A 57,164-nucleotide genomic window follows, 5' to 3' on the forward strand; every position below is an offset into this window, starting at 1 on the left:
AAGTGAAACGCGTTAGCGCCGATGGTAGTGTGGGAGGTCCCATGTGAGAGTAGGACATTGCTAGACTCCTATTTAGAGAAGCCCGATTCGAAAGAGTCGGGCTTTTTGTTTTCTGCTCATAAATTTTTATAAAGGCAATGCGGCATTCTCTTTTCTGTATTGCTTAACTCTTCTATATCTATCTGGGCTTATTCCTACACCATTAATGTATGCCAAAGTTGATAGCGGTTCTGCTACTGCGACCGCGCTAAATGAATGAGGATGTGTTAACGACAAGGCGATATATTCAGGTGTAAAGAGTGCTGTCCATATCCCCAAAAACCTCAGAAAAAAAGGCCAATTCACTGTTGCTTTAACCAGTAAATTAGCCTTTGATTAATAGTGCCTACAGCAAGCAGAGTAACATCAGTTGTAGCACAAGTCGCAACCCCTAAGTGTACGAGCACTAAGGGGTCGCTAACCAAAACGAACTTATAGGAGTCCGTCATGGCTGAATATTATCATACGCCAGAGCTTAGCTCGGCAAAAGGAAAATATCCCACCTCACGTCAACTCACCGTACTGGAAACCACCTGTGAAACGCCGGTAAGGCCAAGGGGCATTGGTATTAACTATGTGCCGGTTAACCTTGAACCTTGTCTTGTCCTGCGGGGAAAGTGGTTTAAGGAAGCTGGATTCGTTATTGGGGAGAAGGTTACCGTGACCATTAACAAGGAGCAATTGGTGATAATACCGAGTAAGACTTTGCCGGGTTGTTAACTCATCATAGGCAAGTCTGGCTGCTGCACCTTATAATCGGTGCAGCAGTTGCTGTACAGTCATTAGCGTAATTGCTTACTACTTGTTTGCTCTGCATCAGAAATAACATTTAATCCTGCATCTTTGCGGTTAAATTGTTAAAATCCCCCTTATTCTTTTCAATAAAGTAACTTCATGGCAATTAACTGGTTTCCCGGGCATATGCACAAGGCCCAAAAAGAAATAAAAGAAATCCTACCGACGATTGATGTGGTGATTGAAGTTTGTGATGCCCGGCTGCCTTTTAGCAGTGAAAATCCGATGATCACTGAGATCCGTGGCGATAAGCCGCTGATTAAAATCCTCAATAAAAGCGACCTGGCAGATCCGAAATTAACGGCGTTGTGGCTGACTTATCTGGAATCGCAGCATAATGTAAAAGCGATCGCCTTAACCACGGATAACCCGGCGATAGCGAAAACTATCCCGGGGATAATACGCAAGCTGGTACCTAATAAGGACGAAGCCGGTAAACAGATCAATGCTGTGATCATGGGCATACCCAATGTCGGGAAATCCACCCTGATCAATACCCTTGTCGGCAAAGCCAAAGCGAAAGTTGGTAATGAACCGGCAGTTACTAAAGGACAGCAGCGTATCCGCCTTGAAGACGGGCTTTACCTGTTAGATACTCCGGGCATGTTGTGGCCAAAAATAGTTAATGAAAACAGTGGTTATCGCCTGGCGGTCTCAGGCGCTGTTAAAGACACTGCTTTTGAACATGATGATATCGCCTGCTTTGCTGCCGAATATCTGCTACAGGCTTATCCTGAGCGTCTTACTGAGCGTTATAAGCTGGATGAGTTGCCTGAGCAGGAAGTTGAACTGATCGAAGCGCTGGGTAAACGCCGTGGTTGTGTCAGAAGTGGCGGTCATGTCGATTTTCATAAAGCCTCAACTATATTGATTAATGAAATTCGGGATAAAACCCTGGGGGGGCTGACTTTTGAAACCCCGGAAATGATCGAGAAAGAGCAGGTGCATTTCGCCCAATTGCAAGAAGAAAAAATTGCTGCGCGGGAAGCTAAAAAGGCAGCGCGTGGTCGCGGTCGTAAGAATAAGCGCTAGGTTATTATTAGTAAAGAACGAAGACTAAAATACCAATAGCGAAATGTTAGCAGCCATAAACAGAGAAGGTGTGCGAGATGTCAGATAATTTTAACCTGGATCCTCAGCTGGCCAACGACAGTGTTGAGTTGATGGACTTTCCTTTATGTAAGCTACTGTTAGCCAATGACAGTAATTATCCCTGGTTTATTCTGGTGCCGAGAGTTGAGGGGATTACCGAGATATTCCAGCTTGAGTGGGAAGATCAGCAGCAGCTGCTTAATGAGTCCAGCCTGTTAAGTGAATTCTTAGTGCAGGAGTTTGGTGGGGATAAAATGAATGTCGCCGCCCTGGGCAATGTGGTCGCCCAGCTGCATCTCCATCATGTGGTGCGCTTTAAAACGGATATCAGCTGGCCTAAACCTGTTTGGGGCCAGCATGCTGCGGCCCCGTATAGCAGTGAAGAGCTGGAAGCCCTAAAAGCGAATTTGCTGCCTAAGTTAGCCAGCATCTTGCTTGGCTAACTTAATGTAGCAGTCTTAAGGTCTAAGCAACGTCCTGGTGTTTATCCTGGTTGTTGATTTGCTCTAATGACTGTTTCAGATCGGCGATTAAGTCGTCGCTGTGCTCCAAACCGACCGAGATGCGGATCAGGGTGTCGCTGATACCCGCTTCCAACCTTTCTTCCTGGGTGTAAGGAGAATGGGTCATAGAGGCAGGATGCTGTATCAGTGATTCGGCATCGCCTAAGCTTACCGCGATAGAAAACAGCTTCATACGGTTAATAAAAGCTTCTCCGCCTTTAAGGTCACTCTTGATCTCAAAGGCAATTACGCCACCGGCAGCTTTCATTTGCGAGCCGATAAACTTATTGCCGGGATGGTTTTTCAGGCCGGGGTAGTATACCTGGGCAATATTCTCATGAGCTTCTAAAAATTCAGCGACTTTCTGGGCATTCTCACAGTGACGCTCGACACGGATCGGCAAGGTTTTTAAACCACGTAAGATTAACCAGGCGTCATGCGGGCTGATGGTAGCCCCTATGTCTTTTAAGGCCGTCATCTTGATGTTCATGATCATCTCACTGCTGCCGCAGATGATACCGGCAACAACATCGCCGTGACCATTCAGGTATTTAGTGGCACTGTGAACCACAATATCGATGCCGAACTGACCCGGTTGCTGCAGTACCGGGGTTAAGAAGGTATTGTCGGCAATGGAAATAATGTCGTGCTTTTTGGCGATAGCGGCAATGGCGGCTAAGTCCAATACCACCATATTCGGGTTGATCGGTGTTTCCAGGAAGATAACCTTGGTATTTTCCTGAATGGCGTTTTCGATGTTCTCTGGCTCTGTCATATCGACAAAGGTGACCTCGATACCAAACTTGGTCAGCATATGGCTCATCAAGGCATAGGAGCAACCATAAACGGCCTTGGAAGAAATGATATGATCGCCGCATTGTAAATTGGCCAACAGGGCGCCGGATACCGCACCCATTCCGGTTGCCGTAGCGGCAGCATCTTCCATGCCTTCCATTGCCGCTACCCGCATTTCTAATTGTCTGGTGGTAGGGTTGCCTAAACGGCTGTAAATATAACCTTCGGCTTCGCCGGCAAAGCGGTCAGCGCCTTGTTTGGCATCATCAAAGATAAAAGTAGAGGTCTGGTATAAAGGTGTTGCCAGTGAGCCGAATTGCTCGTCATTAATGCGTCCTGAATGAATGGCCTGGGTTTCAACATGTTTACTTGTGGTCATGAAAACTTCCTGAAGTTGTGCACTGATCTTGATTTTTGTTTTTGTGCATAGAAATAATTACCCTGCTAATGCAAGTTAATGGCCATCTGGTTAAATTTAAATAAAATCAATGGTTTATGGTTGCCTTTCTCTGTGGTCAGTTAATTTTGTACTAAAAATATTACAAAACGGCTTGCTGCATTGGTAGCAAGCGATAAAAGTCGCCTTTAAGCCATATAAAATAGCTAAGTTTGCTTTGTAATATATTTATTACGTTGTACTATTAATATTACATGCATTACTGATTATTGAAGAATAAGGAAAGCTCCTGATGAGATTGGAAATAAAGTCAGCGGATCGTATCGGTATCAGTCAGGAAATTCTGTCGGTTTTTTCACAGCAGTTATGGAACCTCAGAGCAATAGAAGTTGCGACCTGTTTTACCTATGTACATATTGAACCGGATGATGTCTCCCTCGACAAAATCCGCTCCTCACTGGCCAAGGTTGAAGGTATTTTGCAGTGCCGGGAAATTGACTTATTACCCTCTGAGCGCAGGGAGAACCATCTGCAAACCCTGCTTAACCGCATCCCGGATCCCATTATCGATATTGACGAGCAGGGGATTATTTTAGCGATAAATCAGGCGGCAAAGAAGCTGATCGGCAATAAGGCGGATAAACTTGAAGGGCAGGACATCACCTCTTACATCGAGCTGGATCACAAGATTTTGGCCAGCGATAAAGCCATTACCACAGAGATCAATTTTGCCGGAACATCTTATATTGCCGACATTAGCCCGGTAATTGCCGATGCTGAAGCAGAAGCCAAGGTAACCGGCGCCGTGATTGTATTGCGCAGCATGAATACCCTGGGGCGGCAAATCTCCCTGATGCAAACGCGTAATGACCAGGGAATAGAAAATGTTATTGGCCAGTCGGCGAAAATGAAACTCTTGATCGAGCAAACCTTACGTTTTGCCGATTTAGAGTTACCGGTATTGATCAGCGGTGAAACCGGCACCGGCAAGGAACTGATAGCCCGTGCCATTCATAATGCCAGTAACCGGGCAAAAGCGCCGTTTCTTGCCATTAACTGTGCCGCTTTACCTGAGCACTTGCTGGAAAGTGAGTTATTCGGTTATGCCGGTGGTGCTTTTACCGGTGCACAAAAAGGGGGTAAACCGGGCTTATTCGAACTGGCGAATGGCGGTACCGTTTTTCTCGATGAAATCGCGGAAATGTCCATTTATCTGCAGGCGAAATTATTACGTTTTTTACAGGATTTTCGCTATCGTCGTCTCGGCGGCACTACCGAGCTTAGCGCCAATGTCCGTATTATCAGCGCCAGCCATCAAAACCTGGTGGCTTTATCGGCCAAGCAATTGTTCCGGGAAGATCTTTATTATCGCCTTAATGTCCTTAGTCTTGAGCTACCGGCGTTAAGAGACAGGAAAGAGGATATTGTCCTGTTAACACGCCATTTTATTGGCAATGCCGCCGCGCAGGTAAATCAGCAGGTGCCGGATATCAGTGAACAGGCCATGGCGATTTTGCAGCATTATCACTGGCCGGGTAATATCCGCCAGTTGCAAAACGTTCTGTTTCGCCTGGTGGCTCTTAATACCAAAGCCATAATCGAGCAGGAAGATTTGGCGGATCTGTTGGCGCAATCCTCTGATCAGCAAGCTCAAGCGGTTAAAGATTATTCTGATACCCGGGATTGGAAAAGCGCCCAGGCGGCGTTTGAGCATGGGCTGTTAACTCAGCTGTATCCTTTATATCCGACTACGCGTAAGCTGGCGAAACGATTGAATGTTTCCCACAATAAAATTGCCATGAAATTGCGTGAACATGGTCTGGATTAGCGAGTTTGCATGGGGAAGGGTGGTTAAGTTGCAGAAAAGAAGGGCGCAGCACTTAGCTCCGCCCTTTTATTTTCCTGGTAATATTTACCTCTTAGCTGGGGATAGCGGCAGAAGGTTGGGGCTTTTTAAAAGCCTGGTAGCAGTATAACAGGCTAAAGGCCACAATCAGGGTTAAGGGAAACAGCGTCAGGTTGGATAATACCGTTTGTCCTGCCACTAGCTCAGCTTGTGTTGCTGAAGCTTGAGTGGCCAGTGCCTGGTTCCTGGCATCGTCTATCCAGCTGCCGATCACCGGATTCCACATGCTGACGGCAAACATCCCCATGCCGCCGATCACAGATAAGCCTATAGCCCCGGTTTTCGGGTTATTCTCGGCGACAAAACCTAACATAGTGGGCCAGAAGTAAGTGACACCCAGGGCAAATAATATCGCGGCGGGATAAACCGTCCAGCCACTGGCCAGGCTCATGGCATAAATGCCTGTGGTGGCAAGTATTGCCGAAGCCAGCAGTACCCCGGCGGGATTAAGCCTGTGGATCAAGGGGCCGGCAAAGTAGCGGCCAAAAGCCATTAATCCGGTGATCAAGGCCATGATCAACATAGGGGAGGCACCGGAAGCGCCGAGCATTCTTTCTATCCATTGTTGGGTGCCTAATTCCGTGGTGGCGGTTAAGGTCATACAAATGAGCATAAACAAAAACAAGGGCGAAGCCAGTGCTTTGATATTAGCCAAGGTTGAAGTTGTGGCCCGGTCCAGCGGCGGAAACTCCTGTTTGATCACCAACAAGCCATAAATCAGGGCGGGCAGCAGCATGACGGCTATTTGCAGCTGCCAGTTCAGTCCCATATCTGTCATCAGCTTGGAAATCAAGGCGCCGATGACAATGCCGCCGGGAAACCAGACATGAAAACGGTTCAGCATGGTCGTTTTGTTGTCCGGGTAAAGGGCTGTGATCAGCGGATTACAACCTGCTTCCACCGCGCCATTGGCAAAGCCGATGAAAAAGGTTGAAATTAGCAGGCTCCAGAACCCGGTGGCATTGATGGTGAGGACTAAGCCAAGCAAGTGGCAGATAAAGGCGGCGATAAGTAATTTTTTCGCACCTATGGTATTGTAAATAACACCGCCTATCAGGGTGGCCAGCGGGAATCCTAAAAAGGCCATGGAATTGACCCAGCCAAGTTCTGCGTCGGACAAACTGAAATCCTGGCCAAGCTGGGTTAAAATGCCGGCGCGGATGGCAAAGGTCATGGCGGTGACCATAAGGGCAATACAGCTGGCGGTAAATAGCCTTGAAGTTTGTTTGCTCGTTTCTGACATCTGGCTCTCCTTTATTGTTATTTGTTGTTTTAAAGGGGGGGTTATAAACCAAGCAGGCTTTTATTTAACTGCTCGTCGTTATCAACCGCGGCAAAATCATCGAAGGCGGTTTGTGTCGGATTGATCAAATGCTCGCGGATAAATTTTGCCCCTTCACGGGCGCCATCTTCCGGATGTTTAATGCAGCACTCCCATTCCAGTACCGCCCAGCCGTCAAAGCCGTATTGGGTTAGTTTGCTGAAAATCCCTTTGAAATCTATCTGACCGTCACCGAGGGAGCGGAAACGTCCGGGGCGCTCCTGCCAGGGCAAATAGCCGCCATAAACACCGGCGCGTCCGGTGGCATTGAATTCAGCGTCTTTAACATGAAATGCCTTGATGCGGCTGTGGTATATGTCGATAAAGGCTAAGTAATCGAGCTGTTGCAACAGGAAATGGCTGGGATCATAGAGAATATTGACCCTGGGGTGATGCCCGGTGGCCTCCAGGAAGCGTTCAAAGGTAACACCGTCATGCAAATCTTCCCCCGGATGTAGCTCATAACAAACATCAACACCGGCCTGGTCAAAAGCATCTAAAATCGGCAACCAGCGTTTTGCCAGCTCGGCAAAGCCCATTTCAACTAGTCCCGGCGGGCGTTGCGGCCAGGGGTAGAGGGTCGGCCACAGCAGGGCGCCGGAGAAGGTGGCGTGGGTTTTCAGGCCCAAGCGGGCACTGGCCTTGGCGGCATCTTTTAATTGTTGTGTGGCCCATTCGGCTCTGGCGCTTGGGTTGTTTCGATAAGCTTGTGGGGCGAAGCCGTCAAACATTTTGTCATAAGTTGGATGAACCGCCACCAGTTGTCCCTGCAAATGAGTGGAGAGTTCGGTGATCTTAAGGCCAAACTCGTCAACGGTTTGTAAAACCTGATCGCAATAGTCCTGGCTGCTTACCGCACGCTCAAGATCAAATATTTTGCTGTCTGAGGTCGGCAGCTGGATCCCCTGATAACCTAATTCGGCTGCCCAGCGGCAGATACCAGCCAAGCTGTTAAAAGGAGGTTGCTCGCTGAGGAATTGGGCCAGGAATATTGCCGGTCCTTTGATTTTATGCATGTTTGTCTCCTTGAGGGGGAGTAGATAGTTCTTCATTCGGTAATAAGGAAAATGGGTGCCATTTCAGATCCGATTGGCTGGCGGCGACAACATTTTCAATAAAAGCCATGCCACGCACCGCTTGATAGATCCCGGGTACATCCAGGTGACTTTCTGTTGCCTGGGGATTTTCGCTATCGCCATTCAGGCGCGCTCTTACTTGGCTAGCAAATCCGCGGTAGAGGTTGGCGAAGGCTTCTAAATATCCTTCCGGATGTCCCGCCGGGGTACGCAGGATTGCGGTCGTAGCTGGGGCCAGATCACCTACCCCGCTACGGATGAGTTGGCTTGCCTGGTTGGGAAATTTCATCAATAAGCTGTTAGGTTCGAGTTGCGACCAGTCCAGGCTGGCGTGTTCGCCATAGACGCGGATCCTGAGGTTGTTTTCTTCACCGACACATACCTGGCTGGCGAGCAAGACACCATGGGCGTCATTATTAAAACGCAGCAGCACAGTGCCGTCATCGTCTAACATTCTGTCTGGTACATTGGTGGTTAAGCTGGCACATAACGCCGTGATTTCCAGCCCGGTAATATATTCTGCCAGGTTGGCGGCATGTACGCCGATATCCCCCATGCAGCAGCTGATCCCCGACCGGGCAGGATCTAAACGCCAGGCTGCCTGCTTACTTTGTTCATCGTCTTTGGATGCCAGCCAGCCTTGGGGATATTCCACTACCACTTTTTTAATTTTGCCAAGAGCCCCCGCAGCTACCCGGCTTTTGGCCTCTTTCACCATGGGATAGCCGGTATAGGTATGGCTCAGGCCGTAGAGTCGTGATGATTGCTTGACGATAGCTTCGAGTTCAAGCGCTTCTTTTAAGGTTAAGGTTGCGGGTTTATCCGACATTACGTGAAAGCCAGATTCCAGTGCCAGTTTGGCCACGGGGAAATGCAAATGATTCGGCGTCACTATAACTACCATATCCATGCGTTTGTCTGCGGGCAGTTGCTGTTCCCGGGTAAACATTTGCTGGTAACTGCTGTAGCAGCGCTCCGGGTCCAGATACAGGGCTTTGCCGGATTCAAGCGAGCGATTGGCATCTGAGCTGAAAGCGCCGCACACCAATTCTATTTCATTGTCCATTTGCGCGGCTATCCTGTGTATCGCCCCGATAAAGGCACCTTGGCCGCCGCCGACCATACCCATTCTGATTTTTCGCATCTCGTCGTCACCTGTTATGGTTTTACCTTTTACCGGGAAAGGTTATTCGGTAAAAAGCGTTTTATTTATGATAAAAGCGCTGACGAATTAGTGTTAAGATGAAATCGGTTTTCTATACGACAAAATCGGCGTTGTCTGTTTTATCATCAGGGGACTCAGGCAATAGTTAAGCTAATAACTGAGACAATAATTTCTAATCGGGTATCACGTATGACAACGAAAGGTGTTAAAGCACAGGGCGGGGATGACTTTCTCCAACAGTTATCGGTTAGCCAAGTCATAGAGATGTTTGACCTGATGCCGGATATGCTGTTTTGGCTGAAAGACGCAGAGGGTTGTATCCGCTACGCCAATCAGTATTTCCTCGAATACCAAGGGCTGGACGGTTTATCCCAGGCGCTTGGCTGTAGTGATTATGATTTTTCACCTCCTCATATTGCCCGGCAGTTTGTGGTGGATGATCAAAAAGTGATGCAGGGGGAAGTAGTGACCAACCGCCTGGAAATGAACAGTGAAAGCACGGGTGACATTTCCTGGTTTATAACCTCTAAGCGTCCACTTTATAATGACAAGGGTCAGGTGATAGGCTCTTATGGCATTTCTCGCCATCTGGAAAAAACCTCGATTGCTATCTCTTCCATGGAAGCGTTAAAGGTGCCGGTAGACTACATCCGCAAACATTATATGCGGCCTGTTACCCTTAAGGAGCTGGCACGGGCAAGCCATTTATCGGTCAGTGCGCTGGAAAGGCGCTTTAAGAAATACCTGAAAAAGACGCCGAAACAATTTATTAATGAGGTGCGTCTGGAAAATGCCCGGCGTTTACTGGTGGAAACGGCTTTACCTATCGCGACAGTTGCCAGCGAAAGTGGTTTTAGTGATCCCAGTTATTTCAGCCGGCAGTTTTACCGGCTGTTTACGCAGCTGCCTTCCGAGTTTAGAAAAAGCCATTGCCGGAAAGCTCAATAACCCGTCATGGATTGACCGCTAGTGCTCCAATAAGCCGTATAACAGCTTTTTGACGTATTGGGGTTCAAACGGTTTGTCGCACAAGGCATTGACGCCGTCCTGCTCAATATTGGCCAAATGCGCCATTTGACTTTCACTGGTGACCATCACCACAGGCAGATGGGATTGCTGGCTTTGTTCGCGGATATAGCGGGTCAGCTCTCGCCCGTCCACTTCGGGCATATTAAAGTCGGTGACCACGAGATCAAACATATGATCTTCAAGCAATTTAATTGCATGACTGCCGTCGACGGCTTCGGTGACTTTTTTCAGGCCTAAATTATTCAATACCCGTTTGATATGATTGCGTGCCAGGCGGCTGTCATCCACCAGCAACACCCGGATCTCGTGGACATCAAAGTAGTCCAGCTCGAGTTCATCCACCGACAATAAATCCAGGGTATTGTTAATGGCGGAGGTCAGATGGTCGCGGGTAAAAGGTTTTGGCAGCAGGGCAACCACGCCGGACTGTTTAAACTCTTCCAGGTGTTCGCGTTTGTGCTCACTCGTGACCAGCATAAAGGCAGTATCGGTAAACTTATCATCAGCCCTGATTTGGCGCAGTAAGTCTAATGCCGTACCCTGCTCGAAATACATGGCGCTGGCGATTAAGTCATGGGGGTGGCGTTGCATGATCGCCATGGCCTCTTCGACGGATTTCGCCGAAGATATTTCATTGACCCCTTGCTGCTGCAATTCATTGATAATAATTTTTCGCTGGGTATCCGACGGTTCCACCAACAGGATAGACAGCTCTTTTGAAGTAATTGATTGCATTGGTTATTCCTTTGTTATACCAAGAGAGTAGCAAAAATGCCGTTAACCACCAATAAATTTAACTTTATAGCCATTTTTTTCCAATACCTGCTTGATGGCATCGCGTTTGTCCCCCTGGACTTCAATCACATCACCAACGACACTGCCACCGCAGCCGCAGGTTTTTTTGATTTTGCTGGCAAGATCTTTTAGACCTTTTTCATCCAGGCCAAGACCTGTGATGGTGACTACGCCTTTGCCTTTACGGCCTTTGGTTTCACGGCGTACTTTTGCGGTGCCGTCTGATGGTGTGACTGCTTTGCTTTGCTTTTGTTCCTTGATGCGACCTGAATCGGTGGAATAAACCAGGGTTGAGTTGTCGTTGTTCATGATGTCTAACCTGTGTTAGCGGGGGATTGAATGCGGCAAAAATGCGTTATTTTATGCTTTTTGTCAATGGAATTTTATTAGCTGAAACCAGAGCACCAGTGAAAATAGCGGCAGTAGTAGCTAATTGCACTTTTCTGGAGTTAGCTCCTCTAAAGTTGGGAGCTTGCATAATGAAGCTTAAGCTTGCTTTAGTGCCTGTTTAGCGGCTTTTTGTAACCGCCCGATAGTGACGTCAAATACCCAGCGGATAAATTTATAGGTAAATTCAATTGGTACATAAGCCCCTTTACCGGCAAAAACCAGCATGTAGCCTAATACGGCTTTTAGTTGTTCTTCAAGGCCTACGATTTTTCCTATATTCACTAGAGTTTTAGCCATAATGTCGTAGACAGTGCCTATGGATGTTCCCATAACTTGCAAAGAAGCTATTGTGGTTGCAGCGCCGCCATCTATCATGAGTGTCATTAGAGCGGCAGCAATTTTATCTGCCCAAAAGGTTGAATAGGTGGTCTCAGTGCGATTTCGGTAGTTTAACACTACACGTTGACTTACCGAGCTTGCCGTCTGACAGTGTAAACTTTCCCAGTCACTATGATTTGCTGTTTTAATATATGCAGGCCCTTTTTTCATAGAATGTGCGCTGGTATCTATGCCCTGAGCGCGGGAAAGTATATATTCCTGGCCGTTAATTGGGGCGTGATAAAAGGGCCATACAGGCATTTTAGGTACAGGATCTGCCCCATGTACACAGCGAAACATTTTATCTATTCGTGCACTGTGGTGAATGGCGAAATTTTTCTTGCCTACACGAGGAGCGCCAAAGGTATACAAGTAGATGGTATTTTTAAATTCAGCCTTAAGCCAATCTGCGGTTAAGGCAGCCAGCGCACCTCCCAGGCTGTGGCCCACGCAATGGATAATACTATTGCCATTAATAATTCCTGGCTGGCTAAAATAGGTATATAAGCTTGCTCTAAAAGATGCAAATGAACTTTGAAAACCGGTATGTACAGAAGCTCCGGTATCACTATTAGTGCTATGGCAGGTGATATCTGTGAGAGTGTCGGCTAAGGAATCAGTGCCGCGAATGGCAATAATATGATCATTGCTATGCTGCACACTATGGCCTTGGCCTATTAAGACAAAGCCGGTTGCTTGGCGACAGAAAAAACCACCCGAAGTGCCGGTATAAACGTGTTTTGATAAGTTGAATTTGAAATGTTTTTCGGTTTCAGGGTCAAGCTCCAATGCTATTCCTTCAGGAACTGGCCCTTTAATATCATAAGCGGCAGCGGCAATATTTGATGCTACGCGTGGGGAGATGGTGGCCATATTTCATCCTTAAAATAGTGTTATCTTTTGCTTAAGCGCACATCAGGTTATTTCATCATAAGAAGTAATCAGTTCATTATTATAATAGGTTGAGATCAGCTCTCCCTGCCAATGGCATATGGAACCTACGACCTGCCGTGGCAGGCCGCCATAATCTGTGGCATCAATAAGATGTTTTACTTTTTTATTTTGTAAGTCGGCATTGAGCTGTAGTAACAAATCAGAGAGTGGTTGGATTGGGTCCCAGCTCTTACTGGTTGACCAGAGAAAATAATAGTCGTCACCCTGAATATCCTTTATATTTTTTTCAATATAAATGGATTGTAAAACCGGCATATTCTGGCCGAAGATATCACCAGGCATCCGTGATTTAATAACTTTCCTCTCAAATGAAAATCTGCCATCAGTATCGGTTATTGCGTATTCTGTCTGTTCTTTGCCTTTTTCGTAGCCTTCATAAATAAGTTTACGAGTTACCCGTACTCCTGCCACTGCCTGGCCTTTATCAGTAACTCGGCCGCGTACCTGAGGAGACATTTCCACCTCGTATCGCTTAAATAGACCGAACATGGCTTTGGGCTCTATAAAAAAGTAGTATTAAATAATACAGCATAATGCAGATAAGCTCTTGAAATCTTATCTGTAAGAAGTTTTTTAATGTTGGGAAGTTGTTCATCCTGAACAAAGTAATTTCCTAATTGATGTTAGTGTGCCTTAAATAAAAAGAGTATGGGCAGGCAGATCTATTTTATCAATGAATTATAGATAAAAGTTGCCGAATGATTATGTGTTTGATTGCCGTTGAGCCTCAGTGCTTGTAATACTACAACCTTTGTCAAACAGCCACAAAGTTAGTTAGAATCTCTCTGCTATCAGTGACATACACTTGAGGAAATTACCCTATTTTTGCTTTTTGAAATCAGCAAGCTTTTAAAAGCATAAAGTTACATAGGTAAAAGAAAAGCCACCGCGAGGGTGGCTTTTTTACTTGAGAGAAAAGCTAAACTTACAGTTTGCCTTCCAGCTCAGGTAAAGTTTCGAATAAATCAGCTACTAAACCGTAATCGGCTACCTGGAAGATAGGTGCTTCTGGGTCTTTGTTAATCGCTACGATAACTTTAGAGTCTTTCATACCGGCTAGATGCTGGATGGCACCACTGATACCTACGGCGATGTAAAGGTCAGGGGCAACGATTTTACCTGTTTGACCAACTTGCATGTCGTTTGGTACGAAACCGGCATCAACTGCGGCACGTGATGCACCGATAGCGGCGCCCAGCTTGTCGGCAATACCTTCAAGTAATTTGAAGTTGTCGCCGTTTTGCATACCACGGCCACCTGAAATAACCACACTGGCAGCACCTAAGTCAGGGCGCTCGGAAACGGTTAATTCATCGCTGACATGGCTTGAAGTACCGGCGTCGGTTGCCTTATCTAAAGCAACGATTTCGGCATTGCCGTCGGTCGCTACTGCGTCAAAACCTGTGGCACGTACTGTGATCACTTTTTTGCTGTCCAGGCTTTGTACCGTGGCAATTGCGTTACCGGCATAAATAGGACGAACAAAAGTATCGGCGCTTTCTACGGCGATAATGTCAGAGATTTGCGTAACGTCTAACAGCGCAGCAACACGTGGCATAAAGTTTTTGCCTGTGGTTAGCGCAGTGGCAACGATATGGTCATAATCGGCAGCCAATTCTGTTACCAGTAAGCTGACGTTTTCTGCCAGTTGGTGCTCGTAAGCGGCGTTATCGGCCACTAATACTTTAGCAACACCGTTTACCTTGGCGGCTTCTTCAGCAACGCCCTGACAGTTGCTACCGGCAACTAACAGGTGGATATCGCCACCCATGGCTTGAGCGGCGGCAACCGTTTTCAGAGTCTCGGCTTTTAATGTTTGATTGTCGTGTTCGGCAAATACTAAAATACTCATGAGATCACCTTGGCTTCATTTTTTAACTTTTCAACTAACTCATCTACGCTTTCAACCACGATACCCGCTTGGCGCTCGGCCGGAGGCGTTACTTTCAGTAAGTTGGTGCGCGGGCTTAAATCGATACCAAAGTCGGCGGCAGATTTAACATCCAGTGGCTTACGTTTGGCTTTCATGATGTTAGGCAGTGAAGCGTAACGAGGTTCGTTTAAGCGCAGGTCGGTAGTGACAATCGCCGGCAGGTTTAGGGCTACGGTTTGCAGACCGCCGTCAATTTCACGGGTTACGTTGACTTTATCGCCGTCAACTTTCACTTCAGAGGCAAAAGTACCTTGAGGCATGCCGGTTAATGCTGCCAGCATTTGACCGGTTTGGTTGTTATCGCTGTCGATAGCCTGCTTACCTAAGATCACCAGCTGTGGTGCTTCTTCTTCAACCACTTTTTGCAGCAGTTTGGCAACATTTAACGAGTCAAGTTGCTGGTCGGTTTCGATTTGAATGGCGCGGTCGGCACCCAGGGCTAATGCGGTACGCAGCTGCTCCTGGCTGGACTTGTCACCGATAGTGACGGCCACGATCTCTGTGGCAACACCGGCTTCTTTTAAGCGAACGGCTTCTTCTACGGCAATTTCACAAAACGGGTTGATCGCCATTTTTACATTAGCGAGATCAACATTTGAATTGTCTGATTTAACGCGAACCTTGACGTTATAGTCAATGACACGTTTGATCGGTACTAATACTTTCATCATAGCCTCTGATTGTGCTTGTTGGTTTTTAACTGTTAAAATTGAGGCGAATTGCCAAATTTCAACTTATATAATTTGAGTAATAGCTCGAAAGACTACTCACTGATTACGTGTACGTCAACGTAATCTTGGTGAAAACTTTCACTCGTGTTGAGCGAAAACAACAATTGCAGATAATTTCTCTGCATCGGGATAGTATTTCAGCGTAAAATATCTATATAATGAGGCATATTATCAAACAAGCGTTTGAATTTGTATACCGGATAAACAAAAATCAGAAAAAAGGGGGGATATAATGGAACGCGAATCGATGGAATTTGACGTTGTCATCGTAGGTGCAGGCCCGTCAGGGTTAGCGACGGCATGCCGTTTAGCACAAATGGCACAAGAAAAAGAACAAGAGTTAATGATCTGCGTGGTTGAGAAAGGCTCAGAAGTTGGCGCACATATTCTCTCAGGTGCCGTATTCGAACCCCGTGCTATGGATGAGCTTTTCCCTGACTGGAAAGAAAAAGGTGCGCCGCTCAATACCCCGGTCACCGGAGATGACATTTATCTTCTCAACAGCGAAAGCAATGGCATCAAGCTGCCGGGCTTTGCGCCGCCTAAAACCATGCATAATGACGGCAACTATATTGTCAGCATGGGTAATATCTGCCGCTGGTTGGCAGAGCAGGCAGAACAATTGGGCGTTGAAATTTTCCCCGGCTTCCCGGCCCAGGAAGTTTTGTATAACGACGACGGCAGTGTCGGCGGTGTGATCACCGGCGATATGGGCTTAGATGTTGACGGTAACCCGAAAGATTCGTTTATGCCGGGTATGGAGCTTAAGGCAAAATACACGGTCTTTGCCGAAGGTTGTCGCGGCCATTTAGGTAAAGAGCTTACCGCTAAGTTTAACCTCGGCGACGGCAAGTCTCCCCAGCATTACGGGATCGGCTTTAAGGAAATCTGGGATATCGACCCGGAAAAACATCAGCCGGGCTTAGTGGTACATACGGCAGGCTGGCCGCTGGATAAAGAAACCGGCGGTGGCGGTTACCTTTACCATGCAGAAAACAACCAGGTATTTGTCGGCATTATTATCGACTTAAATTACAGCAACCCGCATTTAAGTCCGTTTGATGAATTCCAGCGTTATAAGCATCACCCGAAAATCAGCCAGTACCTGGAAGGGGGCAAGCGTGTCTCTTACGGCGCCCGCGCCATTGCCAAAGGCGGTTTAAATTCTCTGGTGAAAATGACCATGCCGGGTGCGGTTTTGGTCGGCTGTGATGCCGGTACCCTGAACTTTGCCAAGATCAAAGGTAACCATACCGCGATGAAATCCGGCATGATTGCAGCGGAAACCATCTTTGCCGCCCTGGCCGGCGGTGATGAAGGCGGTAAAGATCTGGTTGCCTATGAAGAGAGCTTTAAAAATTCCTGGGTATATGAAGAGTTATACAGCACGCGTAACTTCGGCCCGGCGATGCATAAGTTCGGTACGTTCTGGGGCGGGGTATTCAATACCGTAGATCAGAACTTCTTCAATGGTAAGTTGCCGGTTAACTTCAAGGATGAGTCGCAGGATCATGACCAGTTAAAACTGGCCTCTGAAACGCCGGTGATTAATTATCCGAAACCGGATAACAAGCTCAGCTTTGATAAACTTTCTTCGGTATTTTTATCCAATACCAACCATGAAGAAGAGCAGCCTTGTCACTTGAAACTGGCGGATAAAGATATTCCTATCAAGGTGAACCTTGAGAAATATGGCGAGCCGGCGCAGCTTTATTGTCCTGCCGGTGTGTATGAAGTGGAGAAAACAGAAGAGGGCGATAAGTTTATTATCAATGCTCAAAACTGTATCCACTGTAAGACCTGCGATATTAAAGATCCCAGCCAGAATATTACCTGGGTAACACCTGAAGGTACCGGCGGACCGAATTACCCGAATATGTAATTCTGTAGCTAAACAGCCCATTAAACAAAAAGCTCCTGAGATACCATCAGGAGCTTTTTTTATACAGGGATGTATTTCAGCCTGCCTTTGAGGTAGGAAGGGCTCCCTGCGTAAGCTAAATGCTTACATCCTGTAAGCACTCCTGCGATGATATGGAAGAGGAAAGCAGGGTTATACAGGAATAATTCAACATGTTTTCTCTGAGTTGTCCGGTGATGATGCCACAGTCATTTGCATGACGAAATGATACTTTTCTTTTCTGAAAAATGTTATCAACTTGTATTTATAAAGCTACTCCCTCTGGTTAACCAGTCAACACGTTTGCTGATATTTTCATCATATAGCGTCAAATTTCAGCCTTTTTTGCGAACTTAATCGAAAAAAAACGACATTTTAGGAGAAAAAAGCGACAACTTTAGTTACGGCTTGTTTACAAATCGGACCTGCTGTGATGATATGCAGATTCAAGGATATCTTGAAGTAATACTCTAAAAGGATAAGAGAAAAATGAAAAAACTACCCACATCTTTAATGTTATTGCTATCAATGACGGCATTTGCCGGACAGGCCAGCACTATCACTCCAGCAGAAGCTAAGCCGGTTTCATCACAGGTAAAAGCCAAGGCGAATTTAACCACAAGCAAACGTTTGATGGCACAGGATATTAGCCGCCAGTACAGCAAGATTTCATCCTTGCTGCACAGTGAAATCACTCAATACAACCTGAAAGTCAATGTTGATAACCTGCTTAATGCCAATGTTATGGATACCAAGCAGTTACAACAGGCTGATTTATCCATTAAGTCGGCGAAAGGCCTGGAATCGGTCACTGAGTCTCTGGTTGAATTGCGCCTGGCACATGAATCTATGCTGGCTGCTTGGCAGGCGGGTGAATCTCCGTTATTTGCTTTTGCCCCCGAAGGCAATGACAGCCAATGGGATTATATTGAAGCTTATGATGTTGACGGCAATATCGAGCTGTTAGATGCCTATGAGATGCCTGAGCGTCCGGTATTTGTTGTTGGTGTCGACGGACAGCGTTCATTAAAAGAAGGTCTGCAGGTGATGCGTTCGGTATTTGCCGGTGAGGGCCAGGTGAGTAAATCAGCATTACGCTCGGTATCGGCCAACGCCAGCATCATGGCCGACGAAGACAGTTTGTCGACTACAGTGATCAAGCATATCCGCTTAAATGATGACCAGGAGCCCTGGATTTCAGGTGATGCTGAAATTTATGGCATAGTCAATGGCGTAGATCCGTCAAGAGACGAGCCTTACCTGGACATCGTCGATATGCCTTATCTGGATAATGACGGCACCACTTACTCCCCGAACCAGATTGCTATTTATTGGGACAGATATCGCTGGAGTGCCGCGGATATGATCCTGATGGAGCATGATGACGGTACTAACTATAAAGAGCTGGCTACAGCCTTATTAGAAGCGGCAACGGCGATTATGCGCTTAATCCCGGATCCTGCGGTTCAGGGATATGCCATTATTCCTCAGATCACCAACGGTATCATCAGCGCTATGCCGGATGCCTGGTTCACCAATGATGATGACTATGTTGATGTCTACTACACCTTGTTTGAAGGCCGTACTTATAATGATCATATGGGCGCCGGCGGTAATGCCAAGACGACTTTTGAGCCACTGACAATACCGTCACGTTAATCCTACGGCTTAACGAATAGCTTTATTTGTTGAACCCGCTGTTGTCGTTTGATAACAGCGGGTTTTTAATGAGAGTTTTTGAAGGAGTTTGCTGACAGGTCCGTAGCGGTCTTGGCTATCAGCTTTTTGTATCGATAAGGGCAAACTGGCTAAGCTGGGGGATTTGCTGTTTCAGCTCCTGCTCTATTTTATTCAGCTTGATCAACCCCTGGCAAAATTGTGCGGTCTTTTCATCCAAGATGCTGGCATGATGGCCCATTTCCTGTTTAAGCTCTTGAGAAAAGGGGGCCAGATGCTTGTCCAGGCTTGTTATTTTAAGTTCTGAACTTGAGGTCGGCCTTTGCTCGCTTTTGCCGTTATTGCTTGCGCCGGGAAGCCCTTCATCCTTACTGTTGATCACCCGTTCGACCTGGTTTAACAGGTTACCTACCGATGCGGAAATGACTTGTTCGAGTTCAACTTCAAAATCGCCGGTAAATAAATCGTCAAAATTGTCGAAGTCTTGCGGGGCAATAAAATAATTTTGCTCGCTGTGGTTAAATCTTTTATGCAGGCGTATCTCGACTTCCCTGAACTTTTTCTGAATTTTTTGGTGGGCGGCGCTGTTTTCCCCGGTTAAGCCGGCGATGACTTTATTGACCGCTTTAAGCCCCAGCTCCAGGCCGTTGATGGCAATGGAGACAATTTCCGGGACTTGCTTGCGGATCCCTGAGCTATATTGCCCGAGCAGGGCTTGCTGCTCTTCGGTCAGCTGGATTTCCCGGCCGCCGATAAAAAGTTGCCGGGGAGTATTGATTTGTAAAATGGTGCGGTCATGATCAAGCACGCGGATATGTTTGGGGTTGATCACGATACCATGGTTAATATTGATATTACATGGCGCGGCATTCGCCGCGGCACATGAGAAAGCGCTAAGGATAAAGCCAAAGGTAAGGCACTTCATTTTATCTTGCCTGTTGATTGTTTATGTCAGCGAGTCGGTTGTTAACTATGTACAATCGGCTCTATATGAATTTTTCTATCTTTAAACAACATCTTACTTGGACCGTATTCCCGTTTGCTGCGGTCGCTGAAATCACCTATGGTCAGTTCCACACCATGAAAAAGTTTTTCGGTGGCTTCGACATAAACCTTGCCCATATAGTCCTGAATTGTTTGCTCTAAGGTTTGCTTTTCCTGCAGCAGTTCTCCCATACGCTTGGCATGGAACTGATAAGTAGCGACAACCTTGCTCAACATCTCAGGGTTGGCCTTATCTTTGGGCAAGGCTTTTAATTTCGTGGTGGCAGACTTTAATTCATTGGTTTTATCTGAATCATTTTTTAAACGGGTTTCAACATCATCAAGCTGCTCTCTTAATGTGTCAAGTTTTCTTTCGAAATGGACCAGGGTATTACTGCCGGCGGTAGCACCGACTATGCCTGCGTGTACTGAGCTCACGGCCTTAATGAAGCCGCCGATTAACTTACCGTCGGCTTTTTCTTCATTGCCGACCCAGAGTTTACCGCCGATATCGACAATGGAATGCATCAGTTGATTTTCAATGCGGACATCGCCATCGCAGTAGATTTCCGCATATTGGCAGTGCTTGGCGTAAATATTCCCCTTGGCATTGATATTGACACTCATTTGTACTTCGGTCACCTGCCGGGTTTCCAGGTCCTGTTTGCGGCCTATGATACCGCCGGAAATGGTGATGTCGCCGCCGGCTTTTAAAATAGCCGACTCGACAAAGCCGCCGATGGTGATATCGCCGGTCGCCGAGACCTTCATGCCTTCACTGACATCGCCGTCGATAATGACACTGCCTTCAAAAATGATATGGCCGGTGCTGACATCGACATTTTTAATTTTATAGACTTCATCAACCTCCATGCCGTTTTCAATCACCTTGGGCAGGCCGACTTTCTTGGAGATCAGGATATTGCCGTTTTTAGGGCTCAACTCAGTGCCTTCGCCGCACTTCATTTCAATATCATTACCCGGAGTCGGCTCTAGCGGCTCGGCGGTGACTTTATAACCGCGTTTTCCTTGCGATAAGGGGACTTTTTGCACCAGGGGATCCCCGACTTTAACACAAATAATATCCCCTAAATCCCGCATGTCGACGCTGCCGTCTTCGCGTTTTTTTGGTTTTAAAATACGGGCCTGGGCACTTTGTACCAGGTGTTTGATTCTGGCGTCCTGCCCGTCGATCGGCAATTTCCCGAGGGCTATCTCGTTGGAGACCACAGTGCCAGCCGGCTCTTTGGCGGCTCTTTGAGCCAGAGCAACCAGTTCTTCCTTGATAAAACCTTTTTTCACGCCGGACTCTTGTGCGGCATTAAGGATGGCTTTGGCTGACAGGTGTTTACCGCCGAGGGCGGTAGTGATTTCGGCGGTGGCCGTCATGGCGTCACTGTCTAATGAGATGGTGACGCTGGCGTCGCGCCGCTCCAGGATTTGATAACGGATTTCTCTGCCGGTTTTTCCCGCCTGTAAAGGCTTTAAAACATCGTTGAGCTCGGCAACGGCATTTTTAATGTTGGCTTTTTGTACATGAAGATCTGTGTACTGCGAGGCGGCGATTAATTCTAATATGCCGGCTTCGGTAATTGCATCCCCACCTTTGACCGGTTCTAATACCAGGTCGATATTCTCTTTGGCGTTGCTGACTAAACTGGCCTTGCTCATGGGGTTAAACTCCGAAACTACTTTTTATTGTTATTATTGGCATTAGTATTAGTGGTTAAATATAGTTGTCCTGATGAATACGGATGAAGTTCTTAGTACCGGCTTTAGAATAATCGATTTTATATTCTTTATTGTCCAACGCCTGAACGAACACCAAGGTTTTTTCTTCCCCAAAGACTTCGATAGAAGCCAGGTCAATCACTTCCTGGTAGGCTTTTTTCGCTTCAGAGCGTTTACCCGGTACCGGGCCTTTGTAGATGCCTATGCCTCTGTGGCTGACAATCACAACCTCATGGTCACCATTGACTATTAATAAGTCAAACTTTCTAATTTTATGAATTAAGGTGTTGCGACCACTGGTGATGAAATTTTTATCAATCAAAATATTCCCCTAGTTATACTGTTTGCCTGGCTGACGCTTAACTGCATAATAATACGTGCCAGCGAACTACTTCTTATGCTTTAACCTTTCGAACTCTTATCCCTCGAATTATTACCCTAATACCGGGCCCAAGTAAAGCAAGCTCGCCAGTTTGCTATCAGATAAAGCTTTTACTCTGTAATTAATGTGTAAATATTAATCTTAATTCTGGATCTGTTCAATCATCTTATACAGATATAATAATTTGATTTGTGAAGCATTATACCCGGGATGATATAACAGCTTCACATCAGATTCTTTGATTTATAATATTAGCTGAACTTTTTTAGTTTTTTTATTTAAAACTCCTTTCAATCAAGTAATTAGCTGGATCATCGCAATCATTGAGCGATCGTCTGATCAAATCCAGGCCAATGGCTGCAACATAACGCTGAAAAGCAAGCCGGGTGCCGGGGATTAAAAAGCAATGGCAGTTAAGCTCGGTTTTGCTTCCCCAGGCGATCCAGACTGTGCCGACCGGCTTTTCTTTGCTGCCGCCTCCCGGACCTGCAACCCCGGAAACCGCGATCACATAGTCTGCCGCCGACTGCTCCAGCGCACCTTCGGCCATGGCCAGTATAGTTTCCCGGCTAACGGCGCCGTGGTTTGCCAAAATTTGGGGATCTACTCCCAGCATTTGGCTTTTCATGTCGTTGGAGTAAGTCACAAAGCCGGCTTCAAAGGCTTGGGAAGAGCCGGGGATTTGTGTGAGTAAGCTGGCGATCAGGCCACCGGTACAAGACTCTGCCGTGGTAAGGGTTTGTCCTTTTTCGATTAAGCTATCAAGGACGTGCTGTGCCAAACTTTTTGGCGGACCATCAATTTCTGCGACAATATGATGCCCTAATAAGGCCTTAAGCTTTGCTATGCATTGTGCTTTTTCAGCATCGGCGGTGGATGAACGGGTGGTTAACTTCAGCTCCAGTAAGGGATCGCCGGCCCTAAAGCCCAGTTCAACATTGTCGGGCCAGGCGGCAAGTTCGTCGTGGATAAGTTGCTGCAGTTTAGACTCGCCGAGGCCAAAGATCTGAAATTTAGTGATCTGTGTTTTATTTTGGCCGGTTGTCTTTTCAGCAAAATCCGGGAGAACTTGTTCCTCTAACATAACTTTCAGCTCAGCAGGTACTCCCGGGGTGCAATAGATTTCACAGCCGTTGTGGCTGATTTTAAAACCGACGGCGCTGCCGATGCGGTTGGCAATAATGTCACAGCCTTCGGGTAATAATGCCTGCTTTAAATTGGCCGGGTTCAGTAGGGTATCTCTTTGCTGGCACCAGGATACCAGATGCTGATAGGCCTGCTGATGTTGCGCTAACGGCACATTCATCGCCTGTGCCAGTGCCTGTGCGGTAAAATCGTCTGTGGTTGGTCCTAAACCGCCATTAATGATCAACACATCCGCTGTTGTGCTCATTTGATTGATTTCTGCTGTGAGCAGGGATAAGTCATCACTGACGGTGACTTTACGTTTGATCTCTATGCCTGTTTCCGCCAATTCCCGGGCGATCATGGCGGAGTTGGTATCGACAACATCCCCGTTTAATAATTCGTTACCGGTGAGCAACAGTTGAACTTTAATTTGTTTCATTGTCTGTCCATTGTTTTAATCAAGAGAAAAGGCGATGGTGCTTTGTCTGGCATTTTATCGGTCGAAAAATTATTTTAAACTGATTTAAACCTTTTTTAATCCCCCTTACATCTAACTGGATAAATATTTTATAAAAGCCAGGGAAATACTATGAATAACCTTATCAGCAAACCACTTTTTGTTGCCAGCTTTGCCGCTCTGATGACATGGCAGGTGAACGCCGATGTTGTCGATGAGATCAATAAGTCTTTTACTGTCAGCGATAACAGCAGTTTTCGTCTGGAAAATGTCAACGGCAGCGTAGATATTCAAAGCTGGCAGGAAAAGGTGATCCAGGTGACTGCCATCATAGAAGCTGATGATCAGGACGACAGAGATCGTATCTCCATCGATATGAGTCAAAATGACCGCGGGGTAAGTGTTGAAACCCGCTACGAAAAAACATCAAGCTGGGGCAACAATCACAATTCCGGCTCGGTGGATTACCGCATCATGGTGCCTGAGGACGTAGATTTGGCGAAAATTGAGTTGGTCAACGGTTCTTTGACGATAGAAAATGTTCTGGGAGAAGTGAATGCCGAACTGGTCAATGGTTCGATAAAAGCTTCGGGTTTAAGCGCTGATGTTGATATCAGCTCGGTTAATGGCAGTATCAAGGTGAATTACCAGCAAGTGGCGAAAGATCTGGAGCAGATAAAAATAGAAACGGTTAACGGCAGTATCAAGCTGCGCTTGCCGGAAAATATCAGTGCCGCGGTCGAGGCCGAAACCATGCATGGCAGCATTAAAAATGATTTTGGTTTGAAGGTGGATAAAAACTTGTTTGCCGGGCGTAATATGCGCGGCGATATCGGCACAGGCGATGCGCGTATTTCCCTTGATAGTGTCAACGGCAGCATCAAGGTGATGAAAAAATAATTCTCTGTGCATATCAATAACAGGGGAGTGTCGGTTGGCACTCCCTTTTTTATGGTTTTATCGCGTCCCTGGAGACGGTTGCACCGCGTTATCTTAAAGCAAGATGTATGGCGCTTGTTTGGGATATGGATATAATAGCGGCATTTATTATTATAACGAGCAAACAGGCAAGCTTGTAATCTTGTCTGATTAGGGATGTTTTATGTCATTATTACCTTATATAGAAGTGGCTACCGGGGAAAAGCCGGGGGCAAGTGTGATCTGGCTGCACGGTTTAGGCGCCGACGGCCATGATTTTGAACCTATCGTGCCTGAGTTGAAACTTGCCAAAGAACATGCGGTACGCTTTATTTTCCCCCATGCGCCGAAAATTCCCGTCACCATCAATGGCGGCATGGTGATGCCTGCCTGGTACGATATTTTGGATATGAATATCAACCGCAAAGTGGACAGTGAGCAATTGCAGGCTTCTGCCGATGCAGTGATTGCCCTGGTGGAGCAGGAGCTGGCACGGGGTATCCCCAGCGAGCAAATTTTCCTGGCCGGCTTTTCCCAGGGGGGCGCAGTTGCCTATCAGGCAGCGCTGTCCTATGACAAGCCGCTTGGCGGCCTGTTGACTATGTCAACCTATCTGGCAACCGCCGATACCCTGGAGTTACACCCGCAAAACAAAAATACCCCGGTAATGGTTATGCACGGTACCGAAGATCCGGTTGTACCCGAGCAACTCGGGCAGGCGGCGATCTCCTTTTTGCAAAAGCATGACTATAGCCATCAATACAAAACCTATCGTATGCCCCACAGTGTTTGCGCTGAGCAAATTACCGATATTTCAAAGTGGTTACAGCCTAAATTAAAATAAAACCTGTCCTGTTTATTTCCCCGGGCTGGCCCCTGTAGCTGGCTTAGGGAGATCTGGTATTTGTGATATTAAAAGCGATAGTCAGTGTGGCCAGGCCGTATTTCTGGGGAACAGGTGATAGGCCGGGACAAAACCATCCGGATTGATATGGATTTTTGGTTTATGAGCCGGCTGTTACCGTTCCCGGGCTCCCAGCCTGTGACATTAGTTTTTTCCTGTTTTTTAACAACTAAGCTAGTTGACGGGGGAAGTTGATCGGGCTTTTACCTGGGTATATATTACAGGAGGCATGGCGTATCTTGCCCCAGCCATTGGCAACTAAGGATAATCAATGAAAATTAACCGGAGGCAACTGGCTTGCTTGCTCGCTTCCATTATTATTTGTCTTTCCCGGGCTGAGGCAAAGACCTTTATTATCGGCGTTGAGGATGTCAGTTATTATCCCATCTATGATTTCTCTTCTAGCAAAGGCCATGGACCCAGCTTTACTAAAGAGTTGCTCAGTACTTTTTTTGAAAAACACCAGTACGCCTACCGTTTTGTTGCCTTGCCGATCAAGCGTTTTAACCAGTGGTATATCGATGAAGGCATAGATTTTAAATTTCCGGATAATGTGCGTTGGCAAAGGGCGGCGGAAAAACACCTGGATATTACTTTTAGTGACCCAGTGCTTAGGTTAATGTCCGGGGTTTACATGCTAAAGTCCAGGTTGCCGGTGCAGCGGGATGAGGTGAAGTCTCTGGGCACGATTTTAGGTTTTCATCCTACTTTGTGGTTGGATAAAATTAAAGCCAAGCAGGTGATTTTACAGGAAGAGTCTTCGCCGTTGAGTCTTGTTAAACATGTCTTGCATGGTAACCTTGATGCCACGAATATTGACGGCAATGTGGTACGTTATAACCTGGGAAGCTTAAAACGAAGCGGTGAGCTGGTATTGAATAAATCTATCCGGCATGAGAGCTATGCCTATCACTTTTCTACGATAAAATATCCAGAGGTGATTGCTCAGTTTAATGCTTTTTTAAAGAGCCATGCTTCCCTGGTAAAGACATTAAAGCAAAAGTATCACATTATTGAAGCGATAAAATTAAGCGCCTACAGTGGTAACCAAACGGAGGGAAAATGAAATATCACCGAGAGCAACTTTTCGGCCGCTGGTACAATACCGATACCGATGAAAAAGGGATCCAGACCAGTGAATATGCCGAACTGGCCGCCGACGGCAGTTTTGAAATCACTTTTTTAACTTTTGATGACAAGGGGGAGGTCTGTGATAAAGTGGTGGAGCTGGGCGACTGGGGATTGGTGGGAGATATTCACTTTACCATCACCAAGAGCGAATTAATCGCCAAGGAGCTTTATGCCGCAGATTTGGCTGACAGCGGCAACTACCACGCCTACCGGGTGCTGCAGCTGGATAATAAAATTTTTGAGTACCAGCATATCGAAACCAATGAAGTGTATAAGCTGCGCCGGGTCGCAGATACGGTCGGCCATTGTTAGCCTGGCTGATTGCTGATGTTTTTCCTGAGCAAAACCTGAACCATTAACCCATATTAACCAGAAAGTCGAGAATACGGATGAAGCCTTTACAAGATGCCAGTTTAATTACCGCGATAAAAACCCCGTTTACCCACAGCGGCGATATCGATCTTCATACTTATGATCTCCTGGTAGAGCAGCAAATACAGGCCGGTGTCGACGGTATTATTGTTGGCGGCACTACAGGTGAAGGGCATTTATTGAGTTGGGAAGAGCATTTAATGCTGATTGCCCACAGTGCCAACAAGTTTGGCGGGCGGTTATTGATCATAGGCAATACCGGCAGTAATAACACCCGGGAGGCGATCAAGGCGACTGAAAACGGCTTTGCCACCGGTATGGATGCGGCATTGCAAATTAACCCCTATTACGGCAGGACCTCCACCGGCGGCGTACTGGCGCATTTTTCCCGGGTTTTAGATATAGGACCTGCCTTTATTTATAACGTGCCCGGACGTACCGGACAGGATCTGACACCTGAGATCATTGAGCCGCTGTCGAAACATAAGCATTTTATCGGGGTGAAGGAATGTGCCGGCAATGACCGTATCCGTTACTATGAGCAGCAGGGCATTGCCTGTTGGTCAGGCAATGACGATGAAAGTTTTGCCGGGCGTCATCAGTGCAACTCTCACGGGGTGATTTCGGTCACTTCCAACCTGTTCCCGGGGCTGATGCGCCGGTTAATGGATGATAATGATGCTGAGCTTAATCAGCGGTTGCAGCAGATAATGCACTGGTTGTTTTGTGAGCCTAATCCGATTGCCATCAATACCGCGTTAATGATGACAGGCGCAGTCTTGCCGGTTTTTCGTCTGCCTTATCAGGCTTTATCCCAGGCACAAAGAGAGCAGGGGCTGGCCCTGCTCTCGGCGTTTGCAAGTGGCGAATATGTTGGCGAGCAGGCGCAGCTTTTAGCGGACAGTGATTTTATTTACCGGGCTTAGCCTTGCCTCTGGCAGAAGAAGCATGCCGGTTGCTTTATTCTGCCAGCTGTTTTGCAGCAGCGGCAAGTTGCGGCCGATATTCCTTCGGCAGTTCAATGTTTTGTTTCTCGCCGCTTAAAGGGCAGTTGAAGCTTAATGAAACTGCACAAAGCTGTAGATTCAGGCTGTCGGGGTAGTGTCGCTTTACGTCGCCGTGTAATCTGTCTGCCACCACGGGCAAATTTATCGAGGCGGCATGACGGCGGATCTGGTGTTTACGGCCGCTGTCTATTTTGACGTCGACCAGGGATAAATCATGCTGCTTATCATAATTGAGGCAACTAAAGGTGCTTCTGGCACTTTTACCTTCTATCGGCTCAGTGATCACTTGCGGTTGTTCATGTTTACTGTGGTCGCCATGCACTATGATTTGGTAATGTTTTTCCAGGGCGTGTTGCTCAAACATGGCAGATAAGGCCCGCGCTGCGGTTTTACTGTGGGCAAGCAAGATTAACCCGGTGGCGGCTTTGTCCAGGCGGTGGACAATAAATACCGGGCGCTCCGGCTTTAGGTGGGTTTGCGCCCAGCGGCTTATGGTGCAGTGATCGCTCCATTTAGAGCCCTGAGACAACATGCCGTAGGGCTTATACCAGACGCTGTAATCTTTAAAGTCGCTGATCAGCTGAGCCGGGGGCACTTCTTGCGCCAATACCTGACGGTTATAATAAAAATGTAAAACATCCTGTGCTTTAAGCGGCTTTTTTACCCGGCGTAATCTTTGGGTATGTTTGCCCCGGGTTAGCCACAGTGCGCCTTTATTGATGGCCTGTTTTAATTCGGCAACAGACATTTGGCAATGGCTGCTCAGCAGGGAGATCACCGAATCATTTTCACTTTCTACATCAATATGCTGCTCTATAATGTCCAATTTTCTCAAATCCTGCTGCTTTTGCTCTTAAGCTCTTACTGTGAAGAAATACTAAGGTGTTTATAACCGCTGGCTATGATAACACTAAGCAGGGGCCGCAGCGGCATAAAAAATCCGCGGCCGGACTTTTTAAAGAAATTTGTTTAATTAAGCCAGTTTAGGCTGGGTTTTAGCGGGTATCGGCGCTACTATAGCTTTATCCGTTAAGCAGTAAACAAAGAGTAATAAATGGAACGTGATCTAAAGCTTTTCCCCCAAGATAATATCGGCGATGCCCTGTGGCAGATGTCACAGCAAGGTGATGACCTTTCAATCCCGAGAGAAATACAGTTTTCGGTGTTATTTGCCAGCGAGCAGCAGGCGTTAAAATATGGCCAGCTATTGCTGGAAAACAACCAGAAACTTTCTTTTTGCCCTTATCCGGATGATAAGGATTATCCCTGGGAGATCACGGCATATCCTGAAGTGGAAGCCAGCTATGAAAATATCGCCGCCTACCAGGAGTTGCTGGAAAATAGCGCCCAACCTTTTCAAGGAAAATATGACGGCTGGTACTGTGTTAAAAAGGGCGAATAATCATGGCGCTCGATAGCAAGTTATTTTCCCAACTGCAAAAAAACAGCAGTGACTCTTTTCACCGGCAAAAATCCCTGATCAAAAAAGTGATGGCCGGCAAGAAAAGCGCTTGCCCTGTTTGCGGGCAAACAATCGCTTTAGCCCAGGCGAAAGCCGGTGAAAAACTCACGGTAAGCTGCAAAAAGGGCTGTACCGATATTGAACTGGATGTCGAGCAATAGCTTTTAGCCCCTAAGCGCAATTGCCGAATTTTCCCATGAATTATCTCGCCCACCTGTTTTTAGCCCAAGCGGCATCAAGTAGCTTATCGCCGGAAAAGCAAGCGTTAACCCTGGTGGGAAACCTGATGGGGGATTTCGTTAAAGGGCAGCAATTTAGCGAGTATCCAGCTGAGGTGGTCAACGGCATATATCAGCACAGGCTTATCGACAAATATACCGACCAGCATCAAGAGGTGGTTCGGTTAAAAAGCTTGCTGAGCACGAAAAGAAAACGTTTTTCCGGGATCATTTCCGATATTGTGTTTGATCACTTCCTGGCAAAAGCATTCACCTCATATTCCTCTGAGCCCTTGCATCATTTCAGTAGTGCTTGCTACCGGCAGCTGGCTGAACATATTGAGCTGATGCCGGAAAAAATGCAGCGTATGGTTTCACGTATGATAGCGCATGACTGGCTCTCGGGATATCAGGAGCTCTCTTCGGTGGGGCTGGCTTTAGACGGTGTCAGCCGGCGGATCCGCTTTGACAACCACCTGATTGGCGCTATTGAGGAAGTGCAGGAGAATTATCAGGCTTACCAGCAGGCCTTTGAGGTCTTTTTTCCGCAATTACTGGCTTTTGTTATCCGGACAGAAGATTTCAATCTCCCTGTACATGACTGATAAAATTCCGGCCTGTTTTTATTCATAAACACCAGTATTATCTTCCTTTATGAAGGCGCATTATACCGTTCGTCCTGAACATATGCACCTCTTCGTCCATGAAGGCGCATTATACCGTTCGTCCTGAACATAAAAAAAAGCGCCTTGCGGCGCTTTTTTTATGTGGTAAGTTGCGATTAACCGACAAACTTACGGGCGTTACGGAACATTCTCATCCAGGGAGAGTCTTCCTGCCATTCATCCGGATGCCAGGAGTTGGCCACGGTACGGAATACCCGCTCAGGATGCGGCATCATAATGGTTACCCGGCCATCTGTGGTGGTTAACGAGGTGATACCGTCAACCGAACCGTTCGGGTTCGCCGGATAGGTTTCGGTAACGTCACCATAGTTATTGATATAACGCATGGCTACGCTGCCCGACTCATTGGCGGCATTAACGGCTTCATCTGAGCTGAATTCGGTACGGCCTTCGCCGTGGGAGACGGCAATCGGCATATGAGAGCCGGCCATACCGTCAAAGAAGATGGACGGGCTTTCCTGAATTTCCACCAGTGAGAAGCGGGCTTCAAAACGCTCGGATTTGTTCTGGACAAAGCGCGGCCAGCTTTCACTTCCCGGGATGATTTCTTTGAGGTTAGACAGCATTTGACAACCGTTACAGACCCCTAAAGAGAAAGTATCTTCGCGGTGGAAGAATTCGCGGAACATTTCCCGGGCACCGGCATTAAACAGGATGGACTTGGCCCAGCCTTCACCCGCACCTAAGACATCACCGTAGGAGAAACCGCCACAGGCAACCAGGCCTTTAAATTCGTTGAGGTCAACCCGGCCGGCGAGCACATCCGACATATGGACATCGACAGCGATAAAACCGGCGCGGTCAAAGGCGGCGGCCATTTCCACATGGGAGTTAACGCCCTGTTCACGTAAAATCGCCACTTTCGGGTTGGTGCCGTTTACTGCGTCTTTAACGATAAGGTCAGCGACGATATCTTCGTTAAGGTCGTAGCTTAAGTCGACATTTAAGCCCGGATCTTCGGTATCGTATTTAACGTCATACTCTTGTTGGGCACATTCCGGGTTATCACGCATTGACTGCATATGATAAGTGGTTTTTGCCCAGGTGGTACGGTAATAAGTACGGCTGTTGGCCAGCACTTCTTCGCCGTCGCGGCTAAAGCGGATCATGTCATCGTTATTGAGACGGCCGACATCTGTGCATAAGGCCAGGATACCGTGTTTTTCAAAGACGGCATGTATGGCATCCACATCGGTTTCGCGAATTTGAATCACCGCGCCGAGTTCTTCGTTGAATAATACCGCCAAGTCGTCACCGGCTAATTTGCTGATATCGATGTCAACCCCGGTAAAACCGGCAAAGGCCATTTCAGCAATAGCGGTAAATAACCCGCCGTCGGATCTGTCATGGTAGGCCAGTAACTTGTTGTCGCTGACCAACTCCTGCATGGCATTAAAGAAACCTTTTAATGTTTCAGGATTATCGACATCCGGCGTTTGCTGACCCAGTTGCTTATAAACCTGCGCCAGACATGAGCCGCCTAAACGGTTTTTACCGCCGGACAGGTCGATGGCAACAATGCGGCTGTCGCCCAAATCGGTGCGCAGCTGAGGCGTTACGGTTTTGCGGATATCTTTGACCGCACCAAAAGCGGTGATCACTAAAGAGAGCGGCGAGGTGACCGACTTGTCTTCGCCGTCTTGCTGCCACTGGGTTTTCATGGACATGGAGTCTTTACCCACGGGAATGGTTAAGCCCAGGGCCGGACAAAGTTCTTCGCCTATGGCTTTAACCGCTTCGTATAAACCGGCATCTTCCCCCGGATGACCGGCGGCGGCCATCCAGTTGGCGGATAGCTTAATGCGGTTTAAATCGCCGATATCGGCGCCGGCAATGTTGGTTAAGGCTTCTGCCACCGCCAACCGGGCTGAGGCGCCGTAGTTTAATAATGCTACCGGGGTACGTTCCCCCATAGACATGGCTTCACCGTGGTAGCTGTCCAGGGCAGAGGCGGTCACGCCGCAATCGGCAACCGGTACCTGCCAGGGGCCGACCATTTGATCCCGGTTGACCATACCCGTTACCGAACGGTCACCGATAGTGATCAGGAAGGTTTTCTCGGCGATAGTCGGCAGGCTCAGTAAGCGCTGTGCGGCATCTTCAAGGGTGACATTATCCAGGGCCAAAGGTGCGCCGGTGTCTGTTTTACTCTGAACATCCCGGTGCATTTTCGGCGGCTTACCCAATAATAAATCTAACGATAAATCGATAGGCGTGGCATTTTTCGGGTCATCGGCAAAATGCTCATCCGTTAGTGTCAGATGCTCTTCTTCGATGGCCTTACCGACCACGGCAAACGGCGCACGTTCACGTTCACAGATGGCGGTAAAGACCGGCAGCTGTTCGTCGGAAACCGCCAATACATAACGCTCCTGGGATTCGTTACACCAGATTTCCAGCGGCGACATGCTGCGTTCGTCGTTGGGCACCTTGCGCAGTTCAAAATTACCGCCGCGGCCGCCGTCTGAAACCAGCTCAGGGAAAGCGTTGGATAAACCACCGGCGCCGACATCATGGATAAACAGAATAGGGTTATCGTCACCTAGCTGCCAGCAGCGGTCGATCACTTCCTGACAGCGGCGTTCCATTTCCGGGTTTTCACGCTGTACCGAGGCAAAGTCAAGATCTTCTGCCGACTGGCCGGAAGCCATGGAAGAGGCTGCGCCGCCGCCGAGGCCGATATTCATGGCCGGTCCGCCTAAAGCTATCAGGTTGGCGCCGACACATATCTCACCTTTTTGCACATGCTGATCGCGGATATTACCTAAACCGCCGGCAAGCATAATAGGTTTGTGGTAACCGCGTACTTCACTGCCGTTAAAAGAATTGACCTGCTCTTCATAGGTACGGAAATACCCCAGGATATTGGGACGGCCGAATTCATTGTTAAAGGCGGCGCCACCGAGCGGTCCTTCGGTCATGATATCGAGGGCGGAAACGATACGTTCCGGTTTGCCAAAATCTGTTTCCCACGGCTGTTCAAAGTTGGGGATACGCAGGTTGGAAACGGTAAAACCGACTAAACCGGCTTTAGGTTTAGAGCCGATACCGGTTGCCCCTTCATCGCGGATTTCACCGCCGCTGCCGGTGGCTGCTCCCGGGTAGGGGGAAATAGCGGTGGGGTGGTTATGGGTTTCCACCTTCATCAGGATCTGGATATCTTCGTGGTTATAACCGTACACCTTAGACTCGTGATCCGGGAAGAAACGTCCCCCCGGGTTACCTGTCATCACCGCGGCATTATCCTTATAAGCACTGAGGACAAAGTCACTGTTGACTTCATAGGTGTTTTTGATCATTTTGAACAAAGACTTAGGCTGTTTTTCCCCGTCTATGGTCCAGTCGGCATTAAAGATTTTATGGCGGCAATGCTCTGAGTTTGCCTGGGCAAACATATAAAGCTCGATATCGTGGGGATTTCTGCCGAGTTTGGTGAAGTTCTCTACCAGGTAGTCGATTTCATCGTCCGCCAGCGCCAGTCCTAAACTGATGTTGGCACTTGCCAGAGCCTCGCGGCCGCCGGCTAAAATATCAACCGAGGTTAAAGTGCCGGGTTCGGCGCTGGCAAATAAGATTTCTGCCTGTTGCATCTCGGTGAAAATGGTTTCCATCATGCGGTCATGGAGCAGGTTGCTGAGTTGTTGCTGTTGCTCGTCGTTTAAGCTGTCGCCGGTAATGTAATAAGCTAAACCGCGTTCTAATCGGATAATTTGTTGGAGGCCACAATTGTGTGCGATGTCGGTAGATTTGGAAGACCAGGGGGAGATAGTGCCGGGGCGGGGAGTGACTAAGAGAAGAGTTCCTGAGGGTTCGTGTTCTTCGATACTCGGTCCATATTTAAGAAGTTTTTGTAAAACATGGAATTCTTCAGTTGAAAACTCTGCTGAAATATTAGCAAAATGCATATACTCAGCGTAGATATTCGTGATCGGCAGCCCGAGTTCGGCGCACTGAGATAATATTTTTTTTATTCTAAAATCAGATAGTGCCGGAGCTCCGCGAAGGGTTTTCATCAACATCGCCATAAACTTATTCACCAGTTTAGTTAAAGTAGGGATAAAAATCGCGCGTATTATAGATGAAATGCTCCGCCTTGATAAGCGTTTAAAGCGATCAAAATTCAGTTATTATTTTATCGGGATGAAAAAATATCTTTGCTAAAAATCCAGACAAGCGACACAATTAGAATATATGAAGAATAAAAACGAAAAGTTCAATCACATCAAGTGTTTCACCCTCGGCATATTTGTGCTGGCGCTAACCCTTGTTTCCGGCTGCCAGCCGATGAAGGAAACCGCCGGGTTAGAGCGCATCATCGAGCGCGGTTATGTCAATGTCGGCACCCTGTTCGGCCCCAACAGTTATTACCTCGATGCCCATGGTCCTGCAGGGTTTGAATATGAACTGGCAAAGAAATATGCCGATCACCTTGGCGTCGAGCTTAAAGTGGTGCCCAGCTATAACCTGGAAGAGCTTTTTCCTAAACTGGATAACGGCGATGTCGACTTTCTAGCGGCCGGGTTGGCGGTAACGCCGAAACGTTTGGCCCGCTATAACTTTGCCCCCAGCTATGATGAAGTGAGCCAGAAGCTGGTGTTTAAGCAAGGGAATGTCCGCCCGAGAGCATTAAAAGATCTTACCGGCAGTTTTATGGTGGCTTCAAGCTCAAGCCATGCGGAAAACCTGATGAAACTGAAAGAAGAACACAGCGAGCTGAGCTGGCAGGAAACGTCTGAGCTCGACAGTGAAGAGCTGCTGGTAAAAGTGCTGGCAGGGGAGCTTGATTATACCGTATCCGACAGTCATACCCTGGCGATCAACCGCCGCTATTATCCGGAAATCAGCATAGGTTTTACCATCAAACAGCCGGAGCCGCTGGCCTGGCTGGTGAGTAAGCAGCAGGACGATTCCATTTTAGCCAGTCTAATTGAGTTTTTCGGTGAAGTTCACCAGGACGGCACCCTGCTGGCGCTGGATGATAAGTACTACGGCCATGTCGAGCAGTTCAATTACGTCGATACCCGGATGTTTATCAAGGCGATAGAAAAGAAATTGCCTAAGTACCAGGAGCTATTTGTTAAGCATAACCAGGAGCTTGACTGGCGCTTGCTGGCGGCCATCAGCTATCAGGAGTCCCATTGGGAGCCGCATGCCCGCTCTTATACCGGGGTCAGGGGCATGATGATGCTCACGCTGGCCACCGCCAAGCAAATGGGCATTAAAAGCCGGCTTGATGCCGAGCAAAGTATACGCGGCGGCGCCAAATACTTTAAAAAGCTGATTAATTTGATGCCGGCGCGTATTCCTGCCCCGGACCGTATCTGGTTTGCCCTGGCCTCTTATAATGTTGGTTTTGGCCATTTAAATGATGCCCGGATCATTACCGAGCGCCAGGGGGGAGATCCGGATCGCTGGGTGGAAGTGAAAACCCGCCTGCCGCTGCTGAAACAGAAAAAATACTATAAGCACACCAAATACGGCTATGCCCGCGGTGATGAGCCGGTGAATTATGTGGAAAATATCCGGCGTTATTACGATACCCTGACCTGGATGGATGAAAAGGCGAAAAAAGAGAAGATGCTCAATGAAGTTGAGCAGCTTAATGAGACAGATGAGCCTAAAGAGACAGAGCAGCTTAGCCTCAGTGGTGAGTAGCTGCTATGTTTAAAAGAAGGCCGCGATAATTTGAAGTTAATGCGGCATCTGGATTAAAAGGCGAAAAATAGAGGATGTTTAATGGGGAAAAGCAGATTAAATACGGCGGATATGAATTTTTTCGTTGTCATATTTTCTTCATAACTTGAAGTTAACATATTCGCCTCAATATCCTATATCTAAGGTATAAAGTGTTAATAAATTCGAGCAAGGGATTACTATGAGAGCAAAGAGACATCATTTAGTTACGACACAAAGAAGAAGACAATTGCGCAGGCAGCAAGCCAAATCGAACAACCGGCGCCAGGTTTTTTATTTGCAAATTTTGCTGCATGAAAAAAGTTAACTTGTACGGCAGGCATTAGCTTATACTGAATGAGCTTGCACTGAACTAGCTTTTATTAAACACCAACTTATTCACTCTATTGGTTTTATTATCAAAACCGTCAGGTCATTTGTTTTTTCTTTTTTTCTGCTTTCTTTTCTGCGCGGCGGCGTTTAAAAAATGCCGACAATAATTCGCTACACTCTGCCTGCATCACCCCGGAAGTGACCTCCAGCTGGTGATTAAGCTGATCACACTCGACCAGGTTAAAGACACTGCCGGCGGCACCGGTTTTTTTATCGTCACTGGCATAAACCAGACGTTTGATCCGGCTGTGTACCAATAAACCGGCGCACATAGCGCAGGGCTCCAATGTGACATATAAGGTACAGTCGAGCATACGGTAATTATTGATGGCTTGCCCCGCCTGGCGTATCGCGACCATTTCCGCATGGGCCGAGGGATCGTTGTTGCAAATCGACTGGTTAAATCCTTCGGCGATAATTTTGCCGCCGCTGACTATCACGGCCCCTACCGGAATTTCATCCATGGCTTCTGCCTGTTGTGCCAGTTCATAGGCGCGCTGCATAAAAAGCTTATCTTGTGCTGTGCTGTTTTCTGTCATGGTGAAACTTCGTTATTTCTGGGTAAAGAATATGGGTATAGAATATGGATAAATAAAACTGAAACAAGTACTTATAAAAACAGGCTTAACAGATCATTGAGGTAGCGGTGCCCGGTTGTGGTCACCTGCCATTCTTGCCCCTGGTTGGACAATAATTGTTTTTGTTGTGCCTGTTTTAAAGTCTCTTCGATTTTAGTCGAAGCTAAGCCTGTGTAGGCCTGAAATTCATCCAGGTGGAAAGGGGAATATAACCTCAGGCGGTTCATCATATATTCAAAGGGTAATTCTTCTTCCGCCACGGTTTTTAACTGATCCAGGTGCGGACGGTCTTTTTCCAGGTAACCTTTGGGATGTTTCACTTTTACCGTACGGTAAATTTCCCCGGTGTTAATATCGGTGAGCTTGCCGTGGGCACCGCAGCCGATGCCGAGATAGTCACCAAATTTCCAGTAATTTAAATTGTGCTGGCACTGGTAGCCTTCCCGGCTATAGGCAGAGATCTCATATTGGCGGTAACCCGCAGCCTCTAACAGGGCAATGCCTTGATCCTGTATCGTCCACAAGACTTCATCTTCCGGCAGCGTCGGCGGGCGAGAATAAAACGGGGTATTGGGCTCTATGGTGAGCTGGTACCAGGATAAATGTGTCGGATTTAAGCTGATAGCGGTTTTTAAATCATCCAGGGCGTTTTCTATGCTCTGTTGCGGCAGGCCGTGCATCAGGTCGAGGTTAAAGCTGGAGACACCGCATTGGGTGGCAAGCTCTGCCGCTTTGGCAGCCTGGCTGCCGTCATGAATACGGCCTAACTTGATCAGTTTATCCGAGGCGAAACTTTGCACTCCTATGGATAAACGGGAAACCCCTGCCTGGTAAAAACCACGGAACTTGCCAGCCTCCACCGTGCCGGGATTGGCTTCCAGGGTAATTTCAATGTCTGCCTGATGCTCAAACCGGGACAATACCTGGCTAAGCAGCGACTCTACCGCATCGGGAGAAAATAAACTCGGGGTGCCGCCGCCGATAAAAATGCTGTGCAGGGGGCGATCGCTAAGGTTAAAACGCTGAATATCGGCATCGAGATCCGCGATCAGCTCCCGGACATAATCGCCTTCGGGGATATCATGTTTTAAGGCATGGGAGTTAAAGTCACAATAGGGACATTTTTGTACACACCAAGGGATATGTATGTATAAAGAAAGCGGCGGCAATTGTAACACGATTATTTTCCGAAATGTTTAACAAGCTGGGCCAGTGCCTGGCCGCGGTGGCTTAATTGGTTTTTCACTTCCCTGGGCAGTTGTGCTGAGGTGAGCTGCTGTCCTTCCACCCAGAATACGGGGTCATAACCAAAGCCCTGCTCGCCCTGTTTTTCCAGGGTGATTTGGCCTTCCCAACTACCGAGGCAAATCACCGGCGTAGGATCTTCGCTATGGCGCATATAGACCAGGACGCAATGGAAGCGGGCGGTTCTTTTTTCTGCCGGTACGCCTTTTAACTGCTCCAGTAATTTGACGATATTATCATGGTCGCTGGCGTCTTCACCGGCATAACGGGCAGAATAAACCCCGGGGGCGCCGTTAAGGGCATCCACTTCCAGTCCCGAGTCATCGGCGATGGCGGGTTTGCCGGTGATTTTTGCCGCGTGGCGGGCCTTGATGATGGCATTTTCCACAAAGGTTGTTCCGGTTTCCGGAACATCCGGCACCTGGAAATCACTTTGCGGCACGATAGTGATCTGCTCGGCGGCCAATAATTCACTCAGCTCTTTTACTTTACCTTTATTGCCTGTGGCTAAGACGATAGTCGACATGCTTTACCCTTGTACTCGTCGCTGGATTTATGGTTAATAAGGTATCAAGACCCCAACCATGATTTATGGACGGCATAATACAGCAATGTCGGGTAAAGTGTGATAGAAACAGCATCAGAAAAGATAAATAATTCACTTTCCGGATGCATGCGCTTAATTCCGGAATATCGATAAATAATAATAAATCAAACAAATGTGATCTGACATGACGCTAAAAGACAGTATTTTAGGATTTTTGATCATTTTCCTCTGGGGTATTAACTTTGTGGTGATTGCCTGGGGGCTTGAAGGCATGCCGCCTTTGCTGATGGGCGCTTGCCGTTTCCTGCTGGTCGCCTTGATCGGCAGTTTATTTATTAAGCCGCCCAAGATGCCCTGGAAATGGTTACTGGCTTACGCCTTAACCTTAGGTTTTGGCCAGTTTGCTTTTTTGTTCTCAGCCATGGCCTTTGGTATGCCGGCAGGCTTGGCCTCGCTGGTGTTGCAATCCCAGGCGTTATTTACCTTGCTCTTTGCCGCCTTATTGTTAAAAGAAGGCATTAAGGGGCTACAGTTGCTGGCGATGCTGATAGCGGGCATAGGCTTGTATCTGGTGGCAGGAGGAGAAAGTGACCAGGCGAGTGCCATGACCACTTTAGGTTTTATCTTAACCCTGGCAGCAGCCATGTGCTGGGGGCTGGGCAATATTGTCAACCGAACCATCAATAAACGTGGCTATCAGGCCAATCTTGGCCTGGTGATCTGGTCAGCCTGGATCCCGCCGATTCCTTTTTTGCTGGCCAGTTATTACTTTGAAGGGGGCGAAGTGATACAGGAGGCACTGCTTAATATTCAGTTAACTACATTTGCGTCGTTACTTTATCTCGCACTTGCCGCCACTATTATCGGTTACAGTTTGTGGAGTTATTTATTGGGGCGTTATCCCGCTGCGCAAATCGCGCCGCTGACCTTAGGCGTACCTGTGGTGGGATTAGCTGCTGCCGCGTATTTTCTTGATGAGGTGATCAGCCTGCAGCAAGGGCTGGGCATTGCTTTGGTGATGTCTGGGCTGGTGCTTAATGTTGCCGGGGGTCGCCTGCTTGGCGGAGTGAGAAGTCTTTATGCCAATAAAGTGCTGAAAAAGAGTTAAAAGAGTAGAAAAAGGTTTGCCGGTTGATTAAATCGGCCGCAAACCTTTTACCGGAAGTGTTAGTCGACATAAAACTTTTGTGAAAACTTAATTTTATGTTTTTCAGTACCGTCTATGATGTCGATATCAAAATGTATGGTTTCTTCGTTGGAGTATTTGATTTGTGCCAGGTAATACACCGCCATACCTTCTTTAACTTCTCGAAATTCCAGCGATTTTATCTGGCCTAAGTCATTGCGGGCTTTACCCATCATCACTACGGTTTTTGCCGGGGTATTCTTCTGGCTGTTGTCGAGCACGGAAATATTCACCAGGCCGTTATAACGGCTGCGTTCTATACCATAAGCCTTGGCGATTTCCGGGGTTAAAAATGTTGCCCCTATGGCCATATAATGGACATCAAGGTTGCCGATTTTTTTCATGTTTTCTGCATTCGCCGAGGAGGCGAAAACTAAGCCGAGCAGCAAGCAGAGCAGGGGGCGGGAGAAGAAATTCATCGTTATGTTCCATATAGTTACTGGCTGTGGCCTTAAGTATAAGCCATAGCCTCAAAATAGGTTAGCAGCAGCTGAGATCTCAGCCGCTGCCTGTCGGGGATTAAAGCATGCGCCACACCGGGATAGCACCGCCGATGACGATATTAATGACATTTAATAATAAAAATGCCACCAATACCGATAAGTCCAGGCCGCCGATATTCGGGATGATCCGGCGGATCGGGCGTAAAAAGGGTTCGGTCAGCTGGTGAAAAATTACTTGGGTTGGGTTATATCCCTGTACCACCCAGCTCATCAAGGCCATGACCAGCATGATAATAAACAGCAATATTCCGGTTTGTTTCAACAGGTATAAAGCGCCAAAAATCATGGAACTTGGGATATCAAACGGACCGCCATTAAGTACCGGAATCACAATAAACTTTAAGCTGGCAACAAGGTAGGCCAGCAATAAGGTGGCGAGATCTATTCCGCCAAGGCCCGGAATTACACGGCGCAGCGGCACTACCATAGGGTTGCTGACTTTAACAATAAACTGGCTGAAGGGATTATAAAAGTCCGCCTTCACCAGCTGTAACCATAAACGCAGCACTAAGACCATCAGCAAGGCATCAAAGGCGAATCTCAGCAAATAATTAATTGCTTCCATTAAAAACTCCAATTATTGGGATGAAAAGACTCATTTCTTTCACGGCAAACATCTATTATTTATTATATAAATCAATAGTATTTTACCTGTTTAAAATGAGTTAGCCATTATTTTGCGCCATTTCCTGGCTACGTTGCAATGCCGCATCCATGGCTTTTGTAACTAATTGTGATAAATCCCCCTGGTAGAACTGGTTCAGGGCCGCCTGGGTAGCGCCGCCTTTGGAGGTCACGTTCTCACGCAACTGGCCGATGGAGTCGTCATTCTGGCATACCATTTGTGCCGCTCCCAGGGCCGTTTGTTGTACCAGCTTGCGGCTGTCCTCGGCGGAAAAGCCCAGGGTTTGTGCGTGCTGTTCCATGATTTCCATAAACAGGAAGAAGTAGGCGGGGGCGGAGCCGGAGACGGCGATAATATCATCAATCTGTTTTTCCTGCTCCAGCCACATTACTATGCCGACCGCTTTCATCATCTCGTCGGCGATATCGCGCTGCGCCTGGCTGGCTTCGGGAGAAGGAAAAATGCCGGTGACGCCAAGGCCCAACTGGGACGGGGTATTAGGCATGGTACGGATCACTGACTGGCCGCCCCCCAGTGCCGCCTGAATTTGCGCCATGGTGCAGCCGGCGGCGATAGAGATAAAACATTTATCCGAGATCTCCAGGTTTTGCCTGATTTGCTGGCAAACACCGGCGATCAGGTGAGGTTTAACCCCGAGCACTATGGTTGGAGCAAACTTGGCTGCTTCCAGGTTGTCCGGTGTCTGGTGAATACCGAATTCTTCAGCCAGAGCCAGGCGTTTTTCCGGCGAGGGGTTAGAGACGATAATATTTTCAGGGGCGAAGCCGTTGTTGATCAGGCCGGCGATAATGGCACGGTTCATATTACCGGCGCCGATGAATGCAATTTTATTCATAATGTACTCTTAAGTAGTTATTGTTCTCTTGAACCAAAAATAGCCGAACCAATTCGGACCATAGTTGAGCCGTTGGTTATCGCCGGTTGTAAATCGCCGGACATGCCCATCGACAGGGTATCGAGCTCGGGGTATTGTTGCTGTAATTGTCTAAACAAGTCCTGCATTTTGCTGTAGCTGGACAGCGGCGCATTTTTTTCCGGTATCGCCATGAGTCCCCGTAAACGTAAATGGGGACAACTTGCGATGACCCCGGCCAGTTCATCCAAGTCTGCGACAGTGACACCTGACTTGGATGCTTCGCCGCTAATATTGACTTGTAAACAGACGTTTAGCGGAGTATCGTGGCCGGAGCGGCCTTCATTGAGGCGCCGGGCGATTTTTACCCGGTCGATGCTGTGGACCCAGGAAAAGTTTTCGGCAATTGCCCGGGTCTTATTAGACTGGATCGGACCGATAAAATGCCAGCAAATGTCGGGTAAGTGTTGTAACTGTGCGATTTTATCCACCGCTTCCTGGACATAACTTTCGCCAAACGCCCGTTGTCCGCACTGGTAAGCCTGTTCGATTAAAGTGCCGGGTTTGGTTTTACTGACCGCCAGCAGCGCTACCGCTTCTTTGGGGCGGTTTGCCTGCTGGCAGCTGTGTGAAATTTGCTGTTCAATCAAGGCTAGATTATCTTTAATGTTAATCATTTAACTTATTTCATTTCCCAGTTATTTGTACGAAAATCAATTCGACAAAACATTGCCAAAGAGGTTGTTATGGACATTACCGAATTATTAGCATTTAGTGTGCAACATAATGCATCTGATTTACATCTATCCACGGGGACGCCGCCTTCCATCAGGGTTGACGGTGATGTCCGCAAGCTTAATATCCCGGCTTTTGATGAAAAAGACGTTAACGCTTTAGTCTATGATATTATGAACGACCGCCAGCGCAAAGACTATGAAGAAAATTTAGAAGTGGATTTTTCTTTTGAAGTGCCGAACCTGGCGCGTTTCAGGGTGAATGCCTTTAACCAGAACCGCGGTCCGGCGGCGGTGTTTCGTACTATCCCCAGTAAAATTTTGACTTTGGAAGACCTGGGCTGTCCGGATATCTTTCGCGATATCGCCGATAACCCGCGCGGTTTAGTCTTGGTGACAGGTCCTACCGGTTCGGGTAAATCCACCACCTTGGCGGCCATGGTGGATTATATCAACCAGAATAAACACGATCATATCCTGACCATAGAAGACCCGATAGAATTTGTGCATGACAATAAATCCTGCTTGATCAACCAAAGGGAAGTGCACAGAGATACCCTGAGCTTTAGTGCCGCGCTGCGTTCGGCGCTCAGGGAAGACCCGGATGTGATCCTGGTGGGGGAGATGCGGGATCTGGAAACCATACGTTTGGCGATGACCGCCGCAGAAACCGGTCACCTGGTATTTGGCACCTTACATACCACCTCGGCGCCGAAAACCATTGACCGTATTATTGATGTCTTCCCGGGAGAAGAAAAAGACATGGTGCGCTCTATGCTGTCTGAGTCGTTGCGGGCGGTTATTTCCCAAACGTTAGTGAAAAAAGTTGGCGGCGGCCGGGTGGCGGCCCATGAAATCATGATCGGGGTGCCGGCTATCCGTAACCTTATTCGTGAAGATAAAATCGCCCAGATGTATTCGGCCATTCAAACCGGTATGTCCCACGGTATGCAAACCATGGATCAATGCCTGTTGAACCTGGTCAACCGCGGCCTGATCTCACGCCAGGACGCCAGGGATAAAGCGGCGGATAAAAACCAGTTTGCCGGTTATTAACCGCAGCTACTTAACCTTTGATGCATAACAAGATTAACTTTCAGGTTTAGACAGGGTAAGGCTTATGACATTTCATGATTTACTGAGAAAAATGATCCAGGAAGACGCCTCGGATATGTTTGTTTCCGCCAAACTTGCCGTGAGCGCGAAAATTAACGGCGAGCTCCAGCCGATACATGATGAGATCCTAAGCCCGGAAGAAGCTTTGGGCTTAGTGCATGATGCCATGACAGCAAAGCAGAAGCAGGAGTTTGATGAAAGCAAAGAATGCAACTTTGCTATTTCTGTTGACGGTATCGGCCGTTTCAGGGTCTCGGCTTTCTGGCAGCGGGACATGGCGGGTATGGTGATCCGCCGTATCGTTACCGATATCCCGGATGTTGATGACCTTGGCTTGCCGTCGGTGCTTAAAGACGTGGTAATGTCCAAACGTGGTTTAGTGCTCTTTGTCGGTGGTACCGGCACGGGTAAGTCAACCTCTATGGCTTCCCTGATAGGTTTTCGCAACCGTAACTCCCGCGGCCATATTCTGACCATAGAAGATCCGGTGGAATTCGTGCATGACCACGGCAAGTGCATGGTGACTCAGCGCGAAGTGGGGCTGGATACCGAGTCGTTCGATGCCGCGCTGAAAAGTTCTCTGCGTCAGGCGCCGGATGTGATCTTAATCGGTGAGATCCGCAGCCAGGAAGTCATGGAATATGCGCTCAGTTTCGCCGAAACCGGGCATTTATGTATTGCTACTCTGCACGCCAACAATGCCAACCAGGCTATCGACCGTATCATGCACCTGGTACCGGCGGAGCAGCATGGCAAGTTGCTGTTTGACCTGGCGCTGAACCTGCGCGGTATTATTGCCCAGCAACTGATCCCCACCTCAGACGGCAATGGCCGGGTAGCGGCCATTGAGATTTTGCTTAATTCTCCTTTTGTTGCCGAACTCATTAAAAAAGGCGAAGTGGGCAGCATTAAAGAGGTGATGGAAAAGTCCAACGAACTGGGGATGCAAACCTTTGATCAGGCACTGTTTAATCTGTACCAGCAAGGGCAAATCAATTATGCCGATGCCCTGCATCATGCCGATTCACCTAATGATCTGCGCTTGATGATCAAACTGCGCAGCAATGACCAAACCGGGCTGGGGGGCCTGAGCGGCGTTACCATAGACGGTCTGGAGCCGGATACCGATAATTAACCGTTTCAGCTGAGCTGTTCCCGCCTTTTAGGGTTTATCCTAAAAACCATAACCAGGCGGGAACGGTAAACACCGACATCACAGTGCTGACCACCACGGCACCGGCCAGGGTTTCCTGGTGTACCTCCTGCATCTTGGCAATCAAATAGGCGTTTACCCCGATAGGACTGGCGCTTAAAATCACCAATACCGTAATGATCATCGGCTCCAGCTGGAACAGGTAAAAGGCGGCGCCGTAAACCATAGCCGGTAAAATCATCAGCTTAAAAATACTTGCCAGCATGATAAAGTTGATTTCATTACGTACCTGGTAATAGGCCAGTGAAGCGCCGAGAATAAACAGCGCCAGGGTGATCGCCGGTTTACCCAAGAGTTGCAGGGCATCGCCGATAACCCCGGGTAAAGGAATTGCCAGCAGGTTAACTACCAGCCCGGATAAGATGCTGATGATCAGCGGGTTGTTAAAGGTCTGTTTAAAAAATCCCTGCCAGTCAAAGCGCTGCCTTTTAGGTAAGGCGCTATCAGAAGGTGTTTGCTCCTGTGGCGCACCACGGGCGGCAATGGCGCTGGTGAGGCCAAACAATAAGGTGCTGTGGAAGGTGATAATTAAAAACACCAGCGCCACCACTTGCTCGCCTATCACTGCCAGTAATACCGGCAAACCGACAATCACGGTATTGGAATAACTGGCCCCGAGGGCAAATACCGCCGAGGCGGGATAATGTTTTTGATACTTTTTGTGGAAAAAATAATTAGCCAGTCCCGCCAACAGAAAACAGCAAAGCAGCGGCAGGTAAAATCCGGCAAAGAATTTCGCATCTACCATGTTGGAAAAATCGGCATTGGCCATTTGGTAAAATAAAAAGGCCGGAATGGAGTAAAAGAAAGTAAATTTACTTAAGGCATCTACCTGGCTTTTATTTAATTTATTGCTTTTGCATAAAATAAAGCCCAGCAGGGCCACCAGGATAAGAGGGGAGGTAACTGAAATTATATTCATTAAGGTTTGTGTGGCCCGGGGTGTCGTTATGTGTTTATGATTCAGTAAGTATTAAAGCACCGGTAAAGACGCAGGTGAAGTAAGTGCTTTATTTTTTCCTTGCTCCCGCTTGTACCTCAGGAGCAAAGTAAGGAATTAGCCGTAGAGGTGTTCAAAATAGCTTTCGATGATCAGCTTGGCAGACTGGGCATCAATGTTGTCTTTTTTCAGGTTGCGATAGCCCCCCTGGGCAAATAACCTTTCTTTGGCATCGGCTGTGGTCAGCCTTTCGTCCTGAAACTCTACTTTTTTACCAAAGCGTCCGGCGAGGCGGTTGCCGAATTTTTTCGCATCCAGGGTCAGCTGTTGTTCGCTGCCGTCCATATTCAAAGGTAAACCTACCACCAGGTAATCCGGTTGCCATTCTTTAAGGTACTTTTCCAGGTTGTCCCAGTGGGGAATACCGTCGTTGGCTTTGACCGACCCCAGCGGGGAGGCACTGCCGGTGAGCTCCTGGCCGACGGCGACACCGATATACTTTTTACCAAAATCAAAACCTAATACCGTGCGTTCGCCGATATTTTTACTGCTGCGGCTCATTAACTATGTCCTGCTCTTGTTCATTGTGCTGTTTATTGTATTTGTTACCTGCGACATTAAGCATGGCCGACATCGGAAGACAGGTTGGCGATATTGATGCCGATTTTTTCGGTGGCCTTTTTCCAGCGCTCTTCTATCGGGGTATTAAAGAGGATATCGTTGTCGGCATCGATCACCAGCCAGGAGTTTTGCTGTATTTCTTCTTCCAGCTGCCCCGGTCCCCAACCGGAATAACCTAAAGTGACCATAAAGTGCTCCGGCGCCTTGTCCGTGCCCAGGGCCATCAGGATATCTTTTGAGGTGGTGATCATCACATCGTCACTTAACGATAAAGAGCTGTTCCAGCCGCTTTGCGGGCTATGCAAGACAAAGCCCCTTTGCTGCGACACCGGGCCGCCGGAAAGCACCTGCTGCTCTAATTTCGGGTTCTCTTCCAGGCCGTCGTCTATCTGGGTCAGCAATTCGTTTAAGGTGATATTTACCGGCATATTAATCACCAGTCCCATAGCGCCTTCGTCATTATGTTCGCAGATATAAGTGACGGTTTTACTAAAGTACGAGTCTCCCAATGAAGGCATCGCAATAAGAAATTGGTTCTCTAAGCTTTCCATTTTTTACCTCCGATAATCACCTTAAACATTTACTTTAGCCATTTCCTTAGCTCTTTCCCGAGCTTTTTTGATAGAGAAAAAGGTTCGCTTATCGACCCAGACGTGACTCTATCGCGTCCATTAATTTGCCGCTGATATTGATCGGGTACGCTGCTTCAATCTCCCTGATGCAGGTTGGACTGGTGACATTGATTTCCGTCACCTTGTCGCCGATCACATCCAAACCGACAAAAATTAACCCGCGTTTTTTCAGTTCCGGCGCTATGGTTTCGGCAATATAGCGATCGCTGGCGGTTAACGGTCTTGCTTCGCCGCGTCCGCCGGCGGCCAGGTTACCGCGGGTTTCACCCTGGGCCGGGATCCGTGCCAGGCAGTAGGGCATAGGCTCGCCGTCAACAATCAAAATACGTTTATCGCCGTCTTTAATTTCCGGCATGTACTCTTGAACCATAGCATATTGGCTGCCATGTGCGGTAAGCGTTTCTAAAATGACGCCGATATTGGCATCGTTCGGTTTGATATGGAAAATGGAAGAGCCGCCCATGCCGTCCAGGGGTTTGATAATGACGTCTTTATGCTGCTGGTGAAACTTGCGGATGCGCTCGCAATCCCGGGTGACCATGGTTTTGGCGGTAAGCTCACTAAACCAGGCGGTGAACAGTTTTTCATTGCAGTCGCGCAGGCTTTGCGGTTTGTTGACTATCAGGGTACCTTCAAGCTCAGCCCGCTCCAGCATATAGGTGGCGTAAATATATTCGGTATCAAAAGGCGGATCTTTACGCATCAGTACCGCATCGAGTTCGCTGATGGCAATATCTTTAGGGTCGCTGAGCTCATACCAATGTTCGGTGTCATTAAAGACCCGCACGCGATGGGTCTGTGCCCGTGACTCTCCCTGGTCCAGATATAAATCCTGCATCTCCATGTAGTAGATTTCATAACCCCGGGTTTGTGCTTCGAGCATCATCGCCATCGAGGAATCTTTTTTTACGTTCACCTGCGAGATGGGATCCATCACGATACCAAGTTTGATTGTCATTTAATTTTCCTATGTTCTTTAAGCTAAATCACCAAATCGGCACTGCAATGCCGAAATTGCCGTTAAGGCTGCCGTTTCTGTGCGTAATACCCTGGGGCCAAGTAAAATATCAATAAAACCGGCGTTATTGGCCTGGCTTATTTCCTCGTCACTTAATCCGCCTTCCGGGCCGATCAACAACCTCACCCTCTGATTTTCTTGCGGTAAGGTCATGATGGAGTGTTTCGCCCTGGGATGTAAATTCAGTTTTAACGCCGAGGTTTCCTGGCTAAACCAGTCGGATAAACTAACAGGGTCGGTCACCTTAGGCACGGCGCAGCGGCCGCTTTGTTCGCAGGCACTGATGACGATTTTCTGCCACTGGTCGCGTTTTTTTGCCAGGCGTTCACCGCTGAGTTTTACCCCGCAACGTTCGGTAAATAACGGAGTGATGGTATTTACCCCGAGTTCCACCGACTTTTGCAGGGTAAAATCCATACGATCGCCCCGGGAGATCCCCTGGCCTAAATGGATATTTAACGGTGATTCGTTTTCCACCACCTGGCGCTCGGTCAGTAATACCTCGGCTTGTTTCTTACCGACGTTGATCAGCTCTCCCTGGTACTGGCAGTAGTTACCCCCGTCTTCTCTTTGACCATTAAATAAGGTGACCATATCACCCTCATTTAATCTGAGTACCCTGATGGTATGACCGAATGCATCGGCATTTAATTGCACTTTTTCGCCAACTTTTAACGGCTGGTCTTGATAAATTCGCGGATTTCGCATCTCTGGTTAAGGGTTACCTTAGGTCATTTATTTCCGCCGTTTTATACCCGGTTCTCTTTCACTAGCTAGTGAATTGATTAACTTGTTTATTTAGGCGGAAATTTAAAAAAGTCTCTGCTACCAAGATAAGGGCGCCGGAGTTAAATTACAATGGCGGAGGGAATTTTTCTCTTTTCGAGAGGCATAAGCTGAAATGCATTTGTATCTTTATATAAACCTTGCTCCTGTTCATCCATGAACGCGCAGGATAAATACTTCCATGTATAAAAAAACCAACACAATAATTGTGTTGGTTTAGGGTTTTTTAAAACTCGGTGTGAGCTTGATTTATAAACCGGCAGCCTGGCGTAATTCGTCGGCTTTGTCGGTTTTTTCCCAGGTAAAGGCGGTGAAGGTATCATCGCCGACCGTCATTTCAAACGGGGTGCGGCCGAAGTGACCGTAGGCTGCTGTCGGACGATACATAGGGTGTAATAAATCCAGCATCTTAGTGATGGCATACGGACGTAAGTCAAAGTGTTCACGTACCAAAGCAACCAGCTTGTCGTTGGCAATTTTACCGGTGCCGAAAGTTTCCACGTGAATAGACGTCGGCTCGGCAACACCGATAGCATAAGAAATTTGAATTTCACAACGGTCGGCAAGACCGGCAGCCACGATGTTTTTCGCCACATAACGGCCAGCATAGGCGGCGCTGCGGTCAACTTTTGACGGATCTTTACCGGAGAAAGCACCGCCGCCGTGGCGTGCCATGCCGCCGTAGGTATCCACGATGATTTTACGGCCGGTTAAACCACAATCGCCTACCGGGCCGCCGATAACAAAGTTGCCGGTGGGGTTGATATGAAACTTAGTGGCTTTGGTCAGCAATTCTTCCGGCAAGGTGTGCTTGATGATCAGCTCCATTACCGCTTCCTGCAAGTCAGACTGTTTGACTTCCGGGTTATGCTGGGTGGATAACACTACGGTGTCGATGGCAACCGGCTTGTCATTTTCATAAACAAAAGTGACCTGGCTTTTGGCATCCGGGCGTAACCACGGCAGCAGGCCGGACTTTCTCGCTTCAGCCTGACGCTCGACAATACGGTGTGAGTAACAAATCGGTGCCGGCATCAATACGTCGGTTTCGTTGCTGGCATAACCGAACATTAACCCCTGATCGCCGGCGCCCTGATCTTCCGGCTTAGAGCGGTCAACGCCCTGGGCAATATCTACAGACTGTTTACCAATAAGGTTCATGATGCCGCAGGTACTGCCGTCATAACCGACTTCAGAAGAGGTATAACCTATATCATTGATCACATTACGGGTCAGTTCTTCCAGATCAACCCAGGCTGAAGTTGAGATTTCACCCGAGATGATAGCAACACCGGTTTTTACCATGGTTTCACAGGCAACCCGTGCATATTTATCTTCAGCGATGATGGCATCAAGCACCGCATCGGAAATTTGGTCGGCAATTTTATCCGGATGACCTTCAGAAACCGATTCCGAAGTAAAAAGATGTGTAGACATAAACCCTCAATATCAATTAACAAGTACCTGGCAAGACTCACAGGTGTAACTAGCGTTAAAATTTTTCACAATTCTACCTTTATGTTAAAGCTTTTTCTATTATTATTTACGCCTAGATGGCTAAATGGCTTGAATTTATAATCCAGGCTGCTGGTGAAATTGTTTGCTGAAGAAGGGGGAAAGCACAGAGGATGAGTATTTAAGGCGATGACTTATAAGTGAATAAATTAATTTTCACTGCTGCTATATGCGAGGGATTTTATAATGCCAGCTCTTCCAGTGATACGGACCCTTGCCATAATTGTGAAAAAAGCTGGTATTGCTCCCGGTTAATTACCTGCTCCGATGTTTGCTTTGCCTCTTGAAGGAAGGATGAAGTAAAAAAGCGGATATTGCCGTTTTGGCACTTCGGGGCGCAAAGCTGATGCCTGTCCAGCTGGCGTTTTAATTCCCGGGTAACGGGAGTTGCGGTTTCAATGACCTTAATACCCGGACCTGTGATCAATTGAATTTTTTCCAGTAAAAAAGGGTAGTGGGTGCAGCCGAGCACTAAGGTGTCTATGCCTTGTGTCATCAGGGGGTGTAAATACTGCTGTAATAAGCCGGTGCATTCAGGGCTGTTTAACTTTCCTTGTTCAATTAACTCCACCAGTCCGGGACAGGGCTGGATAAAGACTTCTACCCCGACACTGTATTTTTCTACCAGGGATAAAAAGCGCTGGTTTGTTGCCGTGGCGCTGGTCACCAGCAGGGCAACCTTTTTGCTTTTACTATGCTTTGCGGCGGGTTTAATCGCCGGTTCAACCCCGATCACCGGCAAGGCGACTTGTGCCCTAAGCTGGTCTATGGCATTGACGGTCGCGGTATTACAGGCGATCACCAGGGCTTTGGCATTTAACTTAATTAACTGTCCGGCAATTAAATTGACTCTTTCTGTGATCAGCTCAACCCCTTTGTCGCCATAGGGAGCATAGGCGCTGTCGGCCACGTAAACCAGTTGTTCTTGAGGTAAATGTTGTCGGATACACTTCGCAATGGACAAGCCGCCGACGCCGGAATCAAAAATGCCGATTGTTGCCGGTGGTTGGTTTTCACCTGTCTGGTTGTTGGCTAAAGCTGTCAGCTGTTGTTTAAGTGTGTTTGATGTCATTACCTGCCGGGGATCTTATTATGGCCTATCGCCGGGCATTTATATTGGCTTTTCCCGGGAAAGTAAAGTTTCACTTATATAAGAGCTTAAAAAAGGGGTTTAAAATATTATGTAAAGTTTAATGTTTACATAGTGGGGTTGCTTTGCTATTTTACTTAGCAACCTTGTTGTATATAAAAAGGGAAATTATCAATGCACAGTGATGTCTCACTCTCCAGGATCAAACAATTCCCGCCCTTGATTTGGATTTTATTGTTTGGCGCTTTTATTACCCGTGGCAGTTATTACATGGTATGGCCGTTCCTGGCGGTCATTTTATATCAAAAATTTGCTATTTCAGCGACCGAAGTAGGGCTGATTTTATCGGCTGCCGCCCTGGTTTCGGTGTTTATCGGTTTTGTCGGCGGCGCCTTGTCAGATCACTTTGGCCGTCACCAGTTGATGTTTGCCAGCGGCTTGTTGTACGTAGTTTCTTTTTCTTTGTTGGCTAGTGCCGAAACTTTGCCCGGATATGTGTTAATTATTACCTTGTGTTCAATTGCCAAGGCTATCTGGGAGCCGCCGACTTCGGCGTTAATCGGCGATTTGCTTGAAGATGCTAAAACCCGGGAATTGGCGATGCAGGCGCGCTACTTTGTTGTTAATGTGGGGGCAGCATTGGGACCTATGCTGGGGGTCTGGTTTGGCTTTACCGGTCAGCAATCGAGTTTTTATATTACCGCCGGTTGTTTTGCCTTATTGTTGGTGATACTCAAATGGGGTTTTGCCCAGCAGGGGAAAGTGGCCGCTGCTCAGAAAAAAGGGGAAGAAAGCAGCCTTGAGCAGGTAGACAGCCCTATACAGGTAGATAGCCCTGAGCAAGAAAATAGCCAGATAAGGCAAACCTTAAGCATCCTCAAGCAGGACAGGGTACTGCAATGCCTGATCCTGGCGAATATTCTTTGCATGTTCATCTATTCACAAATGGATACCTCCCTGGTCCAGTACCTGACCCGGGCCGAGGTGCCTGACTTATTGCAGCTCATTTCGGCGATGATAGTCACCAACTCACTGGTGATCATTTGTTTCCAGTTTGTGTTGCTGAAAATGATGGCGGCACTGGCAATTGTTAAACGTATTCAAATCGGCTTAGGGATCCTTATCTGCTCCCAGATTTGGCTGGCGCTTAATCCGCTCACTTTCTTTTGGGGTTGGATCGGTGCCGTGGTGGTGATGTCGCTGGCGGAAGCGATATTATTCCCAACCATGAATGTGCATATCGACCGCCTGGCACCGGCTCATCTGCGCGGCGCCTACTTCGGTGCGGCATCCTTTTATTCCATGGGTTTTGCCATTGCCCCGTTTGGCGGCGGCTTGATTTTAGACCACTTTGGCGGACCTGCTTTGTTCTTTAGCGGTGCTTTACTGTGTTTAGTGGTGATTTACTTGTACAGCCTGCTCGATAAACTGCCCAGGCCGGAGTTTGACGGGGAAGCTAAAAAGACTGACCAAGCCGTGTTAGGGTGAAGGCCAAGAGATTAAGGTTTACATGGAAGTAGACCGTCAGGAAATACAGAGAAATAAAGTAAGTTAAGATGTTAAACAGGATGAATATCCCGGGGAGATGGTGTTGAAACTTATTTCCGTAAAAAGAATTAGTGCTTCCAGAATGCCGCCGTCAATGTCAGCCCTTGAACACCGTGTGCTCAAGGCGGAAATAGCACATCACCCGTAGGCTTCCTGATACGAGCCAGGCTTGCACAATAGATAACGTTTAACTTCCTTATGTAAAACTTATCGGCTCAGGGACATAATTGACAAACAAACATCCCAGAAGACTGAATTCATTATAGCTAAACATTATCGGGCAATGTAAGTATTTTATTGCGATAAAAGACGTGAATTACGCTTTTTTTTACTTGATTTTTCCCGCCGTTTTGACTCGTTATTCTTCCGGGTTGTTTTTTTGCTCGATAAGCGCCTGTTCTATGGTCGCCTGCAATAACTGGATTTGTTCCTGGGTTTGTTGCTGCTCCTGCTCTTTTTGTTGCTGCAACTGTAGCAGGTCGTTGCTCAGGTTTAATGCCGTCAATAGCAGGGCTTGCTCCAGGGTGGCAACCGCAGGGCTGCTTCTGGTTTTTTCCAGGCGGGCATTTAATTCACTGGCAGCAGAAATCAGCGCTGATTCCTGACCCTGCGGGCAGGCAACCTTTAACCTTTTATCAGCAATTTTAATTTCAATGGTCTGCGGGCTCATAGCGGCAACAAATTCCTGGTGATCTCTTAACTAAAGCAAGGGGCATTAACCTTAGCTTAGTACAACTTAACTTATTGTATTCTATTGGTTGTTTTATTAAAAATATTCTTGGTAAACAATTATTTCTTAAAATAAGTCACCTCGTGCCCGCACTATAACGGCGCAGCCTTGACTATGCAAGGAGCAGCGCCAAGATATTCACTGCCCGGGGCGAGTTTAACTCTATCCTGTCAGCTGCGGGCTTAGGGCAGCCTTTTCTGATATCCTTTTCTGGTATCAAAGCCAGGCTGGTGTTAGGATAGCGGCTAATTAATTTAAGGTGAAATTAGAGACTTATGGCTGACGAAACAAGATTAGACTTTGCCTCGGTGCAGGCAGTCATTACAGCTTCAGGTGTTAATGCCCACGGTGCGGAGTTACACGGAGTATTAACGGGCTTGATTTGCGCAGGTTTTTCTTTTGATGATCATGATTATATGGCGATGATCAATGACTTGTTCAATAATGGCGAAGGTTTGCCGAAAGACCTTAAAGATGTTGTAAAACAAATGTTTGGTGAGGTATGGCAAGACTTGCTTGATGAGTCGTACCGTTTTCAGCTGTTATTGCCCGACGATGACGAAACCATAGTCGAACGTGGTCATGCCCTGGGTGTCTGGGTGCAGGGCTTTAACTTAGGTTTTGGCCTGCAGCAAAAAAATAACCCGGTATTATCCGATGATGTCAAAGAAGTACTGACCGACTTTGCTGAAATCGCCAACCTCTCTGACGATGTTGAAGAAGACGAAGAAACCGAGCAGGCCTATTATGAAATAGCTGAATATGCCCGGATGTCGGCATTATTATGTTTTAGCGAATTAGGCACGCCTCCGAGCGAGCCGGAAGATCCCCAGCAACCTAAGACCCTGCATTAATGATGAAACACACCTTATTAGCGGTTAGTGAATTTACCGGCCGGCGCGAGCGTTTTTTTGAGCAGATGCCGGATAACAGTGTCGCACTTTTTGCTGCTGCCGAAGAAGTGACCCGCAGCAACGATACCGAATATCCGTTTTGCCAGAATAAAAACTTTTACTACCTGACCGGCTTTAATGAACCGGACGCCTTGTTGCTGCTTATCAAGCAAAAAGAAGCAGACGAGCTTGTCTGTCAGTCGGTATTGTTTTGCCGGGAGAAAAACCCGATGCAGGAAATCTGGCACGGCCGGCGCATTGGTCCTGAGCAGGCGTCAGGGGAATACGGTTTTGATGCCAGTTTTGCCTGTGAAGAAATTGATGAGTTAGTACCTAAATACCTTGAAGATAAAGCGCAACTGCTGTTTTGTCAGGGGGCGGATGAAAAATTTGACCGCCGGGTGCTTAACTGGAACAGCCAGGTAAAAGCTAAAGTCAGGCAGGGGGGCAAGGCCCCGGGTGTGTTGATTGATTGCAGCGCTATTATTGATGAAATGCGTTTGATTAAATCGCCGGACGAACTTGATATCATGCGTCAGGTCAACCGCATCAGCGGTCAGGCGCATCAAAGGGCGATGGAGAAAACCCGTCCGGGTAAATTTGAATACCAGATTGAAGCCGAACTGTTGCATGAATTTGCCCGCCACGGCGCCCGTCATCCGGCCTACGGCTCTATTGTTGCCGGCGGCGATAATGCCAATATCCTGCATTACACCGACAATAACGATATCTTAAAAAATAATGAACTGTTATTGATCGATGCCGGCGGTGAGCTGGCCGGTTATGCTGCCGATATTACCCGTACCTTCCCGGTAAACGGCAAATTTACCCCGGAGCAAAAGGCCATTTACCAGCTGGTGCTTGATGCCCAGGAGCTGGCGATTGAAGCCATTGCCCCGGGGAAAACCCTGGCTTACCTTAACGAAATCACCTGTGAATTTTTGACCCGGGGACTACACCAGTTAGGTATTTTAACCGGTGACTTGGATGAACTGATTGCTGCCCGTGCATGTAAAAAATACTTTATCCATGGCCTCGGCCACTGGCTGGGATTAGATGTGCATGATGTCGGCGATTATCAGGTAGATAAAAAACGTCAGCAATTACGTGCTTTTGAACCGGGTATGGTGATGACCATAGAGCCTGGGCTTTATATTCCTTTGCATGATGTTAATGAAGACATTGCAACGCCGGTGGATGAGAAATGGCGCGGTATCGGTGTGCGTATCGAAGATAATATCCTGGTGACTGAAACCGGCTATGAAAACCTGACCGTCAATGCCCCGAAAGCCATAGCTGAGATCGAAGCCCTTATGTCTGAAAATGCAGGGGCTGCAGCAGATGTTACGGCTCAAAACAGCCACTAATTCAGCCAAGGACAGCTAATGACAGACGTATTAGGCGCTAATGTCCCACTTGACGGGGAATTAAGCCATTTCGATGTGGTGATTTCCGGCGGCGGCTTATCCGGCGCGCTAATGGCGCTGAGTTTAGCCCCGTTAAAGCAGGCAAACGGTCGGCCTTTATCAATTGCCATTGTTGAAGCCAATCCCGTGGTGAAAGAGGTATCGCTGAGTTTTGACGACAGGGTGCTGGCGCTTTCCCACGGCACCAGTGCTTATTTACAAGCGCTGGGTGCCTGGCAGTATCTGCAACAAGACGCCGAGGCAATTAAAACCATTCATATTTCCGATCGCGGCCATTACGGCAAGGCCCGGGTGTATGCCGAAGATCACCAGGTACCGGCTTTAGGTTATGTGGTGGAAATGGCGCTGATCGGCAAGGCCCTGCTTAAGTCGCTGGAAAGTTTCAGCAATATTTGCTGGTACCGTCCCGACAGCATAGCAAAAATCCACTGGCAAACGGACAAGGTCAGCCTGGCACTGAGCTCGGGCCAGGGCTTAACTACCAAGTTGCTGCTGGGGTGTGACGGCGGCATGTCGGCCTGTCGGGAGTTTGCCAATATCAAGGTGCGCCAGCAAAGCTATCAGCAGTCGGCGTTAATTGCCAATGTCAGCACCGCTATTCCCCATTCGGGTGTCGCTTACGAACGTTTTACCGAAACCGGGCCTATCGCCATGTTGCCTTTATCCGGCGACCGCTGTTCGCTGGTATGGACCTTAACCCCGCAGCAGGCGGAAGAAATACAGGGCCTGGATGATCAAGCGTTTAAGCGGGCACTGGAAGATGCCTTTGGCAGCTATTTAGGACAGATCACCCAAACAGGTGAGCGCTTTGTTTATCCCCTTAATCTTATCCAGGCAGAGCAGCAGGTGTATCACCGCATGGCGCTGGTGGGTAATGCCTCACATACCATACATCCGATAGCTGGACAGGGTTTTAACCTGGGGGTCAGGGATGTTGAGCAACTGGCGGCCCTGATAAAAGCGGCGCTGGAGCAAAACCAGGATATAGGTAATTTTGCCCTGTTAAGCAACTACCAGGAGC

54 protein-coding genes and 1 other RNA gene (1 of these 55 running past the window's edge) are annotated in these 57,164 nt (G+C 47.8%); 23 read left to right on the plus strand and 32 right to left on the minus strand.

What is annotated here, in order from left to right; all coding sequences use genetic code 11:
• Window positions 1-486 precede the first annotated feature (486 nt).
• The 3 genes from QL234_RS21845 (at window position 487) to QL234_RS21855 (ending at window position 2,369) form a co-directional block, all read left to right on the plus strand.
• Complete coding sequence (locus tag QL234_RS21845) at window positions 487-759, plus strand: SymE family type I addiction module toxin (protein ID WP_281559891.1); 273 nt, start codon at window positions 487-489, stop codon at window positions 757-759.
• Window positions 760-933: 174 nt separating this feature from the next.
• The gene (ylqF, locus tag QL234_RS21850; RefSeq protein WP_281559892.1) at window positions 934-1,866 is read left to right on the plus strand and encodes a ribosome biogenesis GTPase YlqF; all 933 of its coding nucleotides are present in this window, start codon (window positions 934-936) and stop codon (window positions 1,864-1,866) included.
• 77 nt (window positions 1,867-1,943) lie between these two features.
• The gene (locus tag QL234_RS21855; protein ID WP_281559893.1) at window positions 1,944-2,369 is read left to right on the plus strand and encodes an HIT domain-containing protein; all 426 of its coding nucleotides are present in this window, start codon (window positions 1,944-1,946) and stop codon (window positions 2,367-2,369) included.
• Window positions 2,370-2,391: 22 nt separating this feature from the next.
• Here QL234_RS21855 and megL read toward each other — a convergent pair whose 3' ends face one another.
• Complete coding sequence (gene megL / locus QL234_RS21860; RefSeq protein WP_281559894.1) at window positions 2,392-3,603, minus strand: methionine gamma-lyase; 1,212 nt, start codon at window positions 3,601-3,603, stop codon at window positions 2,392-2,394.
• 310 nt (window positions 3,604-3,913) lie between these two features.
• Here megL and QL234_RS21865 point away from each other — a divergent pair, with 310 nt between their 5' ends.
• Entirely contained in the window at window positions 3,914-5,449 is a 1,536-nt protein-coding gene (locus QL234_RS21865) for a sigma 54-interacting transcriptional regulator (protein ID WP_281559895.1), read from the plus strand.
• Between the two features lie 91 nt (window positions 5,450-5,540).
• Here QL234_RS21865 and QL234_RS21870 read toward each other — a convergent pair whose 3' ends face one another.
• Genes QL234_RS21870 through QL234_RS21880 form a run of 3 tightly spaced genes read right to left on the minus strand, consistent with a single transcriptional unit; the run spans window position 5,541 to window position 9,068 of the window.
• Window positions 5,541-6,770 carry an MFS transporter gene (locus QL234_RS21870; protein WP_281559896.1) on the minus strand — a complete coding sequence of 410 codons (1,230 nt, stop codon included), beginning with the start codon at window positions 6,768-6,770 and terminating at the stop codon, window positions 5,541-5,543.
• Window positions 6,771-6,811: 41 nt separating this feature from the next.
• On the minus strand, window positions 6,812-7,864 hold the full coding sequence (locus QL234_RS21875; RefSeq protein ID WP_281559897.1) for a sugar phosphate isomerase/epimerase: 1,053 nt from the start codon (window positions 7,862-7,864) through the stop codon (window positions 6,812-6,814).
• Entirely contained in the window at window positions 7,857-9,068 is a 1,212-nt protein-coding gene (locus QL234_RS21880; protein WP_281559898.1) for a Gfo/Idh/MocA family oxidoreductase, read from the minus strand. The genes QL234_RS21875 and QL234_RS21880 overlap by 8 nt, the downstream gene beginning before the upstream one ends.
• 210 nt (window positions 9,069-9,278) lie before the next feature.
• On the opposite strand from QL234_RS21880, the gene QL234_RS21885 reads away from it, so the two are divergent.
• Window positions 9,279-10,037, plus strand: coding sequence for an AraC family transcriptional regulator (locus QL234_RS21885; RefSeq protein WP_281559899.1), 759 nt, complete (start codon window positions 9,279-9,281; stop codon window positions 10,035-10,037).
• 18 nt (window positions 10,038-10,055) lie between these two features.
• Here the strand turns inward: QL234_RS21885 and QL234_RS21890 are convergent, their stop codons facing one another.
• From QL234_RS21890 to QL234_RS21915, 6 genes are all read right to left on the minus strand, one after another.
• Entirely contained in the window at window positions 10,056-10,853 is a 798-nt protein-coding gene (locus QL234_RS21890; protein WP_281559900.1) for a response regulator, read from the minus strand.
• Between the two features lie 42 nt (window positions 10,854-10,895).
• Window positions 10,896-11,222 carry a stress response translation initiation inhibitor YciH gene (locus QL234_RS21895; protein WP_281559901.1) on the minus strand — a complete coding sequence of 109 codons (327 nt, stop codon included), beginning with the start codon at window positions 11,220-11,222 and terminating at the stop codon, window positions 10,896-10,898.
• A 177-nt stretch (window positions 11,223-11,399) separates the two neighbouring features.
• Window positions 11,400-12,554 (minus strand): lipase family protein, encoded by a 1,155-nt coding sequence (locus tag QL234_RS21900; RefSeq protein WP_281559902.1) that lies wholly within the window; start codon window positions 12,552-12,554, stop codon window positions 11,400-11,402.
• 42 nt (window positions 12,555-12,596) lie between these two features.
• Complete coding sequence (locus QL234_RS21905; protein WP_281559903.1) at window positions 12,597-13,091, minus strand: carboxypeptidase-like regulatory domain-containing protein; 495 nt, start codon at window positions 13,089-13,091, stop codon at window positions 12,597-12,599.
• 469 nt (window positions 13,092-13,560) lie between these two features.
• Window positions 13,561-14,487 (minus strand): FAD-binding protein, encoded by a 927-nt coding sequence (locus tag QL234_RS21910; RefSeq protein ID WP_281559904.1) that lies wholly within the window; start codon window positions 14,485-14,487, stop codon window positions 13,561-13,563.
• Window positions 14,484-15,236 (minus strand): electron transfer flavoprotein subunit beta/FixA family protein, encoded by a 753-nt coding sequence (locus tag QL234_RS21915; protein WP_281560133.1) that lies wholly within the window; start codon window positions 15,234-15,236, stop codon window positions 14,484-14,486. Before QL234_RS21915 ends, QL234_RS21910 begins: the two co-directional genes overlap by 4 nt.
• A 295-nt stretch (window positions 15,237-15,531) precedes the next feature.
• Between QL234_RS21915 and QL234_RS21920 the strand changes: the two genes are divergently transcribed.
• Together QL234_RS21920 and QL234_RS21925 are read left to right on the plus strand one after the other, a co-directional pair.
• On the plus strand, window positions 15,532-17,181 hold the full coding sequence (locus tag QL234_RS21920; RefSeq protein ID WP_281559905.1) for an electron transfer flavoprotein-ubiquinone oxidoreductase: 1,650 nt from the start codon (window positions 15,532-15,534) through the stop codon (window positions 17,179-17,181).
• 507 nt (window positions 17,182-17,688) lie between these two features.
• Window positions 17,689-18,858 carry a DUF3103 family protein gene (locus QL234_RS21925; RefSeq protein WP_281559906.1) on the plus strand — a complete coding sequence of 390 codons (1,170 nt, stop codon included), beginning with the start codon at window positions 17,689-17,691 and terminating at the stop codon, window positions 18,856-18,858.
• A gap of 118 nt (window positions 18,859-18,976) precedes the next feature.
• Here QL234_RS21925 and QL234_RS21930 read toward each other — a convergent pair whose 3' ends face one another.
• The 4 genes from QL234_RS21930 to QL234_RS21945 form a co-directional block, all read right to left on the minus strand.
• Window positions 18,977-19,801, minus strand: a complete 825-nt coding sequence (locus tag QL234_RS21930; protein ID WP_281559907.1) for a DUF2884 family protein — start codon at window positions 19,799-19,801, stop codon at window positions 18,977-18,979.
• A gap of 41 nt (window positions 19,802-19,842) precedes the next feature.
• Complete coding sequence (locus QL234_RS21935; protein WP_281559908.1) at window positions 19,843-21,531, minus strand: FapA family protein; 1,689 nt, start codon at window positions 21,529-21,531, stop codon at window positions 19,843-19,845.
• Window positions 21,532-21,586: 55 nt separating this feature from the next.
• Complete coding sequence (locus tag QL234_RS21940) at window positions 21,587-21,913, minus strand: hypothetical protein (RefSeq protein ID WP_044832967.1); 327 nt, start codon at window positions 21,911-21,913, stop codon at window positions 21,587-21,589.
• 334 nt (window positions 21,914-22,247) lie between these two features.
• On the minus strand, window positions 22,248-23,540 hold the full coding sequence (locus tag QL234_RS21945; RefSeq protein ID WP_281559909.1) for a CinA family nicotinamide mononucleotide deamidase-related protein: 1,293 nt from the start codon (window positions 23,538-23,540) through the stop codon (window positions 22,248-22,250).
• A 150-nt stretch (window positions 23,541-23,690) separates the two neighbouring features.
• On the opposite strand from QL234_RS21945, the gene QL234_RS21950 reads away from it, so the two are divergent.
• The 5 genes from QL234_RS21950 to dapA all read left to right on the plus strand — a co-directional run bounded on the left by QL234_RS21950 (window position 23,691) and on the right by dapA (window position 27,809).
• A complete protein-coding gene (locus QL234_RS21950; protein ID WP_281559910.1) occupies window positions 23,691-24,458 on the plus strand; it encodes a DUF4097 family beta strand repeat-containing protein in 768 nt (255 codons plus the stop codon).
• A gap of 202 nt (window positions 24,459-24,660) precedes the next feature.
• Window positions 24,661-25,320 carry a dienelactone hydrolase family protein gene (locus QL234_RS21955; protein WP_281559911.1) on the plus strand — a complete coding sequence of 220 codons (660 nt, stop codon included), beginning with the start codon at window positions 24,661-24,663 and terminating at the stop codon, window positions 25,318-25,320.
• A 331-nt stretch (window positions 25,321-25,651) separates the two neighbouring features.
• Entirely contained in the window at window positions 25,652-26,446 is a 795-nt protein-coding gene (locus tag QL234_RS21960; RefSeq protein WP_281559912.1) for a hypothetical protein, read from the plus strand.
• On the plus strand, window positions 26,443-26,823 hold the full coding sequence (locus QL234_RS21965; protein ID WP_281559913.1) for a hypothetical protein: 381 nt from the start codon (window positions 26,443-26,445) through the stop codon (window positions 26,821-26,823). The genes QL234_RS21960 and QL234_RS21965 overlap by 4 nt, the downstream gene beginning before the upstream one ends.
• 77 nt (window positions 26,824-26,900) lie before the next feature.
• Window positions 26,901-27,809 (plus strand): 4-hydroxy-tetrahydrodipicolinate synthase, encoded by a 909-nt coding sequence (dapA, locus tag QL234_RS21970; protein ID WP_281559914.1) that lies wholly within the window; start codon window positions 26,901-26,903, stop codon window positions 27,807-27,809.
• Window positions 27,810-27,843: 34 nt separating this feature from the next.
• Here dapA and QL234_RS21975 read toward each other — a convergent pair whose 3' ends face one another.
• Window positions 27,844-28,716, minus strand: a complete 873-nt coding sequence (locus QL234_RS21975) for an RNA pseudouridine synthase (RefSeq protein WP_281559915.1) — start codon at window positions 28,714-28,716, stop codon at window positions 27,844-27,846.
• A gap of 228 nt (window positions 28,717-28,944) precedes the next feature.
• On the opposite strand from QL234_RS21975, the gene QL234_RS21980 reads away from it, so the two are divergent.
• Genes QL234_RS21980 through QL234_RS21990 form a run of 3 tightly spaced genes read left to right on the plus strand, consistent with a single transcriptional unit; the run spans window position 28,945 to window position 30,175 of the window.
• Complete coding sequence (locus QL234_RS21980; RefSeq protein ID WP_281559916.1) at window positions 28,945-29,292, plus strand: ribonuclease E inhibitor RraB; 348 nt, start codon at window positions 28,945-28,947, stop codon at window positions 29,290-29,292.
• Window positions 29,293-29,294: 2 nt separating this feature from the next.
• The gene (locus QL234_RS21985) at window positions 29,295-29,513 is read left to right on the plus strand and encodes a hypothetical protein (protein WP_281559917.1); all 219 of its coding nucleotides are present in this window, start codon (window positions 29,295-29,297) and stop codon (window positions 29,511-29,513) included.
• A 35-nt stretch (window positions 29,514-29,548) separates the two neighbouring features.
• Window positions 29,549-30,175 carry an ACP phosphodiesterase gene (locus QL234_RS21990; RefSeq protein WP_281559918.1) on the plus strand — a complete coding sequence of 209 codons (627 nt, stop codon included), beginning with the start codon at window positions 29,549-29,551 and terminating at the stop codon, window positions 30,173-30,175.
• A 176-nt stretch (window positions 30,176-30,351) separates the two neighbouring features.
• On the opposite strand, the gene purL is transcribed toward QL234_RS21990, so the two are convergent.
• Entirely contained in the window at window positions 30,352-34,269 is a 3,918-nt protein-coding gene (gene purL / locus QL234_RS21995) for a phosphoribosylformylglycinamidine synthase (protein ID WP_281559919.1), read from the minus strand.
• Window positions 34,270-34,447: 178 nt separating this feature from the next.
• Between purL and mltF the strand changes: the two genes are divergently transcribed.
• Entirely contained in the window at window positions 34,448-35,911 is a 1,464-nt protein-coding gene (gene mltF, locus QL234_RS22000) for a membrane-bound lytic murein transglycosylase MltF (RefSeq protein WP_281559920.1), read from the plus strand.
• Between the two features lie 446 nt (window positions 35,912-36,357).
• Here mltF and tadA read toward each other — a convergent pair whose 3' ends face one another.
• The 3 genes from tadA to QL234_RS22015 all read right to left on the minus strand — a co-directional run bounded on the left by tadA (window position 36,358) and on the right by QL234_RS22015 (window position 38,671).
• On the minus strand, window positions 36,358-36,861 hold the full coding sequence (tadA, locus tag QL234_RS22005; RefSeq protein WP_281559921.1) for a tRNA adenosine(34) deaminase TadA: 504 nt from the start codon (window positions 36,859-36,861) through the stop codon (window positions 36,358-36,360).
• A gap of 71 nt (window positions 36,862-36,932) precedes the next feature.
• Window positions 36,933-38,078, minus strand: a complete 1,146-nt coding sequence (gene hemW, locus QL234_RS22010; RefSeq protein ID WP_281559922.1) for a radical SAM family heme chaperone HemW — start codon at window positions 38,076-38,078, stop codon at window positions 36,933-36,935.
• 2 nt (window positions 38,079-38,080) lie between these two features.
• The gene (locus tag QL234_RS22015) at window positions 38,081-38,671 is read right to left on the minus strand and encodes an XTP/dITP diphosphatase (protein ID WP_281559923.1); all 591 of its coding nucleotides are present in this window, start codon (window positions 38,669-38,671) and stop codon (window positions 38,081-38,083) included.
• 205 nt (window positions 38,672-38,876) lie between these two features.
• Here QL234_RS22015 and QL234_RS22020 point away from each other — a divergent pair, with 205 nt between their 5' ends.
• Window positions 38,877-39,800: an EamA family transporter gene (locus QL234_RS22020; protein ID WP_281559924.1), complete on the plus strand. Its 924-nt coding sequence runs from the start codon at window positions 38,877-38,879 to the stop codon at window positions 39,798-39,800.
• A gap of 59 nt (window positions 39,801-39,859) precedes the next feature.
• Here the strand turns inward: QL234_RS22020 and QL234_RS22025 are convergent, their stop codons facing one another.
• The 4 genes from QL234_RS22025 to QL234_RS22040 form a co-directional block, all read right to left on the minus strand.
• Window positions 39,860-40,297, minus strand: coding sequence for a DUF4426 domain-containing protein (locus QL234_RS22025; protein ID WP_281559925.1), 438 nt, complete (start codon window positions 40,295-40,297; stop codon window positions 39,860-39,862).
• 100 nt (window positions 40,298-40,397) lie between these two features.
• Complete coding sequence (locus tag QL234_RS22030; protein ID WP_281559926.1) at window positions 40,398-40,946, minus strand: YggT family protein; 549 nt, start codon at window positions 40,944-40,946, stop codon at window positions 40,398-40,400.
• Between the two features lie 100 nt (window positions 40,947-41,046).
• Window positions 41,047-41,862, minus strand: a complete 816-nt coding sequence (gene proC / locus QL234_RS22035) for a pyrroline-5-carboxylate reductase (protein WP_281559927.1) — start codon at window positions 41,860-41,862, stop codon at window positions 41,047-41,049.
• A 17-nt stretch (window positions 41,863-41,879) separates the two neighbouring features.
• Complete coding sequence (locus tag QL234_RS22040; RefSeq protein ID WP_281559928.1) at window positions 41,880-42,557, minus strand: YggS family pyridoxal phosphate-dependent enzyme; 678 nt, start codon at window positions 42,555-42,557, stop codon at window positions 41,880-41,882.
• A 69-nt stretch (window positions 42,558-42,626) separates the two neighbouring features.
• On the opposite strand from QL234_RS22040, the gene QL234_RS22045 reads away from it, so the two are divergent.
• Both QL234_RS22045 and QL234_RS22050 read left to right on the plus strand, forming a co-directional pair.
• Entirely contained in the window at window positions 42,627-43,670 is a 1,044-nt protein-coding gene (locus tag QL234_RS22045; RefSeq protein ID WP_281559929.1) for a type IV pilus twitching motility protein PilT, read from the plus strand.
• Between the two features lie 64 nt (window positions 43,671-43,734).
• Window positions 43,735-44,865, plus strand: coding sequence for a PilT/PilU family type 4a pilus ATPase (locus tag QL234_RS22050; RefSeq protein ID WP_281559930.1), 1,131 nt, complete (start codon window positions 43,735-43,737; stop codon window positions 44,863-44,865).
• Between the two features lie 34 nt (window positions 44,866-44,899).
• Here QL234_RS22050 and QL234_RS22055 read toward each other — a convergent pair whose 3' ends face one another.
• From QL234_RS22055 to murI, 7 genes are all read right to left on the minus strand, one after another.
• The gene (locus tag QL234_RS22055) at window positions 44,900-45,865 is read right to left on the minus strand and encodes an AEC family transporter (RefSeq protein ID WP_281559931.1); all 966 of its coding nucleotides are present in this window, start codon (window positions 45,863-45,865) and stop codon (window positions 44,900-44,902) included.
• Between the two features lie 135 nt (window positions 45,866-46,000).
• On the minus strand, window positions 46,001-46,444 hold the full coding sequence (ruvX, locus tag QL234_RS22060; protein ID WP_281559932.1) for a Holliday junction resolvase RuvX: 444 nt from the start codon (window positions 46,442-46,444) through the stop codon (window positions 46,001-46,003).
• 56 nt (window positions 46,445-46,500) lie between these two features.
• Entirely contained in the window at window positions 46,501-47,055 is a 555-nt protein-coding gene (locus QL234_RS22065) for a YqgE/AlgH family protein (protein WP_044832993.1), read from the minus strand.
• An 88-nt stretch (window positions 47,056-47,143) separates the two neighbouring features.
• Entirely contained in the window at window positions 47,144-48,094 is a 951-nt protein-coding gene (gene gshB, locus QL234_RS22070) for a glutathione synthase (protein WP_281559933.1), read from the minus strand.
• An 18-nt stretch (window positions 48,095-48,112) separates the two neighbouring features.
• Complete coding sequence (gene rsmE / locus QL234_RS22075) at window positions 48,113-48,862, minus strand: 16S rRNA (uracil(1498)-N(3))-methyltransferase (RefSeq protein WP_281559934.1); 750 nt, start codon at window positions 48,860-48,862, stop codon at window positions 48,113-48,115.
• 327 nt (window positions 48,863-49,189) lie between these two features.
• A complete protein-coding gene (gene metK / locus QL234_RS22080; RefSeq protein ID WP_281559935.1) occupies window positions 49,190-50,377 on the minus strand; it encodes a methionine adenosyltransferase in 1,188 nt (395 codons plus the stop codon).
• 259 nt (window positions 50,378-50,636) lie between these two features.
• Window positions 50,637-51,527 (minus strand): glutamate racemase, encoded by an 891-nt coding sequence (murI, locus tag QL234_RS22085; RefSeq protein ID WP_281559936.1) that lies wholly within the window; start codon window positions 51,525-51,527, stop codon window positions 50,637-50,639.
• A gap of 192 nt (window positions 51,528-51,719) precedes the next feature.
• On the opposite strand from murI, the gene QL234_RS22090 reads away from it, so the two are divergent.
• Window positions 51,720-53,033, plus strand: coding sequence for an MFS transporter (locus tag QL234_RS22090; RefSeq protein WP_281559937.1), 1,314 nt, complete (start codon window positions 51,720-51,722; stop codon window positions 53,031-53,033).
• A 130-nt stretch (window positions 53,034-53,163) separates the two neighbouring features.
• Here QL234_RS22090 and ssrS read toward each other — a convergent pair.
• Window positions 53,164-53,346, minus strand: a non-coding RNA gene (ssrS, locus tag QL234_RS22095) — 6S RNA.
• 105 nt (window positions 53,347-53,451) lie between these two features.
• A complete protein-coding gene (zapA, locus tag QL234_RS22100; RefSeq protein ID WP_281559938.1) occupies window positions 53,452-53,763 on the minus strand; it encodes a cell division protein ZapA in 312 nt (103 codons plus the stop codon).
• A gap of 335 nt (window positions 53,764-54,098) precedes the next feature.
• Here zapA and QL234_RS22105 point away from each other — a divergent pair, with 335 nt between their 5' ends.
• The 3 genes in view from QL234_RS22105 to ubiH are tightly spaced (at most 18 nt apart) and all read left to right on the plus strand, a layout consistent with a single transcriptional unit that may run on beyond the window.
• Window positions 54,099-54,677: a UPF0149 family protein gene (locus QL234_RS22105; protein ID WP_281559939.1), complete on the plus strand. Its 579-nt coding sequence runs from the start codon at window positions 54,099-54,101 to the stop codon at window positions 54,675-54,677.
• Between the two features lie 2 nt (window positions 54,678-54,679).
• Window positions 54,680-56,083, plus strand: a complete 1,404-nt coding sequence (gene pepP, locus QL234_RS22110; RefSeq protein ID WP_281560134.1) for a Xaa-Pro aminopeptidase — start codon at window positions 54,680-54,682, stop codon at window positions 56,081-56,083.
• A gap of 18 nt (window positions 56,084-56,101) precedes the next feature.
• Window positions 56,102-57,164, plus strand: the 5' portion of a protein-coding gene (ubiH, locus tag QL234_RS22115; protein ID WP_281559940.1) for a 2-octaprenyl-6-methoxyphenyl hydroxylase. The gene runs 167 nt beyond the window's last position; only the first 1,063 of its 1,230 coding nucleotides appear in the window; it begins with the start codon at window positions 56,102-56,104; its stop codon lies beyond the right edge, outside the window.

Source organism: Thalassomonas sp. RHCl1, from assembly GCF_947387555.1.
In the GTDB taxonomy this organism is placed as follows: Bacteria; Pseudomonadota; Gammaproteobacteria; order Enterobacterales; family Alteromonadaceae; genus Thalassomonas.

Excerpts from the sequence above, each read along its gene's own strand:
- ylqF (WP_281559892.1), top strand. The coding sequence starts at position 934 with ATGGCAATTAACTGGTTTCCCGGGCATATGCACAAGGCCCAAAAAGAA.
- QL234_RS21930 (WP_281559907.1), bottom strand. The coding sequence starts at position 19,801 with ATGAAGTGCCTTACCTTTGGCTTTATCCTTAGCGCTTTCTCATGTGCC.
- gshB (WP_281559933.1), bottom strand. The coding sequence starts at position 48,094 with ATGACAATCAAACTTGGTATCGTGATGGATCCCATCTCGCAGGTGAAC.
- QL234_RS22020 (WP_281559924.1), top strand. The coding sequence starts at position 38,877 with ATGACGCTAAAAGACAGTATTTTAGGATTTTTGATCATTTTCCTCTGG.
- QL234_RS22040 (WP_281559928.1), bottom strand. The coding sequence starts at position 42,557 with ATGATTAACATTAAAGATAATCTAGCCTTGATTGAACAGCAAATTTCA.
- QL234_RS21910 (WP_281559904.1), bottom strand. The coding sequence starts at position 14,487 with ATGAGTATTTTAGTATTTGCCGAACACGACAATCAAACATTAAAAGCC.
- QL234_RS21960 (WP_281559912.1), top strand. The coding sequence starts at position 25,652 with ATGAAAATTAACCGGAGGCAACTGGCTTGCTTGCTCGCTTCCATTATT.
- dapA (WP_281559914.1), top strand. The coding sequence starts at position 26,901 with ATGAAGCCTTTACAAGATGCCAGTTTAATTACCGCGATAAAAACCCCG.
- QL234_RS22030 (WP_281559926.1), bottom strand. The coding sequence starts at position 40,946 with ATGGAAGCAATTAATTATTTGCTGAGATTCGCCTTTGATGCCTTGCTG.
- QL234_RS21955 (WP_281559911.1), top strand. The coding sequence starts at position 24,661 with ATGTCATTATTACCTTATATAGAAGTGGCTACCGGGGAAAAGCCGGGG.
- QL234_RS22050 (WP_281559930.1), top strand. The coding sequence starts at position 43,735 with ATGACATTTCATGATTTACTGAGAAAAATGATCCAGGAAGACGCCTCG.
- QL234_RS21915 (WP_281560133.1), bottom strand. The coding sequence starts at position 15,236 with ATGAAAGTATTAGTACCGATCAAACGTGTCATTGACTATAACGTCAAG.
- QL234_RS21935 (WP_281559908.1), bottom strand. The coding sequence starts at position 21,531 with ATGAGCAAGGCCAGTTTAGTCAGCAACGCCAAAGAGAATATCGACCTG.
- QL234_RS22025 (WP_281559925.1), bottom strand. The coding sequence starts at position 40,297 with ATGAATTTCTTCTCCCGCCCCCTGCTCTGCTTGCTGCTCGGCTTAGTT.
- QL234_RS21920 (WP_281559905.1), top strand. The coding sequence starts at position 15,532 with ATGGAACGCGAATCGATGGAATTTGACGTTGTCATCGTAGGTGCAGGC.
- QL234_RS21900 (WP_281559902.1), bottom strand. The coding sequence starts at position 12,554 with ATGGCCACCATCTCCCCACGCGTAGCATCAAATATTGCCGCTGCCGCT.
- QL234_RS22065 (WP_044832993.1), bottom strand. The coding sequence starts at position 47,055 with ATGGAAAGCTTAGAGAACCAATTTCTTATTGCGATGCCTTCATTGGGA.
- QL234_RS21885 (WP_281559899.1), top strand. The coding sequence starts at position 9,279 with ATGACAACGAAAGGTGTTAAAGCACAGGGCGGGGATGACTTTCTCCAA.
- QL234_RS21905 (WP_281559903.1), bottom strand. The coding sequence starts at position 13,091 with ATGTCTCCTCAGGTACGCGGCCGAGTTACTGATAAAGGCCAGGCAGTG.
- QL234_RS21965 (WP_281559913.1), top strand. The coding sequence starts at position 26,443 with ATGAAATATCACCGAGAGCAACTTTTCGGCCGCTGGTACAATACCGAT.
- QL234_RS21855 (WP_281559893.1), top strand. The coding sequence starts at position 1,944 with ATGTCAGATAATTTTAACCTGGATCCTCAGCTGGCCAACGACAGTGTT.
- QL234_RS21880 (WP_281559898.1), bottom strand. The coding sequence starts at position 9,068 with ATGCGAAAAATCAGAATGGGTATGGTCGGCGGCGGCCAAGGTGCCTTT.
- murI (WP_281559936.1), bottom strand. The coding sequence starts at position 51,527 with ATGACATCAAACACACTTAAACAACAGCTGACAGCTTTAGCCAACAAC.
- QL234_RS21870 (WP_281559896.1), bottom strand. The coding sequence starts at position 6,770 with ATGTCAGAAACGAGCAAACAAACTTCAAGGCTATTTACCGCCAGCTGT.
- proC (WP_281559927.1), bottom strand. The coding sequence starts at position 41,862 with ATGAATAAAATTGCATTCATCGGCGCCGGTAATATGAACCGTGCCATT.
- tadA (WP_281559921.1), bottom strand. The coding sequence starts at position 36,861 with ATGACAGAAAACAGCACAGCACAAGATAAGCTTTTTATGCAGCGCGCC.
- QL234_RS22045 (WP_281559929.1), top strand. The coding sequence starts at position 42,627 with ATGGACATTACCGAATTATTAGCATTTAGTGTGCAACATAATGCATCT.
- QL234_RS21985 (WP_281559917.1), top strand. The coding sequence starts at position 29,295 with ATGGCGCTCGATAGCAAGTTATTTTCCCAACTGCAAAAAAACAGCAGT.
- QL234_RS22090 (WP_281559937.1), top strand. The coding sequence starts at position 51,720 with ATGCACAGTGATGTCTCACTCTCCAGGATCAAACAATTCCCGCCCTTG.
- QL234_RS22105 (WP_281559939.1), top strand. The coding sequence starts at position 54,099 with ATGGCTGACGAAACAAGATTAGACTTTGCCTCGGTGCAGGCAGTCATT.
- rsmE (WP_281559934.1), bottom strand. The coding sequence starts at position 48,862 with ATGCGAAATCCGCGAATTTATCAAGACCAGCCGTTAAAAGTTGGCGAA.
- QL234_RS21990 (WP_281559918.1), top strand. The coding sequence starts at position 29,549 with ATGAATTATCTCGCCCACCTGTTTTTAGCCCAAGCGGCATCAAGTAGC.
- QL234_RS21980 (WP_281559916.1), top strand. The coding sequence starts at position 28,945 with ATGGAACGTGATCTAAAGCTTTTCCCCCAAGATAATATCGGCGATGCC.
- QL234_RS21945 (WP_281559909.1), bottom strand. The coding sequence starts at position 23,540 with ATGAAACAAATTAAAGTTCAACTGTTGCTCACCGGTAACGAATTATTA.
- QL234_RS21895 (WP_281559901.1), bottom strand. The coding sequence starts at position 11,222 with ATGAACAACGACAACTCAACCCTGGTTTATTCCACCGATTCAGGTCGC.
- QL234_RS21950 (WP_281559910.1), top strand. The coding sequence starts at position 23,691 with ATGAATAACCTTATCAGCAAACCACTTTTTGTTGCCAGCTTTGCCGCT.
- ruvX (WP_281559932.1), bottom strand. The coding sequence starts at position 46,444 with ATGAGCCGCAGCAGTAAAAATATCGGCGAACGCACGGTATTAGGTTTT.
- QL234_RS21875 (WP_281559897.1), bottom strand. The coding sequence starts at position 7,864 with ATGCATAAAATCAAAGGACCGGCAATATTCCTGGCCCAATTCCTCAGC.
- QL234_RS21890 (WP_281559900.1), bottom strand. The coding sequence starts at position 10,853 with ATGCAATCAATTACTTCAAAAGAGCTGTCTATCCTGTTGGTGGAACCG.
- QL234_RS21925 (WP_281559906.1), top strand. The coding sequence starts at position 17,689 with ATGAAAAAACTACCCACATCTTTAATGTTATTGCTATCAATGACGGCA.
- megL (WP_281559894.1), bottom strand. The coding sequence starts at position 3,603 with ATGACCACAAGTAAACATGTTGAAACCCAGGCCATTCATTCAGGACGC.
- zapA (WP_281559938.1), bottom strand. The coding sequence starts at position 53,763 with ATGAGCCCGCAGACCATTGAAATTAAAATTGCTGATAAAAGGTTAAAG.
- mltF (WP_281559920.1), top strand. The coding sequence starts at position 34,448 with ATGAAGAATAAAAACGAAAAGTTCAATCACATCAAGTGTTTCACCCTC.
- QL234_RS22015 (WP_281559923.1), bottom strand. The coding sequence starts at position 38,671 with ATGTCGACTATCGTCTTAGCCACAGGCAATAAAGGTAAAGTAAAAGAG.
- QL234_RS21865 (WP_281559895.1), top strand. The coding sequence starts at position 3,914 with ATGAGATTGGAAATAAAGTCAGCGGATCGTATCGGTATCAGTCAGGAA.
- QL234_RS21845 (WP_281559891.1), top strand. The coding sequence starts at position 487 with ATGGCTGAATATTATCATACGCCAGAGCTTAGCTCGGCAAAAGGAAAA.
- metK (WP_281559935.1), bottom strand. The coding sequence starts at position 50,377 with ATGTCTACACATCTTTTTACTTCGGAATCGGTTTCTGAAGGTCATCCG.
- pepP (WP_281560134.1), top strand. The coding sequence starts at position 54,680 with ATGAAACACACCTTATTAGCGGTTAGTGAATTTACCGGCCGGCGCGAG.
- purL (WP_281559919.1), bottom strand. The coding sequence starts at position 34,269 with ATGAAAACCCTTCGCGGAGCTCCGGCACTATCTGATTTTAGAATAAAA.
- QL234_RS22055 (WP_281559931.1), bottom strand. The coding sequence starts at position 45,865 with ATGAATATAATTTCAGTTACCTCCCCTCTTATCCTGGTGGCCCTGCTG.